General features: G+C 59.8%; 58 protein-coding genes (2 of these 58 only partly in view). 26 read left to right on the plus strand and 32 right to left on the minus strand.

Features of this window, described 5'->3' with window-relative positions; genetic code table 11:
* Positions 1-191, plus strand: the final stretch of a protein-coding gene (locus FBY01_RS08005; protein WP_145306949.1) for an FAD-binding oxidoreductase. It extends 1,093 nt beyond the left edge of the window; the window shows 191 of its 1,284 coding nt (coding positions 1,094-1,284); its start codon lies off the left edge, out of view; its stop codon occupies positions 189-191.
* A gap of 158 nt (positions 192-349) precedes the next feature.
* Here the strand turns inward: FBY01_RS08005 and trxB are convergent, their stop codons facing one another.
* The gene (gene trxB, locus FBY01_RS08010; RefSeq protein ID WP_010463259.1) at positions 350-1,312 is read right to left on the minus strand and encodes a thioredoxin-disulfide reductase; all 963 of its coding nucleotides are present in this window, start codon (positions 1,310-1,312) and stop codon (positions 350-352) included.
* A gap of 314 nt (positions 1,313-1,626) precedes the next feature.
* Between trxB and cysZ the strand changes: the two genes are divergently transcribed.
* On the plus strand, positions 1,627-2,379 hold the full coding sequence (cysZ, locus tag FBY01_RS08020) for a sulfate transporter CysZ (RefSeq protein WP_010463261.1): 753 nt from the start codon (positions 1,627-1,629) through the stop codon (positions 2,377-2,379).
* A gap of 40 nt (positions 2,380-2,419) precedes the next feature.
* Entirely contained in the window at positions 2,420-3,619 is a 1,200-nt protein-coding gene (locus tag FBY01_RS08025; RefSeq protein WP_042932370.1) for a glycosyltransferase family 1 protein, read from the plus strand.
* Positions 3,620-3,736: 117 nt separating this feature from the next.
* Here the strand turns inward: FBY01_RS08025 and FBY01_RS08030 are convergent, their stop codons facing one another.
* The 3 genes from FBY01_RS08030 to FBY01_RS08040 all read right to left on the minus strand — a co-directional run bounded on the left by FBY01_RS08030 (position 3,737) and on the right by FBY01_RS08040 (position 6,118).
* Entirely contained in the window at positions 3,737-4,840 is a 1,104-nt protein-coding gene (locus FBY01_RS08030) for an NADH:flavin oxidoreductase (protein ID WP_077747433.1), read from the minus strand.
* Positions 4,841-5,026: 186 nt separating this feature from the next.
* Positions 5,027-5,509 (minus strand): glutathione peroxidase, encoded by a 483-nt coding sequence (locus tag FBY01_RS08035; RefSeq protein ID WP_010463268.1) that lies wholly within the window; start codon positions 5,507-5,509, stop codon positions 5,027-5,029.
* A gap of 123 nt (positions 5,510-5,632) precedes the next feature.
* Positions 5,633-6,118, minus strand: a complete 486-nt coding sequence (locus FBY01_RS08040) for a peptidylprolyl isomerase (protein WP_010463269.1) — start codon at positions 6,116-6,118, stop codon at positions 5,633-5,635.
* On the opposite strand from FBY01_RS08040, the gene FBY01_RS08045 reads away from it, so the two are divergent.
* The 3 genes from FBY01_RS08045 to FBY01_RS08055 are packed head-to-tail and all read left to right on the plus strand — an operon-like array spanning position 6,087 to position 9,488.
* On the plus strand, positions 6,087-6,425 hold the full coding sequence (locus tag FBY01_RS08045; protein ID WP_042932938.1) for a DUF3565 domain-containing protein: 339 nt from the start codon (positions 6,087-6,089) through the stop codon (positions 6,423-6,425). The two genes, FBY01_RS08040 and FBY01_RS08045, sit on opposite strands and share 32 nt — an antisense overlap.
* A gap of 60 nt (positions 6,426-6,485) precedes the next feature.
* On the plus strand, positions 6,486-8,585 hold the full coding sequence (gene pta, locus FBY01_RS08050) for a phosphate acetyltransferase (RefSeq protein WP_010463273.1): 2,100 nt from the start codon (positions 6,486-6,488) through the stop codon (positions 8,583-8,585).
* On the plus strand, positions 8,586-9,488 hold the full coding sequence (locus tag FBY01_RS08055) for an acyltransferase (protein ID WP_077747431.1): 903 nt from the start codon (positions 8,586-8,588) through the stop codon (positions 9,486-9,488).
* A gap of 179 nt (positions 9,489-9,667) precedes the next feature.
* Here the strand turns inward: FBY01_RS08055 and cysN are convergent, their stop codons facing one another.
* From cysN to FBY01_RS08080, 4 genes are all read right to left on the minus strand, one after another.
* A complete protein-coding gene (cysN, locus tag FBY01_RS08060; protein ID WP_010463277.1) occupies positions 9,668-11,566 on the minus strand; it encodes a sulfate adenylyltransferase subunit CysN in 1,899 nt (632 codons plus the stop codon).
* Positions 11,567-11,619: 53 nt separating this feature from the next.
* Entirely contained in the window at positions 11,620-11,961 is a 342-nt protein-coding gene (locus FBY01_RS08065; RefSeq protein WP_145306951.1) for a four helix bundle protein, read from the minus strand.
* A gap of 104 nt (positions 11,962-12,065) precedes the next feature.
* The gene (gene cysD / locus FBY01_RS08070) at positions 12,066-12,983 is read right to left on the minus strand and encodes a sulfate adenylyltransferase subunit CysD (RefSeq protein ID WP_010463281.1); all 918 of its coding nucleotides are present in this window, start codon (positions 12,981-12,983) and stop codon (positions 12,066-12,068) included.
* 247 nt (positions 12,984-13,230) lie between these two features.
* A complete protein-coding gene (locus FBY01_RS08080; protein ID WP_145306953.1) occupies positions 13,231-13,989 on the minus strand; it encodes a Nif3-like dinuclear metal center hexameric protein in 759 nt (252 codons plus the stop codon).
* Between the two features lie 102 nt (positions 13,990-14,091).
* Between FBY01_RS08080 and algW the strand changes: the two genes are divergently transcribed.
* From algW to FBY01_RS08100, 4 genes are all read left to right on the plus strand, one after another.
* Entirely contained in the window at positions 14,092-15,252 is a 1,161-nt protein-coding gene (algW, locus tag FBY01_RS08085) for a Do family serine endopeptidase AlgW (protein ID WP_010463285.1), read from the plus strand.
* Positions 15,253-15,338: 86 nt separating this feature from the next.
* Entirely contained in the window at positions 15,339-17,444 is a 2,106-nt protein-coding gene (locus FBY01_RS08090; RefSeq protein WP_042932372.1) for a TonB-dependent siderophore receptor, read from the plus strand.
* A gap of 12 nt (positions 17,445-17,456) precedes the next feature.
* Positions 17,457-18,185 carry a DUF4198 domain-containing protein gene (locus FBY01_RS08095; RefSeq protein WP_145306956.1) on the plus strand — a complete coding sequence of 243 codons (729 nt, stop codon included), beginning with the start codon at positions 17,457-17,459 and terminating at the stop codon, positions 18,183-18,185.
* 279 nt (positions 18,186-18,464) lie between these two features.
* Complete coding sequence (locus tag FBY01_RS08100) at positions 18,465-18,863, plus strand: hypothetical protein (RefSeq protein WP_083375013.1); 399 nt, start codon at positions 18,465-18,467, stop codon at positions 18,861-18,863.
* Positions 18,864-18,936: 73 nt separating this feature from the next.
* Here FBY01_RS08100 and hisC read toward each other — a convergent pair whose 3' ends face one another.
* From hisC to FBY01_RS08150, 10 genes are all read right to left on the minus strand, one after another.
* Complete coding sequence (gene hisC, locus FBY01_RS08105) at positions 18,937-19,989, minus strand: histidinol-phosphate transaminase (RefSeq protein WP_145306958.1); 1,053 nt, start codon at positions 19,987-19,989, stop codon at positions 18,937-18,939.
* 2 nt (positions 19,990-19,991) lie between these two features.
* Positions 19,992-21,317: a histidinol dehydrogenase gene (gene hisD, locus FBY01_RS08110; RefSeq protein WP_077747426.1), complete on the minus strand. Its 1,326-nt coding sequence runs from the start codon at positions 21,315-21,317 to the stop codon at positions 19,992-19,994.
* Between the two features lie 126 nt (positions 21,318-21,443).
* The gene (gene hisG, locus FBY01_RS08115) at positions 21,444-22,079 is read right to left on the minus strand and encodes an ATP phosphoribosyltransferase (protein WP_007901570.1); all 636 of its coding nucleotides are present in this window, start codon (positions 22,077-22,079) and stop codon (positions 21,444-21,446) included.
* Between the two features lie 128 nt (positions 22,080-22,207).
* Positions 22,208-23,473: a UDP-N-acetylglucosamine 1-carboxyvinyltransferase gene (gene murA, locus FBY01_RS08120; RefSeq protein ID WP_010463300.1), complete on the minus strand. Its 1,266-nt coding sequence runs from the start codon at positions 23,471-23,473 to the stop codon at positions 22,208-22,210.
* 22 nt (positions 23,474-23,495) lie between these two features.
* On the minus strand, positions 23,496-23,735 hold the full coding sequence (locus tag FBY01_RS08125; RefSeq protein ID WP_007912386.1) for a BolA family protein: 240 nt from the start codon (positions 23,733-23,735) through the stop codon (positions 23,496-23,498).
* Between the two features lie 114 nt (positions 23,736-23,849).
* On the minus strand, positions 23,850-24,155 hold the full coding sequence (locus FBY01_RS08130; protein ID WP_010463303.1) for a lipid asymmetry maintenance protein MlaB: 306 nt from the start codon (positions 24,153-24,155) through the stop codon (positions 23,850-23,852).
* Positions 24,152-24,805 carry a phospholipid-binding protein MlaC gene (locus FBY01_RS08135; RefSeq protein ID WP_010463306.1) on the minus strand — a complete coding sequence of 218 codons (654 nt, stop codon included), beginning with the start codon at positions 24,803-24,805 and terminating at the stop codon, positions 24,152-24,154. The genes FBY01_RS08130 and FBY01_RS08135 overlap by 4 nt, the downstream gene beginning before the upstream one ends.
* An 11-nt stretch (positions 24,806-24,816) precedes the next feature.
* Positions 24,817-25,284 (minus strand): outer membrane lipid asymmetry maintenance protein MlaD, encoded by a 468-nt coding sequence (gene mlaD / locus FBY01_RS08140; protein ID WP_010463308.1) that lies wholly within the window; start codon positions 25,282-25,284, stop codon positions 24,817-24,819.
* The gene (gene mlaE / locus FBY01_RS08145) at positions 25,284-26,081 is read right to left on the minus strand and encodes a lipid asymmetry maintenance ABC transporter permease subunit MlaE (RefSeq protein WP_145306960.1); all 798 of its coding nucleotides are present in this window, start codon (positions 26,079-26,081) and stop codon (positions 25,284-25,286) included. Before mlaE ends, mlaD begins: the two co-directional genes overlap by 1 nt.
* Complete coding sequence (locus FBY01_RS08150) at positions 26,081-26,890, minus strand: ATP-binding cassette domain-containing protein (RefSeq protein ID WP_010463312.1); 810 nt, start codon at positions 26,888-26,890, stop codon at positions 26,081-26,083. The genes mlaE and FBY01_RS08150 overlap by 1 nt, the downstream gene beginning before the upstream one ends.
* A gap of 277 nt (positions 26,891-27,167) precedes the next feature.
* On the opposite strand from FBY01_RS08150, the gene FBY01_RS08155 reads away from it, so the two are divergent.
* From FBY01_RS08155 to FBY01_RS08200, 10 genes are all read left to right on the plus strand, one after another.
* Entirely contained in the window at positions 27,168-28,142 is a 975-nt protein-coding gene (locus FBY01_RS08155) for a KpsF/GutQ family sugar-phosphate isomerase (RefSeq protein WP_010463314.1), read from the plus strand.
* Positions 28,142-28,666 carry an HAD family hydrolase gene (locus FBY01_RS08160; protein ID WP_007941249.1) on the plus strand — a complete coding sequence of 175 codons (525 nt, stop codon included), beginning with the start codon at positions 28,142-28,144 and terminating at the stop codon, positions 28,664-28,666. Before FBY01_RS08155 ends, FBY01_RS08160 begins: the two co-directional genes overlap by 1 nt.
* Positions 28,667-28,673: 7 nt before the next feature.
* Positions 28,674-29,246: an LPS export ABC transporter periplasmic protein LptC gene (lptC, locus tag FBY01_RS08165; protein WP_010463318.1), complete on the plus strand. Its 573-nt coding sequence runs from the start codon at positions 28,674-28,676 to the stop codon at positions 29,244-29,246.
* On the plus strand, positions 29,233-29,781 hold the full coding sequence (gene lptA / locus FBY01_RS08170; protein ID WP_042932376.1) for a lipopolysaccharide transport periplasmic protein LptA: 549 nt from the start codon (positions 29,233-29,235) through the stop codon (positions 29,779-29,781). Before lptC ends, lptA begins: the two co-directional genes overlap by 14 nt.
* Positions 29,781-30,506 carry an LPS export ABC transporter ATP-binding protein gene (gene lptB, locus FBY01_RS08175; RefSeq protein ID WP_010463322.1) on the plus strand — a complete coding sequence of 242 codons (726 nt, stop codon included), beginning with the start codon at positions 29,781-29,783 and terminating at the stop codon, positions 30,504-30,506. The genes lptA and lptB overlap by 1 nt, the downstream gene beginning before the upstream one ends.
* Before the next feature lie 184 nt (positions 30,507-30,690).
* Positions 30,691-32,184 (plus strand): RNA polymerase factor sigma-54, encoded by a 1,494-nt coding sequence (locus FBY01_RS08180; protein ID WP_010463324.1) that lies wholly within the window; start codon positions 30,691-30,693, stop codon positions 32,182-32,184.
* Positions 32,185-32,258: 74 nt separating this feature from the next.
* Positions 32,259-32,567: a ribosome hibernation-promoting factor, HPF/YfiA family gene (gene hpf, locus FBY01_RS08185; protein WP_007941242.1), complete on the plus strand. Its 309-nt coding sequence runs from the start codon at positions 32,259-32,261 to the stop codon at positions 32,565-32,567.
* A 12-nt stretch (positions 32,568-32,579) separates the two neighbouring features.
* Positions 32,580-33,044, plus strand: a complete 465-nt coding sequence (gene ptsN, locus FBY01_RS08190; protein WP_010463330.1) for a PTS IIA-like nitrogen regulatory protein PtsN — start codon at positions 32,580-32,582, stop codon at positions 33,042-33,044.
* 2 nt (positions 33,045-33,046) lie between these two features.
* On the plus strand, positions 33,047-33,904 hold the full coding sequence (gene rapZ, locus FBY01_RS08195) for an RNase adapter RapZ (RefSeq protein WP_145306962.1): 858 nt from the start codon (positions 33,047-33,049) through the stop codon (positions 33,902-33,904).
* 15 nt (positions 33,905-33,919) lie between these two features.
* Entirely contained in the window at positions 33,920-34,195 is a 276-nt protein-coding gene (locus FBY01_RS08200) for an HPr family phosphocarrier protein (RefSeq protein ID WP_145306964.1), read from the plus strand.
* An 8-nt stretch (positions 34,196-34,203) separates the two neighbouring features.
* Here the strand turns inward: FBY01_RS08200 and FBY01_RS08205 are convergent, their stop codons facing one another.
* From FBY01_RS08205 to pmbA, 6 genes are all read right to left on the minus strand, one after another.
* Entirely contained in the window at positions 34,204-35,097 is an 894-nt protein-coding gene (locus FBY01_RS08205; protein WP_145306966.1) for a ZIP family metal transporter, read from the minus strand.
* Between the two features lie 30 nt (positions 35,098-35,127).
* A complete protein-coding gene (locus tag FBY01_RS08210; RefSeq protein WP_145306968.1) occupies positions 35,128-35,739 on the minus strand; it encodes a superoxide dismutase in 612 nt (203 codons plus the stop codon).
* 1 nt (position 35,740) lies between these two features.
* A complete protein-coding gene (locus FBY01_RS08215) occupies positions 35,741-36,169 on the minus strand; it encodes a hypothetical protein (RefSeq protein WP_145306970.1) in 429 nt (142 codons plus the stop codon).
* 27 nt (positions 36,170-36,196) lie between these two features.
* Positions 36,197-37,579, minus strand: coding sequence for an aspartate ammonia-lyase (locus FBY01_RS08220; RefSeq protein ID WP_077747420.1), 1,383 nt, complete (start codon positions 37,577-37,579; stop codon positions 36,197-36,199).
* Positions 37,554-37,967, minus strand: coding sequence for a FagA protein (locus FBY01_RS08225; RefSeq protein ID WP_145306972.1), 414 nt, complete (start codon positions 37,965-37,967; stop codon positions 37,554-37,556). Before FBY01_RS08225 ends, FBY01_RS08220 begins: the two co-directional genes overlap by 26 nt.
* A 248-nt stretch (positions 37,968-38,215) precedes the next feature.
* Positions 38,216-39,562: a metalloprotease PmbA gene (gene pmbA / locus FBY01_RS08230; RefSeq protein WP_010463346.1), complete on the minus strand. Its 1,347-nt coding sequence runs from the start codon at positions 39,560-39,562 to the stop codon at positions 38,216-38,218.
* Positions 39,563-39,670: 108 nt separating this feature from the next.
* On the opposite strand from pmbA, the gene yjgA reads away from it, so the two are divergent.
* Positions 39,671-40,195 carry a ribosome biogenesis factor YjgA gene (yjgA, locus tag FBY01_RS08235; RefSeq protein WP_010463348.1) on the plus strand — a complete coding sequence of 175 codons (525 nt, stop codon included), beginning with the start codon at positions 39,671-39,673 and terminating at the stop codon, positions 40,193-40,195.
* Positions 40,196-40,244: 49 nt separating this feature from the next.
* Here yjgA and tldD read toward each other — a convergent pair whose 3' ends face one another.
* From tldD to mreB, 8 genes are all read right to left on the minus strand, one after another.
* Positions 40,245-41,687, minus strand: a complete 1,443-nt coding sequence (gene tldD, locus FBY01_RS08240; RefSeq protein ID WP_145306974.1) for a metalloprotease TldD — start codon at positions 41,685-41,687, stop codon at positions 40,245-40,247.
* A 4-nt stretch (positions 41,688-41,691) separates the two neighbouring features.
* Positions 41,692-42,552 (minus strand): carbon-nitrogen hydrolase family protein, encoded by an 861-nt coding sequence (locus FBY01_RS08245; protein WP_145306976.1) that lies wholly within the window; start codon positions 42,550-42,552, stop codon positions 41,692-41,694.
* Between the two features lie 178 nt (positions 42,553-42,730).
* A complete protein-coding gene (locus FBY01_RS08250) occupies positions 42,731-46,534 on the minus strand; it encodes a YhdP family protein (RefSeq protein ID WP_145306978.1) in 3,804 nt (1,267 codons plus the stop codon).
* 75 nt (positions 46,535-46,609) lie between these two features.
* Positions 46,610-48,067, minus strand: coding sequence for a ribonuclease G (gene rng / locus FBY01_RS08255; protein ID WP_010463355.1), 1,458 nt, complete (start codon positions 48,065-48,067; stop codon positions 46,610-46,612).
* 57 nt (positions 48,068-48,124) lie between these two features.
* Entirely contained in the window at positions 48,125-48,721 is a 597-nt protein-coding gene (locus FBY01_RS08260; protein WP_145306980.1) for a nucleoside triphosphate pyrophosphatase, read from the minus strand.
* 43 nt (positions 48,722-48,764) lie between these two features.
* Positions 48,765-49,256, minus strand: a complete 492-nt coding sequence (gene mreD / locus FBY01_RS08265; RefSeq protein WP_010463359.1) for a rod shape-determining protein MreD — start codon at positions 49,254-49,256, stop codon at positions 48,765-48,767.
* Positions 49,256-50,389: a rod shape-determining protein MreC gene (gene mreC, locus FBY01_RS08270; RefSeq protein WP_145306982.1), complete on the minus strand. Its 1,134-nt coding sequence runs from the start codon at positions 50,387-50,389 to the stop codon at positions 49,256-49,258. The genes mreD and mreC overlap by 1 nt, the downstream gene beginning before the upstream one ends.
* A gap of 140 nt (positions 50,390-50,529) precedes the next feature.
* On the minus strand, positions 50,530-51,567 hold the full coding sequence (mreB, locus tag FBY01_RS08275; protein WP_002555108.1) for a rod shape-determining protein MreB: 1,038 nt from the start codon (positions 51,565-51,567) through the stop codon (positions 50,530-50,532).
* 210 nt (positions 51,568-51,777) lie between these two features.
* On the opposite strand from mreB, the gene gatC reads away from it, so the two are divergent.
* The 5 genes from gatC to FBY01_RS08300 form a co-directional block, all read left to right on the plus strand.
* On the plus strand, positions 51,778-52,065 hold the full coding sequence (gene gatC, locus FBY01_RS08280) for an Asp-tRNA(Asn)/Glu-tRNA(Gln) amidotransferase subunit GatC (protein WP_007901429.1): 288 nt from the start codon (positions 51,778-51,780) through the stop codon (positions 52,063-52,065).
* A 16-nt stretch (positions 52,066-52,081) separates the two neighbouring features.
* The gene (gene gatA, locus FBY01_RS08285; RefSeq protein WP_077747416.1) at positions 52,082-53,533 is read left to right on the plus strand and encodes an Asp-tRNA(Asn)/Glu-tRNA(Gln) amidotransferase subunit GatA; all 1,452 of its coding nucleotides are present in this window, start codon (positions 52,082-52,084) and stop codon (positions 53,531-53,533) included.
* A 10-nt stretch (positions 53,534-53,543) separates the two neighbouring features.
* On the plus strand, positions 53,544-54,989 hold the full coding sequence (gene gatB, locus FBY01_RS08290; protein ID WP_010463367.1) for an Asp-tRNA(Asn)/Glu-tRNA(Gln) amidotransferase subunit GatB: 1,446 nt from the start codon (positions 53,544-53,546) through the stop codon (positions 54,987-54,989).
* Positions 54,990-55,137: 148 nt separating this feature from the next.
* Entirely contained in the window at positions 55,138-55,512 is a 375-nt protein-coding gene (locus tag FBY01_RS08295) for a septal ring lytic transglycosylase RlpA family protein (protein WP_010463369.1), read from the plus strand.
* A 50-nt stretch (positions 55,513-55,562) separates the two neighbouring features.
* Positions 55,563-56,020, plus strand: the start of a protein-coding gene (locus tag FBY01_RS08300) for a calcium/sodium antiporter (RefSeq protein WP_077747414.1). 601 nt of this gene lie beyond the right edge of the window; only the first 458 of its 1,059 coding nucleotides appear in the window; its start codon is at positions 55,563-55,565; its stop codon lies beyond the right edge, outside the window.

Raw genomic sequence — 56,020 nt, forward strand, 5'->3', positions numbered from 1 at the left:
ATGGACTGAATACCGGTTCGATTGGCGGCAGGGTGATTGCTGAAGCGGTGTGCGGGGAAACTGCTCGGCATGAACTGTTCAAGCCGTACTTGCTGGACTGGAACGGTGGACCGTTCGGGCGCGTTGCCGCCAATGCGATCTATCAATCGCTGAAGGTCATGGACTTCGTCCAGGAACGGTTTCGCGGTTGACCAACACAATCCCTGCAGGAGCGAGGCTTGCCCGCGAAGGCGACTTCCACTGACACGACGCCTTCGCGGGCAAGCCTCGCTCCTACAGGGGTCTGGTGAACGCTTTTGCTGTGGGCACAAAAAAACCGGCCGAAGCCGGTTTTTTCATTTCAACGATTTCAGAACTTGGCGTTCTGCAGATCATCGAGGTAACGCTCGGCATCCAGTGCCGCCATGCAACCGGCGCCGGCCGAGGTGATGGCCTGACGGTAAACGTGGTCAGCCACGTCACCGGCAGCGAAGATGCCTTCGACGCTGGTGGCCGTTGCGTTGCCGTCGCGGCCGCCCTGCACAACCATGTAGCCGTCTTTCAACGTCAGCTGGCCTTCGAACAGCGAAGTGTTCGGGGTGTGGCCGATGGCGATGAACACGCCGTCGACTTTCAGCTCGTCGAAGCTGCCGTCGTTGTTCTTCAGGCGGGCACCGGTGACGCCCATGTTGTCGCCCAGGACTTCGTCCAGGTTCGCGTTCAGCTTCAGAATGATCTTGCCTTCGGCAACGCGGGCATTGAGCTTGTCGATCAGGATCTTCTCGGCGCGGAAAGTTTCGCGACGGTGGACCAGGGTCACGGTGCTGGCGATGTTGGCCAGGTACAGCGCTTCTTCAACAGCAGTGTTGCCGCCGCCGACCACAGCCACTGGCTTGTTGCGGTAGAAGAAACCGTCGCAAGTTGCGCAGGCCGATACGCCTTTGCCCATGAACGCTTCTTCCGAAGGCAGGCCGAGGTAACGGGCGCTGGCGCCGGTGGCGATGATCAGGGCGTCGCAGGTGTAAGTCGCGCTGTCGCCGATCAGGGTGTACGGCTTGGCAGCGAAGTCCACGGCATTGATGTGATCAAAAACGATCTCGGTTTCAAAACGCTCGGCGTGCTCTTTCATGCGGTCCATCAGCGCCGGACCGGTCAGGCCGTGGACGTCGCCCGGCCAGTTGTCGACTTCGGTGGTGGTGGTCAGTTGACCGCCGGCCTGCATGCCGGTGATCAGCAGTGGCTTGAGATTGGCACGGGCGGCATAGACCGCGGCACTGTAACCGGCAGGGCCGGAACCGAGAATAATCACTCGCGAATGACGGACTTCAGACATGACCTGCTCCTGTTGACCGGCCCGGAACACCTGGCGCGGAACGCCGGGTTGCCGGCGGGAATAAAAAAGGACCGTTGAAAGCCTTGGGGAAGGCTCGGGTTCGACAGTCCTGTAAAAAGAATGGGTGCAGCGTATCGAGGGGGCGAAGATTAAGGAAATACGGTTTAACAATCCAGCTCATAGGCGGTCTCTATCCGGTCACGATGGATTTATAGGCGCCTTTGTTACAGTTAATGTCGATGTCGCTGCCGCGCTTTCGCCTGTCAGGCAAAGCCGGTAAGGTCGGCGCGTTTACCCTTTGCTCGGAGCACGTTATGCCCGCCCCCGTTCTGTCCGGCCCGCAATACCTGCGCGAAGGTCTCAAATTGGTCTTGAGCCCCAGCCTGCGTTTGTTCGTATTGTTGCCCTTGGTGATCAACCTCGTGCTGTTCGTCGGATTGATCTACCTGGCCAGCCATCAATTCAGCCTGTGGGTCGATACGCTGATGCCGTCCCTGCCCGACTGGCTGAGTTTTCTCAGTTACGTCCTCTGGCCGATTTTTGTCGTGCTGGTGGTTCTGATGGTGTTTTTCACCTTCACCATGCTCGCCAACGTCATCGCCGCGCCGTTCAACGGCTTCCTGGCGGAGAAGGTCGAAGTGGTGGTGCGTGGCACCGATGACTTCCCGGCGTTCAGTTGGGGTGAACTGGTCGCCATGATCCCGCGCACTCTGTCCCGGGAAATGCGCAAACTCGGCTACTTCCTGCCGCGGGCAATCGGATTGTTCATTCTCTCGTTCATCCCCGTGGTCAACATCATCGCCGCGCCGCTGTGGCTGCTGTTCGGGGTGTGGATGATGGCGATCCAGTACATCGACTACCCGGCGGACAACCACAAACTGGGCTGGAACGAAATGCTCGCCTGGCTGCGCGAGAAGCGCTGGCAGAGCATGAGTTTTGGCGGGATCGTGTATCTGGTGTTGCTGATTCCGGTGGTCAACATCCTGATGATGCCGGCGGCCGTGGCCGGTGCGACGCTGTTCTGGGTGCGTGAGCGCGGCGCAGAGAATCTGGTGACCCAACGCTGACACCGTCACAAATCCATCATCGAAACGCCACAATGACGACATGCCCCCAGCCGACACTGGGGTCATGACGACAGCTCTGCATATCACCCTCATCACCGAAACCTTCCCACCGGAAATCAACGGCGTGGCCAATACCCTCGGCCGCTTGTGCGATGGCTTGCGCGCGCGCGGGCATCAGGTCGAACTGGTGCGGCCGCGTCAGGGCTGCGATCTTCTGGCGGCCAGCAGCGATGAGCTGTTGCTGTGTCGCGGCTGGCCATTGCCGGGCTATCCGGGTTTGCAATGGGGTCAGTCGTCGATGCACAAGCTGCTGCGGCGCTGGAAACGTCATCGTCCGGACGTGCTCTACATCGCCACGGAAGGGCCGCTGGGATTGTCGGCGTTGCGAGCGGCGCGGCGTTTGGGGATTTCAGTGGTCAGCGGCTTTCACACCAATTTCCAGCAGTACTCCAATCAATACGGGCTCGGCTTGCTGTCGCGCTTGCTGACTCATTACCTGCGCTGGTTTCACAACCGTTCGACGTTGACTCTGGTGCCCAGCATCAGCCAGCGACTGGAACTGGAACGGCGCCATTTCGAACGTCTGGCGTTGTTGTCCCGAGGGGTCGACAGCCAATTGTTTCATCCGGTCAAACGCCTGCAATCTTTACGCGAACAGTGGGGACTCGCCGAGAAAGACATCGCGGTCATCCACGTCGGACGCCTGGCGCAGGAGAAAAACCTCGGCTTGCTCAAGCGCTGTTTTGACGGCCTGAAGGCCACTTATCCACAGCGCAAACTGAAATTGATCGTGGTCGGCGACGGGCCGCAGCGAGGTTTTTTGGAGAAGGAGCTGCCTGACGCGATTTTCTGCGGCTCACAACGAGGCGAAGCGTTGGCCAGTCACTATGCGTCAGCGGACGTATTTCTGTTTCCGAGCCTGACCGAAACCTTCGGCAATGTGGTGCTTGAAGCGCTGGCCTCGGGATTGGGCGTGGTGGCCTACGATCAGGCGGCTGCGGCTCAACACATTCGTCATGGCTATAACGGCGTGTTGGCGATGCCGGGCGACGAAGAGGCGTTCTGCGATGCTGCGACGTGGTTGCTGGAGGAGCGCGAAACCTTGCGTTGCGTGCGGCTCAATGCGCGCCAGCATGCGAGTCGTCAGGGCTGGGCGGCGATTATCGAGCAGTTCGAGGGGCAGTTGCGAGGGGCTTGTGTGAGGGAGTTGGCGGTGCCTGAGGCACAGACCTTATCCTGACTGGTGGGTGACATTGAATCCGTCTTCGCGAGCAGGCTCGCTCCCACAAAGGTTCTGCGTCATGCACAAAACCTGTGGGAGCGAGCCTGCTCGCGAAGAGGCCCTTCCAGTCGCTGCTTAAACCAGGGTCATCAACGCCTCACGGCTGAACGGCAGGATGTCTTCCTCACGACCATCACGCACTTTCTGCGCCCAGTCCGGGTCGACCAGCAGCGCACGCCCTACCGCCACCAGATCGAACTCGTCGTTGTTCAAGCGCTCCAGCAGTTTTTCCAGGCTGGCCGGCTGCGCGATCTTGTCAGTGTTGACCATGAACTGCAGGAACTCGCCATCCAGGCCAACGCTGCCCACTGTGATGGTCGGCTTGCCTGTGAGCTTGCGGGTCCAGCCGGCCAGGTTCAGCTCGGAACCGTCGAACTCCGGCTCCCAGAACCGACGCGTCGAGCAGTGGAAAATGTCCACGCCGGCGTCGGACAGCGGCTTGAGGAATTCCCCCAGCGCCTCCGGTGTTTGCACCAGGCGCGCGGTGTAATCCTGCTGCTTCCACTGCGAGAAACGGAAGATGATCGGGAAGCCTTCGCCGACGGCTGCACGCACAGCCTGAATCAATTCGATGGCAAAACGCGAACGGTTGGCCAGGCTGCCGCCGTATTCGTCGGTGCGCTGGTTGCTGCCTTCCCAGAAAAACTGGTCCACGAGGTAACCGTGGGCGCCGTGGATTTCCACGCCGTCCATGCCAATGCTTTGGGCGTCTTTAGCGGCTTGGGCGAACGCGGCGATCACGTCCTGGATATCTTGTTTAGTCATGCCGTGAACCACGACCTGACCGTCCTTCAATTTCTCCGACGGACCGTAACCCGGCACGCTGGCATCCGGCTCGGTGCCGATGCGGCGCACGCTGCCCACATGCCATAACTGCGGAACGATCTTGCCGCCCTCGGCGTGGACTGCGTCGACCACTTTCTTCCAGCCGGCCAGCGCGGCCTCACCGTAGAAATGCGGCACGTTCGGGTAGCCGTTGGAGGCCTTGTGCCCGACGGTGGTGCCTTCGGTGACGATCAGGCCGACGCCGGCAGCGGCGCGACGACGGTAGTACTCGATCACTTTGGAATTGGGTACGCCGCCCGGGGAGAAGGAGCGGGTCATCGGTGCCATGACGACGCGGGTCGGCAGTTCGAGGCTGCCGAGGTGGAACGGTTTGAACAGGGCTTTGACGGGCATGGGACGCTCCACGGGGAAAATGACTTTATGACGGCGATAATATGGAGAGTCGCAAGCCTTGAACAGCACTATTGATTTGGGTGATTAAGATCCAAAAGCAAAAGATCGCAGCCTCCGGCAGCTCCTACGGGGAAGGTGAACACCCGTAAGGCTGCCGAAGACTGCGATCTTTTGATGTTTCTTTATTTAGCTCAGCGCTTTTTCAATAGCATGGATGACCGTCGGATCATCCGGCGCTGTGCGCGGCGAGAACCGCGCCAGCACTCGGCCGTCCTTGCCCAGCAGGAATTTTTCGAAGTTCCAGGTGATGTCCCCCGGAAACTCCGCACCCTCGCCCGCGAGCAAACGGTACAGCTGATGACGATCATGACCGTTGACTTCCAGCTTGCTGGACAAAGGAAAGGTCACGCCATAGTTGAGGCTGCAGAATTCCTGGATCTCTTGCTCGGTACCCGGTTCCTGCCCGGCAAACTGGTTGCACGGCAGGCCCAGCACGCTGAAGCCTTTGTCCTTGTATTGCTGGTAGAGGTTTTCCAGCGCCGCGTATTGTGGGGTCAAGCCACATTTGGAAGCGACGTTGACCACAAGCACGACGTGCCCCTTGAGGGGTGCCAGCGGTAGCTCCTGTCCATCCAGGGCTGTCAATTTAAGGTCGTGAAAAGCACTCATGACGAACTCCAGATTCCCGTGTTCTACTCGAAACAGCCACTTGGCGATGTCGCCAGGGACAGCCGCGGACTAAAAAGGCGCCCCTCGGGCGCCTCTCCAGTTCTCTGAGCTTAGCGCAGAAAATCAGTGGTGATGGCCACCTTCGCCATGGACGTGACCATGAGCGACTTCTTCCTGGCTGGCGTCACGGATGGCGATGATCTTGACCTGGAAATTCAGGCGCTGACCGGCCAACGGGTGGTTGCCGTCGACGGTGACATCGTCGCCGTCCAGATCGCGGATGGTAACGATCTGCATCTGGCCGTCCGGCGCGGAAGCGTGGAACTGCATGCCCACTTCCAGTTCGTCGACGCCTTCGAACATGCTGCGGCTCAGGGTGCTGACCAGTTCGGCAGCATATTCGCCGTAGGCATCTTCAGGTTCAACGGCTACGGTCAGCTCGTCGCCGACTGCTTTGCCTTCCAGTGCCTTTTCCAGGCCCGGGATGATGTTACCTGCGCCTTGCAGGTAGACCAGCGGCGCGCCGCCGGCGGAGCTGTCGATGACCTCACCAGCGTCGTTGGTCAGGGTATAGTCGATGGAGACAGCCTTATTGGCGGCGATCAGCATGGGGCGAGACCTTTTGCATAAGAATGAAGAATGGCCAAGTTTAGCGAAGCAATCGCCCGAAAGCGAACACAACCCGGACAGACGGATGACGGCGAAAGGCTCGACGGTCACAGGCTTCCATCAAGATGAGGACGGGCACTGGGTGGCCGAGCTTTCCTGCGGTCACACCCAGCACCTGCGCCACCAGCCGCCGTGGCAATCTCGCGCCTGGGTCCTGGACCCCGCGCAACGTATTGAAAAAATAGGCCAGCCCTTTGATTGCGGTTGGTGCGCACAGGCCTCGGTTAGCGATAACCTTGGCGACTGAATTTCGGTAGATCGTCAGCTATAGATGATCGCCATTGCCATGCACCCTTAGAGAATCCGCATGCAAACTTTTTTTATCGCACCCACCGATTTTGGTGTGGGACTGACCTCCATCAGCCTCGGGCTGGTGCGCACCCTTGAGCGCGCCGGCCTCAAAGTCGGCTTTTTCAAACCGATCGCCCAGCCGCATCCGGGTGACACCGGCCCGGAACGCTCCACCGAACTGGTGGCGCGCACCCACGGTTTGAAACCGCCGCAGCCACTCGGTCTGGCTCACGTCGAGCGCATGCTTGGCGACGGTCAGCTGGATGAGCTGCTCGAAGAAATCATCACCCTTTATCAGCAAGCGGCCGTCGGCAAGGACGTGCTGATCGTCGAAGGCATGGTCCCGACCCGCAGCGCCAGTTACGCCGCGCGGGTGAATCTGCACTTGGCAAAAAGCCTCGACGCCGAAGTGATCCTGGTCTCGGCACCGGAAAACGAAGTGCTGACCGAACTGTCTGGCCGAGTGGAATTGCAGGCGCAATTGTTCGGAGGCCCCAAAGATCCGAAAGTCCTCGGCGTGATCCTCAACAAGGTCAAGACCGACGAAAGCATGGAGGCGTTCGCTTCGCGCTTGAAGGAACATTCGCCGTTGCTGCGCAGCGGTGATTTTCGCCTGCTCGGCTGCATTCCTTTCCAGCCGGAATTGAACGCGCCGCGCACCCGCGACGTCGCCGACCTGATGGGCGCGCAGATTCTCAATGCCGGCGATTATGAAACCCGGCGCATGACCAAAATCATCATCTGCGCCCGCACCATGCGCAACACTGTGGAGCTGCTCAAGCCCGGCGTGCTGGTGGTGACCCCCGGCGATCGCGACGACATCATCCTCGCCGTCAGCCTCGCCGCCATGAATGGCGTGCCGCTGGCCGGCCTGTTGCTGACCAGCGACACCCTGCCCGATCCGCGCATCATGGACCTGTGCCGTGGCGCATTGCAGGCGGGCTTGCCGGTGTTGTCGGTGAGCACCGGCTCCTACGACACCGCCAACCAGTTGAACGGTCTGAACAAGGAAATCCCGATCGACGACCGCGAGCGTGCGGAGATCATCACCGACTTCGTTGCCAGTCATCTGGATGCCAACTGGCTGCACCAGCGTTGCGGCACTCCGCGTGAAATGCGCCTGTCGCCCGCGGTGTTCCGTTATCAACTGATCCAGCGTGCCCAGGCCGCCAACAAGCGCATCGTCCTGCCCGAAGGCAGCGAGCCGCTGACCGTGCAAGCGGCGGCGATCTGTCAGGCGCGCGGCATCGCCCGTTGCGTGCTGCTGGCGAAACCGGAAGACGTCGAAGCCGTGGCCCGCGCCCAGGGCATCGAGCTGCCGCCGGGTCTGGAGATTCTCGACCCGGACCTGATTCGCGAGCGCTACGTCGAACCGATGGTTGCGCTGCGCAAAAGCAAAAGCCTCAACGCACCGATGGCCGAGCAACAACTGGAAGACACCGTGGTGATCGGCACCATGATGCTGGCGCTGGATGAAGTCGACGGTCTTGTCTCCGGGGTCATCCACTCCACCGCCAACACCATCCGCCCGGCCCTGCAGCTGATCAAGACGGCGCCGGGCTGCACGCTGGTGTCGTCGGTGTTCTTCATGCTGTTTCCCGAAGAAGTGCTGGTCTACGGCGACTGCGTGATGAACCCGCACCCGAGCGCCAGCGAACTGGCCGAGATCGCTCTGCAAAGCGCCGACTCGGCAGCCGCATTCGGCATCACCCCGCGCGTGGCGATGATCAGCTACTCCAGCGGTGAATCGGCCAGCGGCGAAGAAGTCGAAAAGGTTCGCGAAGCGACGCTGCTCGCCCACGAACAACAGAATTCGCTGCTGATCGACGGCCCGTTGCAATACGACGCCGCCGCCAACGAAACCGTGGCCCGGCAACTGGCGCCGAACAGCCAGGTCGCCGGGCGCGCCACGGTGTTCGTGTTCCCCGACCTGAACACAGGCAACACCACGCACAAAGCTGTGCAGCGCAGTGCCGATTGCGTCAGCCTCGGGCCGATGCTGCAAGGCCTGCGCAAACCCGTGAACGACCTGCCGCGCGGCGCGCAAGTCGATGACATCGTGTACACCATCGCGCTGACCGCGATTCAAGCTGCCAACCGACCTTTGGATCTTTAAATGCTGGCTTTTCTACCTGCCGCCGTGCGCGGCGTGATTGCATCGTTGTTGCTGGCGTTAAATACCATTCTGCTGTGCTCGTTTCTGTTCTGCGTAGCGATCATCAAGGTGTTGCCCTTTGCCCTCACCCAGCGTTTCTCGCTCTGGTTGATGAGCCACACCCATGAAGCCTGGATCAGCAACAACAAGGCCTGGATGAACCTGGTCTGCCGCACCCGCTGGCACCTCAGTGGCCTGCAAGGGCTGGACTATAAGCACTCGTACCTGATCACCAGCAACCACCAGAGCTGGGTGGACATTATGGTGTTGCAGTACGTGCTCAACCGGCGCATCCAGCCGCTGAAATTCTTCCTCAAACAGGAACTGATCTGGGTGCCGGTGATTGGCCTGGCCTGGTGGGCGCTCGGTTTTCCGTTCATGAAGCGCTATTCCAAGGCCTACCTGGAAAAGCACCCGGAGAAGAAAGGCAAAGACCTGGAAACCACCCGCAAGACCTGCGACAAGTTCCGCCATAACCCGGTGGGGATTTTCAATTTCGTCGAAGGCACCCGGTTCACTGAAGGCAAGCATGCGCAGCAGAAATCACCGTTCAAGTACCTGCTCAAGCCCAAGGCTGGCGGCATTGCGTTTGTGCTGGATGCGATGGGTGAACAGCTTGAGTCGATCGTCAACGTGACCATTCACTACCCGGCCGGGCGTCCCGGTTACTGGGATCTGCTGTGCGGGAATGTGAAGGATGTGGTGGTGCACTTTCAGGAACTGAAGATTCCGCCGCAGTTCATTGGTAAGAACTACGACCAGGATGGGGAGTATCGGTTGCAGTTTCAGGGCTGGATCAATCAGTTGTGGGAAGACAAGGATGCGTTGCTTGGGCAGATGCATCGGGAGTATCCGGCGAAGTAATCAGGCGCCTGTGCCGGCCTCTTCGCGGGCAAGCCTCGCTCCTACGGATTTGGGGTGATCGCAACCTATGACGCGACACAAACCCGTAGGAGCGAGGCTTGCCGCGAAGGCGTCCGAACAGAAACAAAAAAACCCGCCGATGATCACTCATTGGCGGGTTTTTTATTAACGGCTAACGCTTAGATCGCGCCACGCTTACGCAACAGATCCAGCACTTGCTTGACGCTTTCTTCCAGCGACAGCGACTGGGTGTCGACGATGAGGTCGGCGTCCAGCGGCACGTCATACGGGAAGGAATCGCCCGGGATGTTATCCCCCGCCGCCGCGTACAAGCCTTGCGGATCACGCTCGGCGCAGACCGTCGGCGAGGCCTGGACGTAGACCGTCAGCAGACGCTCCTTGCCGATCAGTTCCCGAGCCTGCTCACGACCTTCAGCACTCGGCGCCACGAAGGCCGCCAGGGTCAACAGACCGGCTTCGTTGAACTGACGCGCAACGTGCGCGGCACGACGCCAGTTTTCGGTACGCCCGGCGCGATCCTGTGGCAGACCTTTGTTCAGGTCGTGACGCAGGTTCTGACCATCAAGGACAAACACCGCACGACCCAAGTCGAACAGTTTGCGTTCAACCGCGTAAGCCAAGGTGCTTTTGCCCGCGCCCGACAAGCCGCTGAACAACACGGTGGCCGGTTGCTGACCGAAACGCTGGGCGCGTTCTTCGGTGGCCACGTGCGCCAGTTTGCCGTGGTGCGTGCTGCTGCCATGCGCCAACGGCTGGGCGATGATCATGCCGGCGGCCACGGTGCCGTTGGTCAACCGATCGATGACGATGAACGAACCGGTGGTGCGGTTGCTGGCGTAACCGTCCAGTGCGATGGCTGCGTCGAGGCTGACCTTGACCCGACCGATCTCGTTCAGGTTCAACGAGCTGGCAGGACCTTCTTCCAGGGTGTTCACGTCAACACGATTGACGATGCTGGTGATCGAACCCGGCACGTAACTCGTGGCGCGCTTGATGTCGTATTTCTTGCCCGGCAGCATCGGTTCTTCGGCCATCCACACCAGCATGGCGTCGAAGGCGTCGGTCACTTGCGGCTGGTTGTCGGCGTGCACCAGCAAGTCGCCGCGAGAGATGTCGATCTCGTCTTCCATGGTCAGCGTCACCGCTTGACCAGGACCTGCGTGTTCCAGCTCACCTTCGAAAGTGACGATGGATTTCACGCGGCTGCTCTTACCCGACGGCAGCACAACGACTTCGTCGCCCTTGTGCACGACGCCGCTGGCCAGAGTGCCGGCGAAACCACGGAAGTTCAGGTTCGGACGGTTGACGTACTGCACCGGGAAACGCAGGTCGGTGTAGTTGCGGTCGTTGGCGATCTCGACGGTCTCGAGAATCTCCATCAGCGACTGGCCGGTGTACCACGGCGAGCGCTCGGACTTGTTCACCACGTTGTCGCCTTTCAATGCCGACATCGGCACGAAGGCCATGGTGGTCGGCTTGAACGCGATGCCTTCGGCGAACTTCAGGTAATCGGCCTTGATCGACTCGAACACGGTTTCGTCGAAGCCGTTGAGGTCCATCTTGTTGATGGCGACCACGATGTGCTTGATGCCGAGCAACGAGGCGATGAAGCTGTGGCGGCGGGTCTGGGTCTGCACGCCGTAGCGGGCGTCGACCAGGATGATCGCCAGGTCACAGGTGGACGCACCGGTGGCCATGTTGCGGGTGTACTGCTCATGGCCGGGGGTGTCGGCGATGATGAATTTACGCTTGGCGGTAGAGAAATAGCGGTAGGCGACATCGATGGTGATGCCCTGCTCACGCTCGGCCTGCAGGCCGTCGACCAGCAACGCCAAGTCGATGTCTTCGCCGGTGGTGCCGACTTTTTTCGAGTCGCGGGTGATGGCTTCCAGGTGATCTTCGTAGATCATCTTGGAGTCGTGCAGCAGGCGCCCGATCAGGGTGCTCTTGCCGTCGTCGACGTTGCCACAGGTCAGAAAGCGCAGCATTTCCTTGCGTTCGTGCTGGCCCAGGTAGGCGAGGATGTCCTCGCTGATCAAATCAGATGCGTGACTCATTGCATTCGAGCTCCAAGCTGTAAGCTTCAAGCGGCAAGCTTGTCGGCGTACAGCTACTCAGAAATTTTGTTGATCAAGCCGCATAGCATTCTTGAAAGCTCGCGGGTTTCTTTAATCCAATCGTCAGCCAGAGGATCAGTAATGCAGGCAATATCACGGCCGATGAGGATCTGAGTGCGCAACTCACCACACGAGGCTTTTGCCACCCAAAGAAAATGTACTTTTTCCTTGGCACCACAACGCTCCATCCCTTCAGCAATATTGGAAGGCACCGATAGTGCGGAGCGGGTAATTTGATCCTTGAAGCCAAAATCCCCACATCTCGCAAACTCCCTGTAGATCCTTACCGCCAAACACTTACTTCTCTGCCAGACAATCAGCTTCTCGAAATCCATTGCGAGTCATCCGATAACGGCTCGCAGCAACCGGCCACAAGCACCAAACTACGAAATTACGCATACCGCCCTTAACTTGCAGCTTGCCGCTTGTAACTCGAAGCTTAAAAGTACCCCTGACGTTTCTTTTCTTCCATCGAGCCTGCGCCATCGTGATCGATGACCCGGCCCTGGCGTTCGGAAGTTCGCGTCAGGAGCATTTCCTGAATGATGTCGGTCAGGCTGGTGGCCTCGGACTCGACCGCACCGGTCAGCGGGTAGTCACCCAGCGTGCGGAAACGGACTTTTTTCTTGACGATGCGCGCCTTGTCTTCGTCGCTCAGGTGATTGAGCAGGCGTTCGTCGTCGATCATGATCCAGGTGCCATTCATCTCGATGACGTCGCGTTCAGCGGCGAAATACAGCGGCACGATCGGGATGCCTTCGAGGTAGATGTACTGCCAGATGTCCAGTTCGGTCCAGTTCGACAACGGGAACACACGAATGGATTCGCCCTTGTTGACGTTGCCGTTGTAGACGTTCCACAGTTCCGGGCGCTGGTTTTTCGGGTCCCAGCGGTGCTTGGTGTCACGGAAGGAGTACACGCGCTCTTTGGCACGGGACTTCTCTTCGTCGCGGCGAGCGCCACCGAAAGCGGCGTCGAAGCCGTACTTGTCGAGAGCTTGTTTCAAGCCTTCGGTTTTCATGATGTCGGTGTGCTTGGCACTGCCGTGGGTCAGCGGGTTGATGCCCTGCGCGACGCCATCGGGATTCACGTGTACCAGCAGGTCAAGGCCGAGTTCTTCGACCATGCGGTCGCGGAACGCGTACATCTCCTTGAACTTCCACCGGGTGTCGACGTGCATCACCGGGAACGGCAGTTTGCCCGGGAAGAATGCCTTGCGCGCAAGGTGCAGCATCACGGCGGAGTCTTTACCGACGGAGTACAGCATCACCGGGTTATCGAACTCGGCGGCGACCTCGCGGATGATGTGGATGCTTTCGGCCTCCAGCTGTTTCAGATGCGTCAGTTTGTCGACCATGGCTACTCACGAAAACGATCTTATGGACGGCCAGCGGGCCGTGTTCGAGCGAGGAATCCTAGCACAGCGTCCTCTTCTAATCAGGACGCGAGCTAGATCGAAAGGGTATATGAATATACCCCCTCGTTTGGGCACCAAAGACCCAGTGGGAGCGAGCTTGCTCGCGATTGCGGTGTATCTGTCACATCAATGTCGCATGTGATGCAGCGATCGCCAGCAGACTGCCACATTTGATTTTTGGTGGTAATCAGATCGGATTCGGACAATCGATGAAGATGTGCTCAAGGGCAAACCGCCGGGCCAGGTAATCACCCAGCGCCTGCACGCCATAGCGCTCGGTGGCGTGATGGCCGGCGGCGATGAAGCTGATGTCGTTTTCCCGGGCGCTGTGGAAGGTCTGCTCGGACGCCTCACCGCTGATATACAAGTCGACGCCAGCCAGCACGGCCTGATCGATGTAACCCTGGCCGCCACCGGTGCACCAGCCGACCCGGCGGATCATATCGCTGCCTTCGACCAGCAACGGCTCGCGGCCCATGACTTCCTGCACTCGGCGAGCGAAATCACGGGGCGTCATCGGTTCACTCAACGAGCCAACGAGGCCGACAACCTTGAGATTGTCCGGATCCAGCGGGCCTTCGACCGTGATGTCGAGCTGCCGCGCCAGCTGCACGTTGTTACCGACGTCCGGGTGCAGGTCCAGCGGCAAGTGATAGGACAGCAGGCTGATGTCGTGCTTGAGCAGGGTTTTCAACCTACGCTGCTTCATACCGGTGATGCACGGATTCTCGCCTTTCCAGAAATAGCCGTGATGCACCAGCACCAGATCGGCCTGAGCTTCGACTGCGGCGTCGAGCAACGCCTGGCTTGCCGTGACGCCGCTTACGATGCGCATCACCTGCGGCCGACCTTCGACCTGCAAGCCGTTGGGGCAGTAATCGGCAATCCTGGCACTGTTTAGGTAACGATCGGCTTCTTCGACCAGGGTGCTCAAGGCGACGGCCATAAAAGACTCCTAAATATCCCGTTCAGAGGCGAGCTGCGCCTCGTATAATGCGCGACATTATGGGCGGTCTCATGCCGCCTGCAACCTCTCAGGACGTGCTTAATGCTCAAGGCGCTGCGTTTTTCCGGCTGGCCGCTGTTGGCCGGCGTGCTTATCGCTCTGTTGATCATCCAGCGTTACCCGCAGTGGGTCGGGCTTCCGAGCCTCGACGTCAACCTGCAGCAAGCCCCGCAAACCACCACGACGCAGCAAGGTCCGGTGTCCTATGCCGACGCGGTCACCATCGCCGCGCCGTCGGTGGTGAACCTGTACACCACCAAAGTCATCAACAAACCGAACCATCCCTTGTTTGAAGACCCGCAGTTCCGGCGCTTCTTCGGCGACAACTCGCCCAAACAGAAGCGCATGGAGTCGAGCCTGGGTTCCGGGGTGATCATGAGTCCGGAAGGTTATTTGCTGACCAATAACCATGTCACCAGCGGCGCCGACCAGATCGTGGTCGCGCTCAAGGATGGTCGCGAAACCCTGGCCCGCGTCATCGGCAGCGACCCGGAAACCGACCTCGCGGTGCTGAAGATTGACCTGAAAAACCTGCCGTCGATCACCGTCGGTCGCTCCGACAACATCCGCATCGGTGACGTCGCCCTGGCCATCGGCAACCCGTTCGGCGTCGGTCAGACCGTGACCATGGGCATCATCAGCGCCACTGGCCGTAACCAGTTGGGCCTGAACAACTACGAAGATTTCATCCAGACCGACGCTGCGATCAACCCCGGTAACTCCGGCGGTGCGCTGGTGGATGCCAACGGCAACCTGACCGGCATCAACACGGCGATCTTCTCCAAGTCCGGCGGCTCGCAAGGCATCGGTTTTGCGATCCCGGTCAAACTGGCCATGGAAGTGATGAAGTCGATCATCGAACACGGGCAGGTGATTCGCGGCTGGCTCGGCATCGAAGTGCAACCGTTGAGTCAGGAACTGGCGGAGTCGTTTGGTCTGTCGGGGCGCCCGGGCATTGTGGTCGCAGGGATTTTCCGTGACGGTCCGGCGCAGAAGGCTGGCCTGCAATTGGGTGACGTGATCCTCAGCATCGACGGCGAACCGGCCGGTGATGGTCGGCGCTCGATGAACCAGGTTGCGCGGATCAAACCGACCGACAAGGTCACCATTCAGGTGATGCGCAACGGCAAAGAGCTCAAGCTCACGGCTGAGATCGGCCTGCGTCCGCCGCCGGCGCCGGTTAAAGAGAAAGAAGAAAACTGACCCTGTCCCGAGGATCGCTGGCTAACAGCAGACATTCTCATTAGGCATGTTATATTGTTTCAATATCACTATTGGAACAACATAACATGTCGTCTCGTACAATGGCTTCCGTGGCAGGTCTTGCCCTCGGCCTGCTGGTGGATCCGGTCTTCGCCGAAGAGCCCGGCACCCTCGAACTGGACGCCATCAGCGTCACCTCCGACTACGAATCGCCCACCGGCCCGGTCCAGGGCTACCGTGCCACGCGGTCTGCCAGCGCGACCAAAACCGATACCGCGATCCGCGACATCCCGCAATCCATCAGCGTGATTCCCGTCAGTGTGCTCAATGACCTGGGCAGCACCAGTGTCGAGCGCGCCCTGGATTTTGCTGGCGGTGTGTCGAAGCAGAACAACTTCGGAGGCCTGACGCTTTACGAATACAGCGTGCGCGGCTTTACCACCTCGGAATTCTACAAGGACGGCTTCAGCGCCAACCGGGGTTATCCGAGCACCCCGGACGTCGCTAACATCGAGCGCATCGAAGTGCTCAAAGGACCCGCCGCCAGTCTCTACGGGCGCGGCGATCCGGGCGGCACGGTGAACATCGTCACCAAGAAACCCCAGCCCGAAGCATTCACCACCCTGCAAACCAGCGCCGGCAGTTGGGACCGCTATCGCACCGCCCTCGACGTCAACACGCCGCTGGATGACGAAGCCAACGTGCTGTCGCGAATCAACCTGGCCGTCGAGGACAACCACAGCTTCCGCGATCACGTCGACAGCCAGCGAGTGTTTGTCGCGCCCTCCTTCAGTTGGCAACTGAACCCGGACACCAGCCTCTTGGTGGAGAGCGAATTCGTCCGTCACAGCTCCACGTTCGATCGCGGCATCGTCGCGCCGAACAACAAATGGAGTGGCGTGTCCCGTTCGACGTTCCTTGGCGAACCCAATGACGGCAACATCGACAACCACAACAACCTGCTGCAAGCAGCCCTCGAACACCATCTTAATGACAACTGGAAGCTGCGCCTGGCCAGCCATTACAAGGAAGGCAAACTCTGGGGCTACGCTTCCGAAAGTCGCCCGCTGAATGCCGACGGCCACACTGTGAATCGGCGCTATCGCGAGCGCGACACAAACTGGCACGACAGCATCACCCAACTCGAATTGCGCGGTCTGTTCGACCTCGGCAGTTGGCAGCACGAACTGCTGATTGGCAGCGAGTATGAAAACTTCCGCAAGAACGAACGGGTCACGACCATTGCCGGCGGCCCCTACGCTATCGACATTTATCAACCCGTCTACGGTCAGCCGAAACCCAACGGTAAGCGCTCCGGCACCGACCTTTTTGAACACGTCGAAAGCCGGGCGCTGAACCTCCAGGACCAGATTGTCTTCACCGACAAACTGCGCGGCATGCTCGGTGCACGCTTCGAACATTTCGAGCAAAGCATCGACGATCACAGCCGCGGTGCCACCAGCCGCCAGAGCCACGACGCACTGACCCAACGGGCCGGCCTGCTTTATCAGCTGACACCCGAAGTCGGGCTGTTCGCCAACGCCTCCACCTCGTTCAAGCCGAACAACGGCCTGGACGCTGGCGGCCAATCCTTCGACCCGGAAGAAGGCGTCGGTTACGAAGTCGGGATCAAGAGCGAGCTGTTCGACGACCGCTTGAGCACCACCCTCGCCGCCTTCCATATTGAAAAGGAAAACGTCCTTGCACTAGACCCGGGCACGGACACCAGCCGCGCCATGGGCAAGGCCCGCAGCCAGGGATTCGACCTGCAAGTCACCGGGCAAGTGACCGACGCCGTGCGGGTGATCGGTGCCTTCGCCTACATCGACGCCGAGGTCACCGAGGGCGACAAGGTAATTCCCACCGGCAGCCGAATCCTCGGCGTCGCCAAGCGCAGCGGCAGCCTGCTGGGCGTTTATGAATTTCAGGATGGCCATTTACGAGGCTCCGACGTCGGCGCGGCGTTCACTTACGTCGGCGATCGTTCAGGCGAATCCGGCAGCGATTTCGAGCTGCCGTCCTACCACACCGTCGACCTTCTGGCCCATTACAAGGCCAGCAAAAACGTCACTGTCGGCCTGAACCTGAACAACCTTTTCGACGAGAAATACTACGAGCGCTCCTACAGCAATTACTGGGTCAACCCCGGTGAGCCGCGCAATTTCACCGTCAGCCTCACACTCAATCTGTAAAAGGAAGTTCCCATGCAAAACCTCAAACCCGCACTGCTCAGCCTGCTGCTCGGCCTGTTGTTTACCGGCCAGGTCTCGGCCCATGGTCTCTGGACCGAACAGCGTCGCGGCAACATCGAAGTGATTTACGGCCACGGCGCCGAAGACAACGCCTTCAAGGCACAAAAAATCAGCGGCGCCTGGGCTTATGACGTCAACGACAAAATGATCCCGGTGACCGTCCAGCGCCTGGCCGATCACGCACGTCTGCAACCGCTGAAGCCGCCTGCCGTGATGGCGGTGGCGCTGGACAACGGCATGTGGTCGCAAACGGCGGATAAAAAATGGATCAACGAAGGACGCAGCAAAGTGCCGGGGGCCATCGAGTCGACACAGACGTTCAAATACAGCCTGGCGATTTATCAGCCTGGGGCGAAGTTACCCAAGCTTGATCAGATGAAACTGCTGATTCTGCCGGAGGTTGATCCTCTGACGGTTGGACCGGGCAAGTTGCTGCCCGTGCAGGTGTTATTGGATGGGAAGCCGGCGGCGGGGGTGAAGTTGATTGGCGACTATCGAAGTGCGCCGAATACGTTGAGTACCGAGACAGATAAGGACGGGCGTGCGCAGGTGGTGGTGCGTAATGAAGGGTTGAACGTGATTTCGGCGCAGATGGAGATCGTGCTGAAGGACAATCCGGATGTGGCGACGCGGGGGGTGTTCAGTTCGCTGACGTTTCTGGGCGAACCGCATCACGAGTAACCCTCTGTAGGCGCGCACGGTGCGGCGGTCCGACTTGCCCGTGGAGAACGATGGCGTGGCGTAACAGCTGCATCGCGTCAGGGTTCTTCGCGGCCAGAACTATCTTCCTGCCACACCTGAAGTATTTGATATTCAAGAACAGAAACTTATTCCAAATAAAGCTAATGAACTGTCATTTATGACAGTACCTTTCGAAAGCTCCCGTCGTTAACGTTAATACCGCAGAAGGAATGACACTTTTGTCTTCCACTCTTAATTTGACCGAAGGGAGCTTTATTCATGGCCACACAAAAATCTCAAAAGGACTCAGGTACTTTTAATGCAACAATCAGTGTTGACCCTCACTTTAGTGCGGCCGAAGTTAAACTTCACAAGTTTGCGGGGGAAAAACCTGCTGGATATATCCGCGGGACAAAAAACACGCTTTCAATTTTTATCGGATTTCCGACTGGAATCGTCGACAATCAAAAAGTAACAAAAAAATACCCAGATGATTTCAACGAGAACGATCCTAAGTGGGTTCTCTTTGACGGTACGAACAGCCACCATGTTAAAACCGGTTCGATAACAGTGACGTTCACTGAAGGCATGACAAAGGCCAAAGGTGAATTTGAGTTCATCACAGATGATTCATCGCCGCGGACAGTTACCGGCGAGTTTGACGTACAACAAAGCTGATCCGTTACAGCGACGGCACTGATCAGGCTCCTACTTCCAAGCCCGATCAGTGCCCCCATTACCGACCGACGTCTTACAAATTCCCCAAACCATCAATCAGTGCCTGGTTCTGTTCCGGCGTGCCGATGGAAATCCGCAGGAACTGGGCAATCCTCTCTTGCTTGAAGTGCCGGACGATCACGCCTTGCTCGCGCAATTTCGCCGCCAGCCCGGCCGCGTCGTGCTTTGGATGACGGGCAAAAATGAAGTTCGCCGCCGACGGCAGCACTTCAAAGCCCTTCGCTTCAAGTTGCGCAACCACCCACTCACGATGCTCGATGACCAACCGGCACGTCTTGTCGAAGTACTCGCGATCCTCGAACGCCGCCGCCGCCCCGACATTTGCCAGGCGATCCAGCGGATAGGAGTTGAAGCTGTTCTTGATCCGCTCCAGCGCCTCGATCAAATCCGGATGCCCCACCGCCAGGCCCACCCGCAGGCCGGCCAGCGAGCGGGATTTGGACAAGGTCTGAGTCACCAGCAGGTTCGGATAACGGTCCACCAGGCTGATCGCCGTCTCGCCACCGAAGTCGATGTAGGCCTCATCCACCACAACCACCGAATCCGGGCTGGCCTTGAGGATTTGCTCAACCGCGTCCAGTGCCAGCAGGCAACCGGTCGGTGCGTTCGGGTTCGGGAAGATGATCCCGCCGTTTGGCCGGGCGTAGTCCGCCGGGTTGATCTGGAACTGCTCGTCCAGCGGCACCGCGTCGAACTGGATGCCATACAACCCGCAGTAGACCGGATAGAAGCTGTAGCTGATGTCCGGGAACAGCACTGCTTTGTCGTGTTGCAGCAAGCCGTGGAAGATGTGCGCCAGGACTTCATCGGAACCGTTGCCGAGGAACACCTGGTTGGTCTGCACGCCGTAATACGTAGCCACGGCGCTTTTCAGCAGATCGCTGTTCGGGTCCGGGTACAGACGCAGGTTGTCGTTGAGTTCGGTCTGCATCGCCGCCAGCGCTTTTGGCGATGGGCCGTAAGGATTTTCGTTGGTGTTGAGCTTCACCAGTTTCGCCAGTTTCGGCTGCTCGCCCGGCACGTAAGGCACCAGATCCTTGACGAACGGGCTCCAGAATTTACTCATGTTCAGTTCCCCTTTTGCTCATCAACGATGCGGTATTCGGCGCTGCGGGCGTGGGCAGTCAGCGACTCGCCACGGGCCAGCACGGAAGCGGTCTTGCCCAGTTCGGACGCACCCTGCTCGGAGCAGAAGATGATCGACGAGCGTTTCTGGAAGTCGTACACACCCAGCGGCGAAGAGAACCGCGCGGTGCCGGACGTCGGCAACACGTGGTTCGGGCCTGCGCAGTAATCGCCCAGGGCTTCGGAGGTGTGACGGCCCATGAAGATCGCGCCGGCGTGACGGATCAGCGGCAGCCAGGCTTGCGGATCGGCGACCGACAACTCCAGGTGTTCCGGCGCAATGCGGTTGGCCACTTCGATGGCCTGCTCCATGTCGCGAACCTTGATCAACGCACCACGGCCATTGATCGAGGTTTCGATGATCTGGGCGCGCTCCATGGTCGGCAGCAGTTTGGCGATGCTGGCCGCGACCTTGTCGAGGAACTCTGCGTCCGGGCTGACCAGAATCGCCTGGGCGTCTTCGTCGTGCTCGGCCTGGGAGAACAGGTCCATGGCGATCCAGTCCGGATCGGTATGGCCATCGCACACCACGAGGATTTCCGACGGACCGGCGATCATGTCGATGCCGACCTGGCCGAACACATGGCGCTTGGCGGTGGCGACATAGATATTGCCCGGGCCAACCACCTTGTCGACCTTCGGCACGCTTTCGGTACCGTAAGCCAATGCGGCAACCGCTTGCGCACCGCCGATAGTGAAAACGCGGTCAACACCGGCGATGCACGCCGCCGCCAGCACCAGTTCGTTGATTTCACCGCGCGGCGTCGGCACCACCATGACCACTTCGGTCACGCCGGCGACCTTGGCCGGAATTGCATTCATCAACACGGAGGATGGGTACGACGCCTTGCCGCCCGGGACGTACAGACCGGCGCGATCCAGTGGCGTGACCTTCTGGCCCAGCACCGTGCCATCAGCTTCGGTGTAGGTCCAGGAATCCTGTTTCTGTTTTTCGTGGTAGCTGCGCACGCGGGCCGCGGCTTTTTCCAGCGCTTCACGCTGAGGCACGGTGATGCGGGTCAGGGCCAGTTCCAGGCGTTCGCGCGGCAGGATCAGATCCGCCATGGACGCAACGTCCAGGCCGTCGAACTGCCGGGTGAAGTCCACCAGCGCTGCGTCGCCACGCTCGCGCACGGCTTTGATGATGTCCAGCACTCGCTGATTGACCGAGTCGTCAGACACACTTTCCCAGCTCAGCAGATGATCCAGATGATGCGCGAAATCCGGGTCAGCAGCATTGAGTCGGCGAATTGCAGTCGGTGCGGTCATAGCGAGAGCCTCATAGGAATGGCAAAAACTCAGGCGCCCTAACTTAGCAGTCGTTTCCGCTTGGGCACCTGAGAATTCTGGCTATGAGGCGGATAGACGGGCGCGACTTAACGTCGCGCAGGTGAATCAGCCGCGGTGTCGAGACTCCACTGCCTTGCGCAGGGTGTCGATCAACGCCTGGATACGGGCGTGCTGCATTTTCATCGACGCTTTGTTGACGATCAGCCGGGAGCTGATGTCAGCGATGAAATCCTGGGGTTCCAGGCCATTGGCACGCAAGGTGTTACCGGTGTCGACCACGTCGATAATCTTGTCCGCCAGACCGATCAGCGGCGCCAGCTCCATCGAGCCGTAGAGCTTGATGATGTCGACCTGACGGCCCTGCTCGGCGTAGTAACGCTTGGCAACGTTGACGAACTTGGTCGCCACCCGCAGGCGGCCCTTGGGTTCGACATCACCGACACGGCCGGCGGTCATCAGCTTGCAGAGGGCAATTCGCAAGTCCAGCGGTTCGTACAGACCCTGGCCACCATATTCCATCAGCACATCTTTACCGGCGACGCCCAGGTCCGCGGCACCATGCTCGACGTAGGTCGGCACATCGGTGGCGCGCACGATCAGCAGGCGCACGTCGGCCTGGGTCGTGGGGATAATCAACTTGCGGCTCTTGTCCGGATTCTCGGTCGGCACGATGCCCGCTTCAGCCAGAAGCGGCAGGGTGTCGTCAAGGATGCGGCCCTTGGACAGTGCGATGGTCAACATGGGAAACGTCAGTCCTTATCAGGCTACTGATGCCCGGTCGCAAACGGCGCCGGACACACATCGAGCCAGAAACTGGCTCGACTTGAAACAAATTCAACGGGCGCGTCCCTGCGCCCATGCAGCAGAAACTAGCCTGGTACGCGGCGAATCTTGGCGCCGAGCATCTGCAGTTTCTCTTCGATGCACTCGTAACCACGGTCGATGTGGTAGATGCGGTCGATCAGGGTGTCGCCTTCGGCGATCAGTGCCGAGATTACCAGGCTGGCCGAAGCACGCAGGTCGGTGGCCATCACTGGCGCGCCTTTCAGCTTTTCGGTACCGGTGACGATGGCCGTGTTGCCTTCGACCTGGATCTTGGCGCCCATGCGGTGCAGCTCGTAAACGTGCATGAAGCGGTTTTCGAAGATCGTCTCGATCACGGCGCCCGTGCCTTCGGCAATGGCGTTGAGGGAGATGAACTGCGCCTGCATGTCGGTCGGGAACGCCGGGTACGGAGCGGTCCGCACGTTGACGGCTTTTGGCCGCTTGCCGTGCATGTTCAGCTCGATCCAGTCTTCGCCGCAGGTGATTTCCGCGCCCGATTCCTTGAGTTTCTCAAGAACCGCTTCGAGGATGGTCGGATCAGTGTCCTTGACCTTCACGCGACCGCCGGTGACGGCTGCCGCCACCAGGTAGGTGCCGGTTTCAATACGGTCAGGCATCACTTTGTAGGTGGTCGGGTGCAGACGCTCAACGCCATCGATGGTGATGGTGTCGGTGCCGGCGCCAGTGATCTTGGCACCCATGGCAATCAGGAAGTTCGCCAGGTCGATGACTTCAGGTTCGCGAGCGGCGTTCTGCAACACGCTGCGGCCCTTGGCCAGGGCGGCGGCCATCATGATGTTTTCGGTACCGGTCACGCTGACGGTGTCGAAGAAGAAGTGCGCACCGCGCAAGCCGCCTTCTGGCGCCTTGGCCTTGATGTAGCCGCCTTCGACGTCGATGACCGCGCCCATGGCTTCGAGACCACGGATGTGCAGGTCAACCGGACGCGAACCAATGGCGCAACCGCCAGGCAGGGCGACTTCGGCTTCACCGAAACGGGCAACCATCGGGCCCAGCACCAGGATCGATGCGCGCATGGTTTTCACCAGCTCATACGGTGCGATCAGGGTCTTGATGGTGCGCGGGTCGATTTCGACGCTGAGCTTCTCGTCGATCACCGGCTCAATGCCCATGCGGCCGAACAGCTCGATCATGGTGGTGATGTCGTGCAGGTGCGGCAGGTTGGCAACCGTTACCGGGCCATCGCACAGCAGGGTTGCAGCCAGGATCGGCAGGGCAGAGTTCTTCGCCCCGGAGATGCGGATTTCGCCATCAAGACGAACGCCGCCAGTAATAATCAATTTATCCATAAGAATCTCGACGCCCTTGGGCTCAGGTGCGCTCGGCCCAGGCCGCGCTGCTGAAAAATTTCATAGTGACCGCATGGATGCTGCCATCGGTGATCCATGGGTTCAAATGGGCATAGATCTGCTGCTGACGCTTCACCGGGCTTAACGCCGCCAGTTCATCGCTAATCACGTTCAGCTGGAAATTGCAGCCTTCGCCCTCAACTTCTACCAACGTTCCGGGCAGCTTTCCTTCAAGGAAGCTCTTCACTTCTACGGCCTGCATGCTCAACCTCAATCGGCGCCCTGTGCGCGCGGGTCGGACATCATACAAAAAAGCCCCTCGCCTGCGAACCCCGCGAAGCAGGACTCTGACGGGGGGCTTCTTTATAGATGCTGGTTAGGGATGCGCCAACAGCTCGGTCAATTCGCTGACCTGAGCGATTTCACGCATGTCTTCTGGCATTCCGCGGATGCTCAGCGCCTTGCCGGCCGCCTCTGCATCGCGCATGAAGCACAGCAGCAGGGACAAGCCTACGCTGCTGGACTTCAACACTGCCGAACAATCAACCACCAGTTCGGCGGCCTTGCTGGACTTGATCAACGCCTGCCCCTGCTTGCGCAGACCAGGGCCGGTGCGGTAATCCAGCATGCCGCTCAGTCGCAGCTCGCCGGTTTCGCTCATGCGAATGGCCGACACACTCATTGGGCAGACTTCTCGGAGGCGTCTGCGGTTTTATCCTTGGCCTTGGCGACTTCCCCGGCCCAACCGTTGATGGTCTTGTCCAGGTCATTGCCATTGCGCTGCATCGCATCGGCGAACTGATCGCGGAACAGCTTGCCGATATTGATGCCGTTGATGATCACGTTGCGCAGTTTCCACTCGCCGTTGATCTTCTCGAGTGTGTAAGACACAGGATAGATCGAGCCGTTGGAACCTTTGACCGTCATGGCAACGCTGGTACGGTCTCCGGACTCATCCTTGGCAGGGTCGACGGTGATGCCCTGATTGTTGTACTCGAGCAAGGCGTTGCCATAGAACTGGAACAGACCTCTCTTGAAGTTTTCTTCAAAGGTCTTCATCTGCGCCGGCGTTGCTTTGCGCGAGTATTTGACCGTCATGATGCTTTTGGAAATGCCCTCGGCATCCACGACCGGCCCGACGATGGTGTTCAGCGCCGTGTAAAAGTCTTGTGGGTCCTGCTTGTACTTCTCTTTGTTGGCCGACAGGTCTGCAAGCAACCGAGTCGTGGTGTCCTGCACGATTTCGTGCGCTGAGGGCGCTGCCACGGCGTTAGCCATCAACGGCAGGGCCGCGAGTAATACCAACAGGCCACGTCGCAAGGTAGAGATCATTCAAAAGCTCCTCATTTGGCGTCTTTGCTAACGGTATTGAGCAGGAATTTACCGATCAGGTCCTCGAGCACCAGCGATGACTGGGTGTCGTGGATGGTTCCACCATCCTTGAGCAAGCCTTCTTCGCCGCCCACGCTGATGCCGATGTACTTCTCGCCCAACAGGCCAGCGGTCAGGATAGATGCAGTGGAGTCGGTCGGCAGGTTATCTACGCGCTTTTCCAGCTGCATCGTCACTCGACCGGTGAAACTGTCGCGGTCCAGATCGATCGCCGTGACCTTGCCGATGGTCACACCGGCCATGGTCACTTTAGCTCTGACCGTCAAACCGGCGATATTGTCGAAATATGCATAAAGTTTATAAGTATCGGTGGTGGCACTTGGGGACAGGCCACTGACCCGCAACGCTAGCAACAGCAAAGCCAGGATGCCAGCCAGCAAGAAAAGGCCGACACCGATTTCCAGGGTGCGGTTTTGCATCAGAAATCTCCAAACATCAAGGCGGTCAAAATAAAGTCCAGGCCGAGCACAGCCAAAGAGGCGTACACCACGGTCTTGGTAGTGGCACGACTGATCCCCTCGGAAGTGGGCTCGCAGTCATAGCCTTGGAATACGGCGATCCAGGTCACGACGAAGGCAAAGACGATGCTCTTGATGATGCCGTTGAGCACATCATCGGTGAACGTCACGCTGTTCTGCATGTTGGACCAGTAGGAACCTTCATAGACACCCAGCCAGTCGACAGCCACCCACGAACCGCCCCAGATACCCACCACGCTGAAAATCATCGCCAGCACTGGCAGGGAAATGAAGCCGGCCCACAGACGCGGGGCAATGATGTATTTGAGCGGGTCGACGCCAATCATTTCCAGACTGGACAACTGTTCGGTGGACTTCATGTTGCCGATTTCGGCGGTCAGCGCCGAACCTGCACGCCCGGCGAACAGCAGTGCCGTGACCACGGGGCCGAGTTCGCGCAACAGCGTCAGCGCAACCATCTGCCCCACCGCCTGCTCCGAACCGTAGCTGGACAGGATGTTGAAGCCTTGCAGCGCCAGCACCATGCCGATGAACACCCCGGAGACCACAATGATCACCAGGGACATCACGCCCACCGAATGCAGTTGCTTGATCAGCAGGCCAAAGCCGCCGCCGATACCACCGCGACCGAGCAAGGCATGAAACAGGAAAATCGCCGAACGGCCGAACACCGCCAGCACATCGATGCCGGAATGGCCGAACCGACGCACGCGTTCCAATAGTGAAATCTTGCGCATCAACGCTTCCCCAGAAGATCTGCGCGGTAATCCGTCGCTGGAAAGTGGTATGCGACCGGACCGTCGGGATCGCCGGTCATGAATTGACGAATCCGCGGTTCCTGCGAGTTCATCAGCTCCTCGGGAGTGCCCTGCCCCAACACCTGGCCGTCGCCCACCACATAGATGTAGTCGGCGATGCTGGCGGTCTCGGCCAGATCATGGGAGACCACGATACTGGTGATGCCCAACGCATCGTTGAGCAAGCGGATCAGGCGCACCAACACGCCCATGGCGATAGGGTCCTGGCCGACAAAGGGTTCGTCATACATGAGGATCTGCGGATCGAGGGCAATCGCCCGCGCCAGCGCGACACGGCGCTTCATGCCACCGGACAGTTCGTCGGGCATCAGCTCGATGGCACCACGCAACCCCACGGCCTGCAATTTGAGCAGGACGATGTCACGGATCATTTCTTCCGGCAGCTCGGTATGAACGCGCAGCGGAAAGGCGACGTTCTCGAACACGTCGAGGTCGGTAAACAGCGCGCCGCTCTGGAACAGCACACCCATATGCTTGCGCGCATCGAACAGATCGCTGCGCGACAGCTTTGGCAGGTTCTGGCCATTGACCCAGACTTCGCCCTTGGTGGGCCGCAACTGTGCACCCATCAACCGCAACAGCGTGGTCTTGCCACACCCGGAAGGCCCCATGATGCCGGTGACCTTGCCGCGCGGGATACGGATATCGACGTTATTGAAAATGCTGCGCGCACCGCGCTTGAAGGACAGTCCCTTCAGCTCGACCGCGTAGGCGTTATCGGCACTCATCTAAACTCCTTGCGATGCAGCCTCACACTCGGACGCCTGTCTTTCTGACGAAAGCACATACCTCCGCGGGCAGGCCGAACTGGCGGCGAACTATATCACTGCAAAGGCCAAGCGCCCAAGGCCCACGCCGGCCCATGTTCAGCAACTTGACAGGCAAATAGCCTTGTTCAGAAGGGATTCAGTAACAGGGAATGACAAAGCGTGACGAACTTGCGTGAGGGTTTTGATCATTACCGCTATAATCGCCGCCTTTTCATCAGGCTATACGATTTCTGACATGAGCCAATCCAGCGACCTGATTCAATCTGCACAACGCACCATCCGCCTCGAACTGGAAGCCGTACAAGGCTTGCTGCCCCATATCGACGCAGATTTTGTACGCGCTTGCGAGATGATTCTGGACAGCAAAGGCCGCGTGGTCGTGGTCGGCATGGGCAAATCGGGGCACATCGGCAACAAGATCGCCGCCACCCTGGCCAGCACCGGCACCACGGCCTTTTTCGTGCACCCGGCCGAAGCCAGCCACGGCGACATGGGCATGATCACCCGCGACGACATCATCCTCGCGCTGTCGAACTCCGGTTCCACCAATGAAATCGTCACCCTGCTGCCCCTGATCAAGCGTCTGGGCATCAAATTGATCAGCGTGACCGGCAACCCTGACTCGCCGCTGGCCAAGGCCGCCGAGGTCAACCTCAACGTTCACGTAGAGCACGAAGCCTGCCCGCTGAACCTGGCACCGACCTCGTCGACCACCGCCGCGCTGGTCATGGGCGATGCCCTGGCCGTTGCGCTGCTGGAAGCCCGGGGCTTTACCGCTGAAGACTTCGCCTTTTCCCATCCAGGCGGCGCGCTGGGTCGACGCCTGCTGCTGAAAGTCGAAAACGTCATGCACGCCGGCCAGGAGTTGCCGCAGGTTCAGCGCGGTACGCTGCTCAAGGATGCGCTGATGGAAATGACCCGCAAGGGCCTGGGCATGACCGTGATCCTGGAAGCCGATGGCAAACTGGCCGGGATCTTCACCGACGGTGACTTGCGCCGCACACTGGACCGCAGCATCGACATCCACAGCGCCACCATCGATCAGGTCATGACCGCGCACGGCAAGACTGCTCGCGCCGAGATGCTCGCCGCCGAAGCCCTGAAAATCATGGAAGACCACAAGATCAACGCACTGGTCGTGGTCGACAGCGAAGACCGCCCGGTCGGCGCCTTGAACATGCACGACTTGCTGCGTGCGGGAGTAATGTAATGAGCACGGACCTGCTGCAACGCGGCAAACAGATCAAACTCGCGGTATTCGACGTCGACGGCGTGCTGACCGACGGGCGCCTGTACTTTCTCGAAGACGGCAGCGAATTCAAGACGTTCAACACCCTCGACGGTCAAGGCATCAAGATGTTGATGGCAGCCGGCGTGCAGACCGCTATCATCAGCGGCCGCAAGACCCCGGTGGTCGAACGGCGGGCGAAGAACCTGGGCATTCCACACCTTTACCAGGGTCGTGAAGACAAACTGGTGGTGCTCGACGAACTTCTTGCCCAACTCAACCTAAGCTATGAACAGGTCGCCTACCTGGGCGACGACTTGCCGGACCTGCCGGTGATTCGCCGCGTGGGTCTGGGCATGGCCGTAGCAAACGCTGCCAGCTTCGTGCGTGAACACGCCCATGGCATCACCCTGGCCCGTGGTGGCGAGGGTGCCGCTCGCGAATTCTGTGAATTGATCCTGCGCGCCCAGGGCCGCCTCGATGCGGCCAACGCCGCGTACCTGTGAGCCCATTATGCTGAGCAAAAAGATTCGTAACATCCTGGTATTCGGCTGCATCGCGGCGCTGTTCGCCGCGGTCGGCTACTGGAACATCAGCCCGGAACGCTTCCTCGACAAGCCGGTGGTCACGGTCGATGAAAGCGCAATCGACTATTACGCCCTCAACGCCCACAGCGTTCAGTACCTGCCGGACGGCAAACTGCAATACGAAATGACGTCCGACAAGGTCGAACACCTGAAAGCGAGCGAGGTGACGTTGCTGACCAACCCTGACCTGAACATGTTTCGCGGTACGCAGTTTCCGTGGCACGTCCAGAGTGAGCGCGGCGAAGTCAACCCGGACGGCACTCAGGTCGAGCTGATCGACTCGGTGCGCATCACCCGTTTCGACGAGAAAAACCGCCGAACCCTGATTACCACCACCCGAATGACGGTGTTCCCGCAGCAGCAATATGCGCAGACCGATCAACCCGTTAGAATCGACGGCGCTGGCGGTGTATCGACAGGCAACGGAATGAAAGCGTATTTGAAAGAAAGCAGGATACACCTGCTATCGAACGTAAGAGGACAGTATGAGGCTCGTTAAAACTCTCCCTATTTTGCTCAGTCTGGGCGCAGCACTGGGAAGCGTGAGCGCCTGGGCTCTGCCGAACGATCAAGAGCAGCCTATCCGCATTCAGGCCGACGACGCCCAACTGGACGACAAGAATGGCGTTGCCACCTATAAAGGTGACGTGATCATCACTCAGGGCTCGATGAAGGTCACCGGTAATACCGTGACCATCACCCGTACCCCGGCTGGCGACATCGACGTGGTGACCTCGGTGGGCAACCTCGCCTACTTCGAGCAGATGCAGACGGCCGGCGACACCAAGCCTGTTCAGGGCTGGGGCGTGACCATCCAGTACCACGCCTCGCAAAACCGCGTCGTGCTGATCGACAAGGCAAAAGTCGTCGACAAGGACAACAACGTCACCCAGGGCGAGAAAATCGTCTACGACACCCAGAAAAAGCTTGCGAGCGCCGGGCGTGCTACGGGTAGCAAGGTTACCGAGTCGCGTCCGCGCATCGACATGGTGATCCAGCCCAAGCCGAAAAACGACGCGAAAAAGGCTCCTTAATGGCAACTCTGAAAGCTCAGCATCTGGCCAAGAGCTACAAGAGCCGCCAGGTCGTGCGTGACGTCAGCCTGTCCATCGACAGCGGTCAAATCGTCGGCCTGCTAGGCCCTAACGGCGCCGGCAAGACCACCTGTTTCTACATGATCGTCGGCCTGGTGCAGGCCGATCAGGGTCGCGTGCTGATCGACGACCTGGACGTCAGCCACCAGCCAATGCACGGTCGTGCGAAGGCCGGTATCGGCTATCTTCCGCAAGAAGCGTCGATCTTCCGCAAACTCTCGGTCGCCGATAACATCATGGCCATCCTCGAGACCCGCAAGGAACTCGACAAGGCCGAGCGTCGCAAGGAACTGGAAAGCCTGCTGCAGGAATTCCACATCAGCCACATCCGCGACAACCTAGGCATGAGCCTGTCCGGTGGTGAACGTCGTCGGGTGGAAATCGCCCGGGCACTGGCCACCAACCCGAAATTCATCCTCCTCGACGAACCATTCGCCGGCGTGGACCCGATTTCGGTGGGCGACATCAAGCAGATCATCTACCACCTCAAGGCCAAAGGCATTGGCGTGCTGATCACTGACCACAACGTCCGTGAAACCCTGGATATCTGCGAAACCGCCTACATCGTCAACGATGGTCAACTGATCGCTGAAGGTGACTCCGCCACCATCCTGGCCAACGAACTGGTCAAGGAAGTGTATCTGGGCCATGAATTCCGCCTTTAAGCAGTAAGGTGTCTGGCTGATTGTCCGAGCGCTCGTCTCGATAAAAAATCAATACTTTTTTATTGTTACAGCGCTCTAGGCAAACGCTGCAGTTTCGGGCATATAATTTGCTTATGTTTGGCGCTCCGGCGCCCTGTAGTGGATGGCGCATGTGCGCCGGCGAATAAGGTGTTAAGCCCCTGCCATGAAACCATCGCTAGTCTTGAGAATGGGCCAGCAGCTGACGATGACACCGCAGCTGCAACAGGCCATCCGCCTGCTCCAATTGTCGACCCTGGACCTGCAACAGGAAATCCAGGAGGCCCTGGAGTCCAATCCGATGCTCGAACGCCAGGAAGAAGGCGACGACTTCGATAACGCCGACCCCTTGGCCGACAAAGCCGAACAGCTCCCCAACGCCGACATTTCGGAACCCTCCTACCAGGAAACCGCCCCGACGGTGGATAACCTCGAGGAAGGCGACTGGAACGAGCGCATTCCCAACGAGCTTCCCGTTGATACCGCGTGGGAAGACGTCTACCAGACCAGTGCCAGCAGCTTGCCGAGCAACGATGACGACGAGTGGGATTTCACCACCCGCACATCGGCCGGTGAAAGCCTGCAAAGCCATTTGTTGTGGCAACTGAACCTGGCACCGATGTCCGACACCGATCGTCTGATCGCCGTGACCCTGATCGACTGCATCAACAATCAGGGCTACCTGGACGAAACCCTCGAGGAAATTCTCGAGGCCTTCGATCCGGAACTGGACATCGAACTGGACGAAATCGAAGCCGTCCTGCACCGCATCCAGCAATTCGAACCGGCCGGCATTGGCGCCCGCAACCTGGGCGAATGCCTGCTGCTGCAATTGCGCCAACTGCCAGCCAAGACGCCTTGGCTGGCCGAAGCGAAACGCCTGGTCACCGACTACATCGACCTGCTCGGCAGCCGCGATTACAGCCAGCTCATGCGTCGCATGAAGCTCAAGGAAGATGAACTGCGCCAGGTCATCGAGCTGGTGCAGAGCCTCAACCCGCGACCGGGCTCGCAGATCGAGTCCAGTGAAGCCGAATATGTTGTCCCTGACGTGATCGTGCGCAAGGACAATGAGCGCTGGCTGGTCGAGCTGAACCAGGAATCGGTGCCACGGCTGCGGGTCAACGCCCAATACGCCGGTTTTGTGCGCCGCGCCGACACCAGCGCCGACAACACCTTCATGCGCAATCAGTTGCAAGAGGCCCGCTGGTTCATCAAGAGCCTGCAAAGCCGCAACGAAACCCTGATGAAAGTAGCCACTCAGATCGTCGAGCATCAGCGCGGCTTTCTTGAATACGGCGACGAAGCGATGAAGCCGCTGGTCCTGCATGACATCGCCGAAGCGGTGGGGATGCACGAGTCGACGATTTCACGGGTCACCACGCAAAAATTCATGCATACCCCTCGGGGCATATATGAACTGAAATACTTTTTCTCCAGCCACGTCAGCACCTCCGAAGGCGGTGAATGCTCGTCCACAGCGATCCGCGCGATCATCAAAAAACTGGTTGCCGCGGAAAATCAGAAAAAGCCGTTGAGTGACAGCAAGATCGCTGGTTTACTGGAGGCACAAGGCATTCAGGTGGCTCGCCGCACCGTCGCCAAGTACCGCGAGTCCCTCGGGATCGCGCCTTCGAGCGAACGCAAGCGGTTGATGTAGAGCCACGCCACAGCGTTCCAGTGGCAGGCATTTCTGCCTGCCGCTTTATGCACTGGCAACGAAGGAGAAGCTGTATGCAAGTCAACATCAGTGGACACCAACTGGAAGTGACCGAACCTCTTCGCACCTACATCGGCGAAAAACTCGAACGATTAGAGAGGCATTTCGACAAGATCACCAACGTGCAGGTCACGATGACGGTCGAAAAGCTCAAGCAGAAAATCGAAGCCACGCTGCATATTCCCGGCAATGAAGTGGTCGCAAACGCGGAGCATACCGATATGTACGCGGCGATCGACGCACTGACCGACAAGCTGGATAAACAACTCAAAAAGCATAAGGAAAAGACCCAAAGCCTCCTTCAGGGCGCGACCGGTCGTTAACACTCCCAACCCATGATCCGACTTGAAAGCATCCTGACCCCCGGCCGTTCCCTCGTGAATGTGCCGGGCGGCAGTAAAAAGAAAGCCCTCGAGCAAATTGCCAACCTTATCCACAAAGAAGTGCCGGATCTGGAGATGCAAGATGTCTTCGAGGCTCTGATTGCCCGTGAAAAACTCGGCTCAACCGGTTTTGGCAACGGCATCGCCATTCCCCACTGCCGCCTGAAGGGCTGCACCTTGCCCATCAGCGCCCTGATGCACCTTGATGCACCCATTGATTTCGACGCCATCGACGGCGCCCCGGTCGACCTGCTGTTCGTTCTGCTGGTCCCGGAAGCCGCTACCGATGCGCACCTGGAGTTACTGCGCCAGATCGCCAGCATGCTCGACCGCAAGGAAGTGCGCGAAAAACTGCGCAGCGCCCCGAGCAATGAAGCCTTGTATCAGGTTGTCCTGGACGAGCAAAACGGTCATTAACCATGCGCTTGATCATCGTCAGTGGCCGATCCGGCTCAGGTAAAAGTACCGCACTCGATGTTCTCGAGGACAACGGCTACTACTGCATCGACAACCTGCCCGCCGGATTGCTGCCGGAACTGGCCGAGCGCGCGCTGATTCATACCGAGCTGGCACAACCGCTGGTCGCGGTATCCATCGATGCTCGCAACCTGCCGAGTCACCTGTCGCGGTTTCCGGAATTGCTTGAAGAAGTCCGCAGCCGGCATATCAAGTGTGATGTGCTATACCTGGACGCCGACGAAGAAACGTTGCTCAAACGCTTCTCGGAAACCCGCCGCCGCCACCCACTGAGTACTGCCCACCGTTCGTTGGCGGAGGCGATTCAGGACGAAACCAGTTTGCTGGGGCCGATCGCCGATCTGGCGGACCTCAAGGTGAACACCACCAACCTGAACCTGTATCAGCTGCGCGATACCATCAAGCTGCGTCTGCTGAACCAGCCAGATAGCGGCACTGCGTTCCTGGTGGAATCTTTCGGGTTCAAGCGGGGCATGCCGGTTGATGCAGACCTGGTGTTCGACGTGCGCTGCCTGCCCAACCCTTACTGGAAGCCGGAATTGCGCGACCAATCCGGGCTTGATCAACCGGTGGCCGAATACCTGGCGGCACAACCGGACGTCGAAGAGATGTTCCAGGACATCTCCACCTACCTGCTCAAGTGGTTGCCTCGCTTTGCCGCCAGCAACCGCGCTTATGTCACCATTGCCATTGGCTGCACCGGCGGGCATCACCGCTCCGTCTACCTGACCGAACGTCTGGGCCAGGTCCTGCAACAATCCCTGAAGAACGTCCAGGTTCGCCACCGCGACCTCAGCTAAAGGATTCACATCGCGATGCCTGCTCGGGAAATTGAAATCATCAACAAGCTGGGCCTTCATGCCCGCGCTTCGGCAAAATTCGTTGGCGTTGCGGGTCGGTTCCCGGGTTGCACCATCAGAGTAGGTCGTACGCCAGAATCCGCGGTCGATGGCAAAAGCATCATGGCCATGATGATGCTCGCCGCCGGCAAGGGCACCAAAATCCATCTGAGCACTGAAGGCGAGCAGGAACAGGAAGCGATGGATGCGCTGGTCGAACTGATCAATAACTACTTCGACGAAGGCGGTTGAACATTCGCCTAAGCGAGCGCCGTATCCATCACCATCATCAAACAAAACCCGATCAACAACCCAAGACTCGCCAGCTTGTCGTGACCATTGCGCCGCGACTCGGGAATCACTTCATGGGTGACCACCAGCAACATCGCCCCCGCCGCCAACGCCAACCCTAACGGCAACAGCAATTCGGCCAGGCTCACCAGCCAGGCGCACAACAGTGCAAAGACCGGCTCCACCAGACCTGATGCCGCACCGATCAGGAAAGCTTTGACCCGCGACATCCCCGCCCCTGCCAGTACCAGCGCAATCACCAACCCTTCCGGCACATCCTGCAACGCAATGCCCATGGCCAGGCTGTCAGCATCCGGCATCCCACCACCGGCCGAAACCCCGACTGCCATGCCTTCGGGGATGTTATGGGCAATGATGGCAAATACAAACAACCAGATCCGTGGCGGGATGACCGGGCGCTCCAGGGCTCCAACGAGCATTTCCGGCGAGGCGCCCGACACTTTACGGTCCACCAGAAACAGCCCGAACGCGCCAAGCATGATGCCGAAGCTGATAAGGCCACTGGCCGCCCAGGGTGTCAGCCCCTGGCTTTCAGCAGCCGAGATCCCCGGAACGATCAGCGAAAACGCCGTCGCCGCGAGCATCACTCCGGCACCAAAACCGAGCAACGTATCGCTGACCGCCTGCGGCATGCGGCGAATCACCAGCACCGGAACCGCGCCCAACGCAGTGCCCAGGGCACAAATCGCCCCGCCCTGCAGTGCACGCAGCAGCTTGGGTTCGAGATCGAGCCACGCCAGCCCGTGCGCGACCAACAACGACATGCCCGCCAGCAGCAACAGCGATCCCAACGCGTAACGAAACATTCGTCCGCTGCCAAACGCCAGTGTTTCAGTGCCCATAGTCAGCCTTGGATTGTTTTTATAGAGGACTTAAACCAGCGCAGCCTGATAACGCGTAGCGACTTCAGGCCAATTGATCACGTTGTAGAACGCATTGATGTATTCCGGACGACGGTTCTGATATTGCAGGTAGTAAGCGTGCTCCCACACATCCAGGCCAAGGATCGGCGTATTGCCATTCATCAACGGGCTGTCCTGGTTGCCGCTACTTTCCACTATCAGGGTCTTTTGCGGCGTGACGCTGAGCCAGGCCCAGCCACTGCCAAAGCGGGTCAGCGCAGCTTTGGTGAAGGCATCCTTGAAACTGTCCAGGCCACCCAGTTGCTCATCAATCGCCTTGGCCAACGCACCTTCGGGTTTGCCGCCACCGTGAGGCGCCATCACTTCCCAGAACAGCGAATGGTTGGCGTGGCCGCCGCCCTGATTGATCACCGCCGCGCGGAGCTTTTCCGGCAGCTGCCGGACGCTGGCGACCAGTTTTTCCACCGACCACTCGGCAAATTCGGTGCCTTCGACCGCGGCGTTGAGATTATTGATGTAGGTCTGGTGGTGCTTGGTGTAATGGATCTCCATGGTCTTCGCATCGATATGCGGTTCCAGGGCATCGTAAGCGTAAGGCAGGGCAGGCAAGGTAAAAGCCATTTCAATGGACTCCATGGTGTAGAGGCGCAGGCGATGCGGTATCGGTGTGCAGCAAACGGTGGGTGCGCGGATATTCGCCGTGGTCGCTGATGAAATTCAGCAGCTCGACATAGGTTTTGCTGCTTTGGTGCTTTGCGGCTTCACGCAGTGCCGGGGGCAGGCGCGGGTCCTGCAGGGTTTGCAACAACCGCTGATGGATCGCGCACAAATATTCGGCGCTCTCCTCCGGCTGGTTCAGACGCAAATGCAGATCCGCCAGGTTGTGATGGGAAATCACGCAGGCCGCCACCGCTTCGTCGGCATCCGCCCAGCGCTCGAACAACACCTGGGCCAAGGCAAGTGCCTGCAAGTAAGCCTCGCGGGCATCGACCAATTCGCCCAGCATGAAATGGCGATTGGCCCTTTCGATCGTGCGTTTCCAGTGCTCCATGGTGAGCCTCCAAAGCGGTAGCGGTGATTACACGCCGCCTGCGGTGAGCTTCTCTGGGTTGAGTAATTCTTCCAGTTGGCTGCGCGTCAGGTCGGTGTGCTCCAGGGCGACATCGATCACCGGACGCCCCTGTTGATAGGCCTTCTTGGCGATTTCAGCGGCTTTTTGGTAACCAATGATCGGGTTGAGCGCGGTCACCAGAATCGGGTTGCGCGACAGCGCCTCTTTGATTCGAGATTCGTTGACCTTGAAGCTGGCGATGGCCTTCTCACCCAGCAGATGACTGGAGTTGGCCAGCAATTCGATGCTGCTCAGCAGGTTCTGGGCGATGATCGGCAGCATCACGTTCAGCTCGAAATTGCCCGACTGACCGGCGATGGTGATGACTGTGTCATTGCCGATCACCTGGGCGGCGACCATGGCAGTGGCTTCCGGGATCACCGGGTTGACCTTGCCGGGCATGATCGAAGAGCCCGGCTGCAAGGCTTCAAGTTCGATTTCGCCGAGGCCGGCCAGCGGGCCGGAGTTCATCCAGCGCAGGTCGTTGGCGATTTTCATCAACGAAACCGCTGTCGCTTTAAGCTGGCCGGAGACTGCCACCGCGGTGTCCTGGGAGCCGATCAGCGCAAACAGATCCTTGCCTGGCGTGAACTGAACGTGGGTCAGCTCGCTCAGCTGTTGGCTGAAACGCGCTGCGAATTGCGGATGTGCATTGATCCCGGTGCCGACCGCCGTACCGCCCTGAGCCAGGGATTGCAGGCTCGGCAGCAAGTCCTGCAAGTGACCGATGTTGGCCTTGAGCTGCTGCGCCCAGCCATTCAAGACCTGACTCATGCGCACCGGCATGGCGTCCATCAAGTGCGTGCGACCGGTTTTGACGTGGTGATGAACCTCTTCAGCCTTTCGCTCGATGACCTGCACCAGACCCACCAGCGCCGGCAGCAGCTGCTCATGCAAGGCAAGTGCAGCGCTGACATGGATGGTGGTCGGGATAATGTCGTTGCTGCTTTGACCGCAGTTCACATGATCATTAGGGTTCACCGGCTCGCCGAGCAGGCGGCTGGCCAGGGTGGCAATCACTTCGTTGGCGTTCATGTTGGAACTGGTGCCGGAACCGGTCTGGAAGATGTCCACCGGGAAGTGCTGCATGAAGTCGCCCTGAAGCAGCCCCAGCGACGCATCGACGATGGCTTTGCCCTGGGATTCGCTGATTTGCTTGAGCTCGACATTGGCACGGGCAGCGGCGGCTTTGGCCAGAATCAGCGACCGGATGAACTGCACCGGCATCGGCTTGCCGCTGATCGGGAAGTTATCCACCGCACGTTGGGTCTGTGCGCCATAGAGGGCGTCCACCGGGACTTGAAGCTCGCCCATGCTGTCACGCTCAATACGAGTCTGAGGGTCTGTCATCAGAAAATCCTTGCACCAGTTCGTTTAGGGAAATCGAGGGCTGTAACTCGCAGATCGCCAATTGCCAGGTGTAGCTTTGCCAGCGCTTGAGGCGGCATTTGCACAGAGAGAGGCGTTCGAGTTCGCGCAGCGGGCGCCAGGCTTGGTCGAGGCAGTAAGTCCGCCAGTGCCACGGCAGCGCGACATCGGCGGCGGTGTCGAGCAACAAACGGAAGGACGTCTCGGCGATGGTCCAGGGAGAAGTGGCCGTGCAACACGCCAGATACCGGCCTTCAGCCAGGTAATGTTCGATCAGGCGCGGCTCGTCGGGGTCCATCGCGCAACGGATCTGGCGACTCATCCAGCGCCAGCTTTCGAGGTAAGGCTGCTCGTGCAAGGCAGAACTCATGATCCGGGCTCATTCGGTAATGAGATTTATTATTATTTGATAATGAGAACCAAAACAACCCCGAGAGCACACACCGAAATCCATTGTGGGAGCGAGCCTGCTCGCGAAGGCGACCGAATATTCAATATCTGTGTCGTCTGACACTCCGCTATCGCGAGCAGGCTCGCTCCCACAGGGAACGGTGCATGGCACATAAAAAAAGCGCGCCACCTGATGGGTGGCGCGCTTTTTTGCTTAGCGGTAAGGGTTTAGCTGCCCGCGACGGTCATCCGCTCGATCAACACCGAACCGGTGCGAATATTACTGCGCAATTCCAGGTCATTACCGACGGCAACGATCTGCTTGAACATGTCGCGCATGTTGCCGGCGATGGTCACTTCCTGGACCGCGAACTGGATTTCGCCGTTCTCGACCCAGTAACCCGCCGCGCCCCGGGAGTAATCGCCGGTGACCATGTTCAGGCCCTGGCCCATCAGCTCGGTGACCAGCAAGCCACGCCCCATGCGGCGCAGCAAGGCGGCTTGGTCTTCATCACCATGGGTGACGAACAGGTTGTGCACGCCACCCGCGTTGGCGGTGCTCGGCATGCCCAACTTGCGCCCGGAGTAAGTGCCGAGGATGTAGGACACCAACTCGCCTTTCTCGACGAACGGTTTGGCGTAAGTCGCCAGACCATCACCGTCGAACGCCGAACTGCCCATGGCGCGCATCAAGTGTGGACGCTCATCGATGGTCAGCCATTCCGGGAACAGTTTCTGACCCAGCGTGCCTTCAAGGAACGACGATTTGCGATACAGGCTGCCGCCGGAAATCGCCGAGAGGAAGCTGCCGAACAAGCCACCGGCCAGTTCCGCGGAAAACAGCACCGGCACTTCACAGGTCGGCACCGGACGCGCGCCCAATCGGCTCGCGGCCCGTTGCGCGGCACGCTGGCCGATGCTCACCGGGTCGGCCAACAAGTTACCCTGACGGTTCACGTCGTACCAGTAATCGCGCTGCATCTGGCCGTCAGCCTCGGCGATCATCACGCAGCTCAGGCTGTGCCGGGTCGACGCATAACCGCCAATAAAACCGTGGCTGTTGCCGTAAACGCGACAGCCTTGATGGGTGCTGAGAGTCGTACCGTCGGCGTTCTTGATCCGACTGTCGGCGGCAAATGCCGCGGCTTCGCAGGTCAGCGCCTGCTCGATGGCCTGCTCCGGGGTGATGTCCCATTCATGGAACAGGTCGAAATCCTGCAGATCCCTGGCCATCAGCGCGGCATCTGCCAGGCCGGAAGCTTCGTCTTCGGAGGTGTGCTTGGCGATGGCCAACGCCGCCGCGACGGTTTCACGAATCGCCTCAGGACCACTGGCCGAGGTGCTGGCCGAGCCTTTGCGCTGACCGACGTACAAGGTGATGCCAAAGCCCTGGTCGCGGTTGAATTCGACGGTTTCGACTTCACGCTGGCGCACCGAGGTGGACAGGCCCTGCTCCAGGGACACGGCCACTTCACAGGCACTGGCCCCCTGACGCTTGGCTTCAGCGATGATCTGCTCGACTTGTTCTTGCAGTGCCGGCAACGCTTGTGGGCCGACGCTTTCAACTGCACTCATGCTGTTCTCCACTCAAATTCTGCTTTCGGCTGGGGCCTTCGAGCGACCGGGCCGGACAAGCGGCCCCCGACTGGTTATCATGGCGGCGTTTCTTTGCGGACGGCCACCATGGTTGATTCTTACGACGACTCCCTCGATACGGGAGAAAAAAGCAAATCCCAGGTTAAACGCGAGCTTCATGCTCTGGTTGACCTCGGCGAGCGCCTTACAACGCTCAAGCCTGACTTGCTGGCAAAACTGCCGTTGACCGACGCTATGCGCCGGGCACTGGCTGATGCGCCCAAGCACACCGCGAATATCGCGCGTAAACGGCACCTTATGTTCATCGGCAAACTGATGCGCGATCAGGACACTGACGCCATTCTGGCGCTGCTCGATCAACTCGATGCCTCCACCCGGCAGTACAACGAACGTTTCCATGGCCTGGAACGCTGGCGCGATCGCTTGATCGCGGGCGACGATGCGGTCCTGGAGAAGTTCGTGCTCGACTACCCGGAGGCTGATCGTCAGCAGTTGCGCTCCCTGATCCGTCAGGCCCAGCACGAACTGGCGACCAACAAGCCACCGGCATCGAGCCGTAAAATCTTCAAGTACATCCGTGAGCTGGACGAGACTCAACGCGGCCTGCGTTAAATCTCGAATCGGGTGAGTCGCCAAGCGGCTCACCCGAAGCTCCATCCTTTTACGATCCTGTGCCACCCACAGTGATCGCATCGATTTTCAGCGTTGGCTGGCCGACACCCACCGGCACCGACTGCCCATCCTTGCCACACGTCCCCACACCACTGTCCAGCGCCAGATCGTTACCGACCATCGACACCTTGCTCATGGCTTCCGGGCCGTTGCCGATCAACGTCGCGCCTTTGACCGGGGCAGTGATTTTGCCGTCTTCGATCAGGTACGCCTCGCTGGTGGAGAACACGAACTTGCCGCTGGTGATATCCACCTGCCCGCCGCCGAGGTTGGCGCAATAGATGCCGCGCTTGACCGACTTGATGATTTCTTCCGGGTCGCTTTCGCCGGCCAGCATGTAGGTGTTGGTCATCCGCGGCATCGGCAGATGCGCATAGGACTCACGACGACCGTTGCCGGTGCGGGCCACGCCCATCAGGCGTGCGTTGAGCTTGTCTTGCATGTAACCCTTGAGCACGCCGTTTTCGATCAATGTGGTGCACTCGGTCGGGGTGCCTTCGTCGTCGACGCTCAGGGAGCCACGACGACCGGCCAGCGTGCCGTCATCGACGATGGTGCACAACTTGGACGCAACCATCTCGCCCATGCGCCCGCTGTAGGCCGAACTGCCCTTGCGGTTGAAATCACCTTCCAGACCGTGGCCGACCGCTTCGTGCAGCAGCACGCCGGACCAGCCCGAACCCAACACCACCGGCAACGTACCGGCCGGCGCAGGAATGGCTTCAAGGTTGACCAGCGCCTGACGCAGCGCTTCACGGGCGTAGCCCATGGCACGGTCATCGCTAAGGAAATAGCGGTAATCGGTACGACCGCCACCGCCATGACCACCGCGCTCGCGGCGACCGTTTTGCTCGACGATCACGCTGACGTTGAAGCGCACCAGCGGCCGCACATCGGCCGCCAGGCTACCGTCGGTCGAAGCGACAAGAATGCGCTCCCAGACGCCGGCCATGCTTACGGTGACTTGCTGGATACGCGGGTCGAGGGCGCGAGTCGCGACGTCGATGCGCTTGAGCAGTTCGACTTTTTCCGCGCGGCTCATCACTTCCAGCGGGTTGTCCGGCCCGTACAACTGTGTGACGTCCGCCGAGGTGAACGCCTGCACCGTGCCATTCTGCCCGGCGCGGGAGATCGAACGTGCCGCCCGGGCCGCAGCGCCGAGGGCTTCCAGGGTGATGGCATTGCTGTAGGCGAAACCGGTTTTTTCATTCGATTGCGCACGCACGCCCACGCCTTGGTCGAGGTTGAAGCTGCCCTCCTTGACGATCCCGTCTTCCAGCGCCCAGGACTCGGAAATCTGCCCCTGGAAATACAGATCCGCCGCATCGATGCCCGGACCGGCCAGATCGCCGAGCACACCTTGCAGGCTCTCGATCGTTACGCCACCGGGCGCCAGGAGGTGTTCACTGACGGAGGACAACAACTCGCTCATATGTTTACGCCTTAAATTCGTCGTTCCGGGCAGGTCGCTGTGCGCCCTGCGAGAAAAAGCGCCGGTGACTGGACACCGGCATCCGCGTCCTGATGGACGCCTGTTCGCTGCTATCGCGTTCGGCCAGCAGCACGGCCTCGCCTTGATCCTGTTGTGCCAGCACGCGTCCCCAAGGATCGACGATTGCAGCGTGCCCCCAGGTTTCTCGCGGTCCCGGATGCGTCCCACCCTGGGCGGCCGCGAGCACATAACATTGAGTCTCGATGGCCCGCGCGCGAATCAGCACCTCCCAATGTGCTGCGCCGGTCACCGCGGTAAATGCCGACGGTGCGGTAATCAATTGCGCGCCCGCAGCCCGCAATTCACTGTACAACTCCGGGAAACGCAGGTCGTAACACACTGTCAGGCCGACCCGGCCGACGGGCGTGTCCGCCACCACAACCCCACTGCCATAAGCATAGTCATCGGATTCGCGATAACGCCCGCGATTGTCTGCCACATCCACGTCGAACAGGTGCAGCTTGTCGTAGCGCGCCACCGTTTCGCCCTGCTCATTGACCAGCAACGAACAGGCATGCGCCTTGGACGTCGGATGGCCCAACGGCGGCAACGGCAACGTGCCGGCCACTATCCATAACTTGAGGTCACGGGCGGTCTGTTTCAACCACGGCAGGATCGGACCTTCACCCAACGCCTCGGCGCGGCCGATGTCAGCAATGTCGCGACGGCCCATGGCGGCGAAGTTTTCCGGCAGCACCGCCAGCTGCGCGCCACCCGCCGCAGCCTCTTCGAGCAGATGCCGGGCTCGGGCCAGGTTGGCCAGCACGTCGCTCTGGCTGACCATTTGAATCACCGCAAAAGACATGGCCTTTTCCTTATCGGGAATCAACACAACCCTGTAAGAGCGAGGCTTGCCCGCGAAGGCATCTTGCCTGACACACCGCGGTGCGTCGATTCGCGGGCAAGCCTCGCGCCTACAAAGATCAGGGGCGTGGCATCAGAACCGAGGACCATGCTACTCCATAGATCTGGAGAGTGGCTTTTCAAAAAGGCTTGTCGAAGGTGATTTTCGGCTCTTTCCATGGGCCTTTGACGGTGTATTTGACGCTGGCGAAACGTGCCACGCGGTCACCGATCAGCTTGTCGATCAGGAACAGCGCACCGCCGATGGCCGGTGCGCCGACAATCAACGCGGCAATCGGCAGGTTGTTGGTCACCGGCAAAGTCACCAGCAGTTTTGCGTCAACCTGGTCGGCCACCAGGTTCAGGGTACCGTTCAGTTCAATGTTGCTCGACGGACCAGTCAGCAGGATCGGTTCCTGCGTCACATAAACCCCGTTGGTCGCGGCCAGCAGACCTTTGACCCGGTCATAACTCAAGCCTTTGCCGAACAGGTCGGAGAAGTCCAGGCGCAGACGACGACCGATCGAGTTGAAGTTGAGCAGGCCAAACACCCGCAGGGCCTGGGCGCTGCCTTCGACCTCAACGAACTGGCCTTTATTCAACGAAGCATCGAGGGTGCCGGAGAAACGTTTGGTGGCCAGCCACGCCGGTGAACCCGGCCAGCGACCGTCGACATCCATGTGAAACTCTTCACTGGTGACGCTCGGCGCGAAACCCCAGCCTTTGAGCACGTCAGCGAGATTCTTGCCGCTGATCCGTCCTTTGTACCAACTGCTGGAGCTGCCAGGTATGCCCTCCCAGCCGCCACTGCCCTGCAACAAAATACCTTTGAGGCCCAGGTCCAGAGTATTGAGCGCAATACCTTTGGCAGTCGGGCGGACTTTCAGATACCAGGCGCCGACGAGGTCCTGCCCCTGGAACAGCTGATTGATGGTGATGTCCAGCGCCGGGATCTTGGTCGGGTCCACCGAGGCCAGTGGATCCGGTGAGTTTTCGTCGGCGAGGACCGTCGGGTCGGGTGCCGGCAACCGCACGGTTTGCAGATTGATCGCAATCGGCGCGCCTTTCGCATCAGGGATGCTCGCGCTGCCCTTGACCTGCTGACTGTCGAGTTGCAAGGCCCACGCAGCCGGTTTGCGGTTCAACTGCACCGAGGCCTGATCGAGCGTTGTGCCGACACCGCTGAGCTTGCCAACCTTGAAGTCTGCACTGCTGAGCAACTGCTTGGCACTGCCGCCCGGATCCTGGCCAGCGTACTTGTCCGCCAGATCCTTCCATGGCCCGACATCCAGCTCCGACAGCACGCCGCGCACTCGCAGCCCTTTGGCGCCGGGCAGCACGGCACTGCCGCCGCCCAGGAACAACTCGCCACGACCGTCGGCAAAATTGCCGGGCGGTGCCGCAAACGTGAAGTCTGCCAGCGCACCATAATTGACCCAGTAGCGGCGTTCCGGCCCTTGCAGGGTCATGCGGAACGTGGTGTCGCGACCAGCATCGGCAGTCATGCCAAACGGCGCCGGCAAGTCGATCGCCACGCCTTTGAGGCTGGAATTGACCGAGAGCTGGCTGTCAGGGCCATCCAGGCTCAGTTGCAGTTGATACGGGATCAGGCCGGACACCGGCAATGGCTGGGTGACGCTCAACCAGTCAGTGAGCTTCTTGACCTCGACCTGACCGGAGGCCGTCACACGAGTCTTGAGATTGCCCGCGCTGCCATCGGCAAAAATCTGCGCGGTGACCGGTTTATCGAAGGCACGCGCAGTGATGTTCTGCCCGCTCAAGCCCTTGGCGCTGTCGAAGCGGAAATCACCTTTGAGCTGCGTCAGCTCCAGGGAAGGCTCGGCCAGCTTCAACCGCGCCTTGGCGGTCTTGAAGTCGACAAGAATCTTCGGCTGCTCGCCTTTGACCAGTGGAATATCCAGCTTCAGCTTGCCTTGCAGATCGCCCTCGCCTTCCCATCCGGCAAAGGTTTCAGCCGTGCCGATTGGCGCTTCCTGGAGAATCTTCAGGCCATCACCCAACCCGCCGGAAAACCCGCCGTCGAGGAACAGGTGAACGCTTTGCCCTTCCGGCGCATGGGGAATATTGACGTAAATGTCGCGAACCTGCGTGTCGAGCAATTGGCCCTTACTGGCCAGAACTCGCACGCCACTGTCTTCCACGAACACATCACCGGTGACCTTGCTGACATGCGGCCAACCCGGCTGAAAGGCCAGTTCGGCATCGTGCACCTTGAAGAACAGGCTGATGCTGCGCGCGGTGTCGGCGGCGCCTTGGTTCAGCGAGCCCTGATACTGGAAGAAGCCCTGGTCCACCGCGCCTTTGAGAATCGCCGTGCGCAACCATTCGTCCAGCGCCGGGCTGAGCATGGTCGGCAGGTACTTGGCGGTGTAGCGACCGTCGCCGTCCACCAGGCCGACCCGCAGGTCCATGTAGTCTTCCTGGGTGTGGTCGAAATGCAGGCGGATCAGGAAGTCACCGGCAATCTTGCCCTCCTCCCCCAGTACCTTCAGGTACGGCGCGATCAGGGTGAAGCTTTCCTTGTCGAGCTTCCAGGTCAGCCGGGCGTTGGCCTGAATGTATTGCCACGGCTTGGCGAAAATCGGATCCAGGTGCAGGACAAAATCCTTGCTGTCCATCCGCAGTTCGCCCTGACCGAGGTCACCGCTGATGCTGCCGCTGACATTTCGTGCTGCCGGAGCGCCGTGATACGCGTCGAAGCCGACCTGATCGAGGTTGGCAGCAAAGCTGAACTTGCTGTCATCGGTGGCATTGGGACGCAGATCGATCAGCACGTTGCGCAGCCCACCGGTCACCTTGAGTCGCTCGACCGCGGTGGCAACGCCTTCGGGCAGCGGCCCCAAGGCGTTAATCAGCGGCGTGAGCGGAGTGAGGTCGAGGCGGTCGGCCTGCAAGTGCCAAAGTTCTTCAGCCTTGTCGGTGGCGACGGTTTGTCGAAGTTGCAAGCGCGACTCCCAGCGGGTCTCGCCGAAGTTCATGGCCAGAGAATCAAGGGTCACCAGCATGCCTTCGGTGCTGCGCTGAAAATAACCGTTGAGCGCCAGATTGTTGATCTGGATCGGCTTGCGTTCGCCGAAGGCGCCCTTGAGTTGCGGCGCGTTCAAACGAATGGCACCGCTTTGCAGCGCGCCTTTGCCCCAGTTCACCCAAAGCTCGCCGCCGGCCTTGAGCTCGGAGAAGTTCCATTGCCGGGTCAGACGTTCGGGCAGCCATTTCGACCAATCGCTTTGCGGCAGGCTCAGGTAGGCCTCGGCCTCGCCGTCCTTCCACTGGCTGGCGCGAATCCGCGTGTGCACACTCATGGCCACCGGTTGACCATCTGGCAGATTAAGACGGACATCAAGGCGCTGGCGGGAGACGCCGGTTTTCAGATTCAGGCCAACGTAAGTCAGGGTCAGCGGCGAGTGGTCCACAGGTTGCAACGTCACCTGACTGTCGATTACCGATAGCTGCTGGACCATTTGCAGGCGGTTGAGCAGTTGCTCCGGATCAAGCGGCTGGTCCTGTTGCACGGGCAACCCTTCCAGCGCCCACTGACCGTCCGCGCCTTCCTTGAGGCTGATCTTCAGGCCGTTGAGTTCCAGGTGGGCAATGCGCACTTCGCGAGCCAACAGGCTTTCCCAAAGGTCTGGCACCGCTCGCACCTGATCCAGGTGCAGGGCGTTGGCGCCCTCGCCGACCGTCACATCGTGCGCCAGCAAAATCGGCGCGAAGCCGCTCCAGTTACCTTCCAGCTTGCCGATCTGAAGCGGCATGCCCAAGGCGGCGCTGGCTTTGGTTTCGACGTCGGCGCGGTATTCGGCCACCAGAGGCGTCAGCTCCCGGCCGAGGCTGACGAACAACGCCATCAACACCAGGACCAACGCGCACAGGCCAAGACCCCAGCGGGTCAGTGCGGCCAAAATGCGTGTCAGACGTTCCATGTCAGTTGGCTCCCATGGCAAAAATACTGCAAAAAGCTGAGGCCAGCCGTTCTAGTAAGGGTGAAACACAGCGATTCAGAGCAGCACCACGTCGTATTGTTCCTGGGAATACATGGTTTCCACCTGGAAACGAATGGTGCGTCCGATAAATCCTTCAAGCTCAGCGACATTACCCGACTCTTCATCAAGCAAACGGTCGACGACTTTCTGGTTCGCCAATACACGATAGCCTTCCGCTTGATAGGCACGCGCCTCGCGGAGGATTTCGCGGAAAATTTCATAGCAGACCGTTTCCGGCGTCTTGAGCTTGCCGCGGCCCTGACAGCTGCTGCACGGTTCGCACAACACTTGTTCGAGGCTTTCACGGGTGCGCTTGCGCGTCATCTGCACCAGCCCCAACTCGGTAATGCCGATGATGTTGGTCTTGGCGTGATCGCGTTCCAGCTGCTTCTCGAGGGTCCGTAGCACCTGGCGCTGGTGCTCTTCGTCTTCCATGTCGATGAAGTCGATGATGATGATCCCGCCCAGATTGCGCAGGCGCAGCTGGCGGGCAATGGCGGTCGCGGCTTCGAGGTTGGTCTTGAAGATGGTTTCTTCGAGGTTGCGATGGCCGACGAACGCCCCGGTGTTGACGTCGATGGTGCTCATGGCTTCGGCCGGGTCGACCACCAGATAACCGCCAGACTTGAGCGGCACTTTGCGCTCGAGGGCTTTCTGGATTTCGTCTTCGACGCCGTACAGGTCGAAAATCGGCCGTTCGCCCGGATAATGTTCAAGACGATCGGCGATTTCCGGCATCAGTTCGGCGACGAACTGCGTGGTTTTCTGAAAGGTTTCCCGAGAGTCGATGCGGATCTTCTCGATCTTCGGGCTGACCAGGTCTCGCAGCGTACGCAACGCCAGGCCGAGGTCCTCGTAGATCACACTCGGCGCACCGATGGTTTTGATCTGCTCGTTAATCTGATCCCAGAGACGGCGCAGGTAGCGGATGTCCATGAGGATTTCATCGGCACCGGCCCCTTCGGCGGCGGTACGCAGGATAAAACCGCCCGCCTCCTTGATGCCTTCTTTGGCCACGCAATCGGTGACGACTTGCTTGAGGCGTTCGCGCTCGGCTTCGTCTTCGATCTTCAGCGAAATGCCGACGTGGGCCGTGCGCGGCATGTACACCAGATAACGCGACGGAATCGACAGCTGAGTGGTCAGGCGTGCGCCTTTGGAGCCGATCGGGTCCTTGGTGACCTGGACAACCAGACTCTGGCCTTCGTGAACCAGCGCGCTGATGCTCTCCACCGCCGGGCCTTCGCGCAGGGATATTTCCGAGGCGTGAATGAACGCGGCGCGGTCCAGGCCGATATCGACGAAGGCGGCTTGCATGCCCGGCAATACCCGCACGACCTTGCCTTTATAGATGTTGCCGACGATCCCGCGCTTTTGCGTGCGCTCGACATGGACCTCTTGCAGGACACCGTTTTCGACCACTGCCACGCGCGATTCCATCGGCGTGATGTTGATCAGAATCTCTTCACTCATGGCAGGGTCTCGTCCAGGCATGTTCACGATAATGGCCGCATCTTGTCAGTACGACGCTCAGCGCGCGTTAAGGGTTTGCCAACAGGGTATGCCGAAATGGCCGAGCAGCTCAGCGGTTTCGCACAGCGGCAGTCCAACCACTGCCGAGTAACTGCCATTGAGCCCGGCGACAAACACCGCGCCCAGTCCTTGAATGCCATAGCCACCGGCCTTGTCCCGGGGTTCGCCACTGGCCCAGTAGGCCGCCGCTTCATCGTGAGCGATGTTGCGAAAGCGCACCAGACTGCGTACTACCCGGGACTCACAACGCTCACCGTCGAGCACCGCAATGGCGGTCAACACTTCGTGTTCCTGACCGGCCAACATCATAAGCATGGCGCACGCATCGGCTTCGTCCACCGGTTTGCCGAGAATTTTCCCGTTGAGTACCACGGCGGTGTCGGCGCCCAGCACGCAAAAATCGGCGTCGGACACGACCGCGCCGCGCCCGGCCTCGGCTTTGCCGCGCGCCAGGCGCTCGACATAGGCCGACGGGGATTCTTGAGTTAAAGGGGTTTCATCGATGTCCGCGCTGATGGCGGAGAACGGCACGCCGATCTGCGTGAGCAGTTCACGCCGACGCGGCGAGCCTGAGGCGAGGTAAAGCACTTTCATCTAGACATCTCCCTGTCGAGGTACTGGCAGATGCCTGACCGAATTAATTGATCTTGTAGCGCCGACGCAAACCGCGCAAACCGTAGCTGATCCACGGCCAGAGTAATGCACTGACCAGTGCTGGCAAGACCAGCGCCAGTGTGGGCTGTCGATTGCCGGTCAAAGCGCTGAGCCATAGTTGAACAAGCTGCGCGAGGCCGAAGATGACCAGGATCACCAGGCTCTGTTGCCACATCGGGAACATGCGCAGGCGCTGTTGCAGCGACAGCACCAGGAAGGTGATCAGGGTCAGGATCAACGCGTTCTGGCCCAGCAACGTGCCGTACAGCACGTCTTCGGCCAGGCCCAGGCACCAGGCGGTGACCATGCCGACCTTCTGCGGCAAGTACAACGCCCAGAAAGCCAGCAGCAAGGCCAGCCACAGCGGACGGAGGATTTCCATGAATTGCGGCAGCGGTGAAACGCTGAGCAGCATGCCAATGGCAAACGTCAGCCAGATCATCCAGTCATTTCGGGATGCGGTTGCACCGACCATTATTCTCGTCCCCCTGTGGAAGCCGGCGCGGAGACAGGCGGTTTAGCGGCAGGCTTCACCGCCGCTGGTTGAGTGGCTGGCGGTTTGGTTGCGGCAGGTTGCGATGCGGGGGGCTTGGCGGCCGCAGGTTTTGCCGGGGGTGCCGCCGGTGCTGGTGCTGCCGGTGTTGCGGCGGGCGTAGCAGCAGGCGCGGGCACCACCACGGTCGCCGGCACAGGTTTAGGCACGGTCGCCGGAATGATCGGCCCGCCGCCGTGCTGGTCCAGCGCTTCTTGCGCCTGGGCCGCATCGTTGGCGCGCTCTTCGGCTGTGCGACCGTCGGTGAACACCAGCAGCAGGTAACGGCTGCGGTTCAACGCCGCGGTCGGCACGGCACGCACGATGGCAAACGGCTGGCCGGAATCGTGGATCACTTCCTTGACGGTCGCAACCGGGTAACCCGCAGGGAATCGCTGACCGAGACCGGAACTGACCAGCAGATCGCCTTCCTTGATATCAGCCGTGTCCGCGACGTGACGCAGTTCCAGACGCTCCGGGTTGCCGGTGCCGCTGGCAATCGCCCGCAGACCGTTGCGGTTCACCTGCACCGGAATGCTGTGGGTAGTGTCGGTCAGCAACAGCACACGGGAGGTGTAAGGCATCAATTCGACCACCTGGCCCATCAGGCCGCGGGCATCGAGCACCGGCTGACCGAGGACCACACCGTCACGCTCACCTTTATTGATGATGATGCGATGGGTGAAGGGGTTAGGGTCCATGCCGATCAACTCGGCCACTTCGACCTTCTCGTTGACCAGCGCAGAGGAATTGAGCAACTCGCGCAGCCGAACGTTCTGCTCGGTGAGGGCGGCAAGCTTTTGCATGCGACCCTGCAACAGCAGGTTTTCGGTCTTGAGTTTTTCGTTTTCGGCGACGAGCTCGGTACGGCTGCCGAACTGGCTGGCCACCCCCTGCCATAGCCGCTGCGGCAGGTCCGTGATCCAGTAAGACTGCATCAGTACCAGCGACATTTGGCTACGCACTGGCTTGAGCAGTGTGAAGCGGGCATCGACCACCATCAGCGCGACCGATAGCACGACCAGCACCAACAAGCGCACGCCCAGTGAAGGCCCTTTGGTGAAAAGCGGTTTAATAAGCCGCTCCTCCCAGGCAAATGTTTTGTTTATTCATACGGCAGACCGGCCTGGATACAGACTGACAGAAGGTAAACGCAAACAGGCAGCACTGCAAAGTGCCGCCTGCGCGCTCAACAGCATAGATGCATCGGGCGAGATCACTCGCTCGACAGCAGGTCCATGGTGTGTTTATCCATCATTTCCAATGCACGGCCACCGCCGCGAGCAACGCAGGTCAGCGGGTCTTCGGCAACGATCACCGGCAGACCTGTTTCCTGGGCCAGCAACTTGTCGAGGTCACGCAACAAGGCGCCACCACCGGTCAGTACCAGACCACGCTCGGCGATGTCGGAAGCCAGTTCCGGAGGCGATTGCTCCAGCGCACTTTTCACAGCCTGAACGATGGTGGCCAGGGACTCTTGCAGAGCTTCCAGCACTTCGTTGGAGTTCAGGGTGAAGGCACGTGGAACGCCTTCGGCCAGGTTACGGCCACGAACGTCGACTTCACGCACTTCGCCGCCCGGGTAGGCCGTACCGATTTCCTGCTTGATGCGCTCGGCGGTGGATTCGCCGATCAGGCTGCCGTAGTTGCGACGTACGTAGGTGATAATCGCTTCGTCGAAGCGGTCGCCGCCAACACGAACGGATTCAGCGTACACCACACCGTTCAGGGAGATCAGCGCGATTTCAGTGGTACCGCCACCGATATCGACGACCATCGAACCGCGTGCTTCTTCAACCGGCAGGCCGGCACCGATCGCGGCAGCCATCGGCTCTTCGATCAGGAATACTTCACGTGCACCGGCACCAAGGGCCGATTCACGGATGGCACGACGCTCAACCTGGGTGGATTTGCACGGAACGCAGATCAGCACACGCGGGCTTGGCTGCAGGAAGCTGTTTTCGTGAACCTTGTTGATAAAGTATTGCAGCATCTTTTCGCAGACGCTGAAGTCGGCAATCACGCCGTCCTTCATCGGACGAATGGCAGCAATGTTGCCCGGCGTACGGCCGAGCATACGCTTCGCCTCGGTGCCGACAGCAACGACACTTTTCTGGTTACCGTGTGTCCGAATAGCCACAACCGATGGCTCATTCAGGACGATACCGCGCTCGCGCACGTAAATAAGGGTGTTGGCAGTGCCCAGGTCAATGGAAAGATCGCTGGAAAACATGCCACGCAGTTTCTTGAACATGGGAAAGGGACCCTAGGCAACGCGTGGGTAAAAAAGTGCGGCAAACTCTAACAACGACAGGGATTTTGGGCAAGGCGCCAATATGTTAAATTGGCCGCTTTTCTGTGCACCAACCCCCACAATCGCGGCCTTATGACCGTAGAAATGCGGTAGTGTTCCGACAATCTAACACACGGACGCCGTCCGTTCTGTTTTCCACTGGAGATTCCCATGGCGCTTGAACGCTCCGACGTGGAAAAAATCGCTCATCTGGCCTGCCTTGGCCTCAATGATGCCGATCTTCCACACATTACTTCAGCCCTGAACAGCATTCTCGGGCTGGTCGACGAAATGCAGGCGGTCAATACCGACGGTATCGAGCCGCTCGCCCACCCACTGGAAGCCAGCCAGCGCCTGCGTGCAGACGTCGTGACCGAGACCAATCATCGCGAGGCCTACCAGTCCATCGCACCAGCGGTCGAAAACGGCCTGTACCTGGTTCCGAAAGTCATCGACTAAAGGGAAAGAGCCTGCAATGCATCAATTGACTCTGGCCGAGATCGCCCGCGGACTCGCCGATAAAAAGTTTTCTTCCGAAGAGCTGACCAAAACCCTGCTGGCGCGTATCGCCCAGCTCGATCCGCAGCTCAACAGCTTCATCAGCCTCACCGAAGACCTGGCGCTCCAGCAGGCGAAAGCCGCTGACGCACGCCGCGCCAAAGGTGAGAGCGGCGCCCTGCTCGGCGCGCCGATCGCCCACAAAGACCTGTTCTGCACCCTGGGCATCCGCACCAGCTGTGGCTCCAAGATGCTCGACAACTTCAAAGCCCCGTACGACGCCACGGTCGTTGCCAAACTGGCGGCTGCCGGCGCAGTGACCCTGGGCAAGACCAACATGGACGAATTCGCCATGGGGTCGGCCAACGAGTCGAGCTACTACGGCCCGGTGAAAAACCCGTGGAACCTGGAATACGTTCCGGGCGGTTCGTCCGGTGGTTCGGCTGCAGCGGTTGCCGCGCGCCTGTTGCCGGCGGCCACTGGCACTGACACAGGCGGTTCGATCCGCCAACCCGCCGCACTGACCAACCTCACCGGCCTGAAACCGACGTACGGTCGTGTTTCGCGCTGGGGCATGATTGCCTATGCGTCCAGCCTCGATCAGGGCGGCCCTCTGGCTCGCACCGCCGAAGACTGCGCGATCCTGCTGCAAGGCATGGCCGGTTTCGACCCGCAAGATTCCACCAGCATCGACGAGCCCGTGCCTGATTACAGCGCCAGCCTCAACGGCTCGCTGCAAGGCCTGCGCATCGGCGTGCCTAAGGAATACTTTGGCGCCGGCCTCGACCCGCGCATTGCCGATCTGATCCACAACAGCATCAAGGAGCTGGAAAAGCTCGGTGCCGTGATCAAGGAAATCAGCCTGCCGAACATGCAGCACGCGATTCCTGCGTACTACGTGATCGCCCCGGCGGAAGCGTCTTCCAACCTGTCGCGTTTCGACGGCGTGCGCTTTGGCCATCGCTGCGAGAACCCGAAAGACCTGATCGATCTGTACAAGCGTTCCCGTGGCGAAGGTTTCGGCCCGGAAGTGCAGCGCCGGATCATGGTCGGTGCCTACGCGCTGTCGGCCGGTTACTACGACGCCTACTACTTGAAGGCGCAGAAGATCCGTCGCTTGATCAAGAACGACTTCATGGCAGCCTTTAATGAGGTCGACATCATCCTCGGCCCAACCACGCCGAACCCGGCCTGGAAGCTCGGCGCCAAAAACAGCGACCCGGTGGCTGCGTACCTGGAAGACGTCTACACCATCACCGCCAACCTCGCGGGTCTGCCGGGCTTGTCCATGCCTGCAGGTTTTGTCGATGGCCTGCCGGTCGGCGTGCAATTGCTCGCCCCGTATTTCCAGGAAGGTCGCCTGTTGAACGTTGCCCATCAGTATCAATTGAACACTGACTGGCACACCCGCACCCCAACCGGCTTCTGAGGAGAAACACATGCAATGGGAAGTCGTGATCGGGCTGGAGATTCACACCCAGCTCACCACCCGGTCGAAAATCTTTTCCGGTAGCTCCACCACGTTCGGTTCCGAGCCGAACACCCAGGCCAGCCTCGTTGACCTCGGCATGCCTGGCGTACTGCCGGTGCTGAACCAGGAAGCCGTGCGCATGGCCGTGATGTTCGGCCTGGCGATCGATGCCGAGATCGGCCAGCACAACGTGTTCGCCCGTAAAAACTATTTCTACCCGGATCTGCCGAAGGGCTACCAGATCAGCCAGATGGAATTGCCGATCGTCGGCAAGGGCCACCTGGACATCGCCATGGAAGACGGCACGATCAAACGTGTCGGCGTCACCCGTGCGCACCTGGAAGAAGACGCCGGTAAAAGCCTGCACGAAGAGTTCAACGGCGCCACCGGCATCGACCTGAACCGTGCCGGCACGCCGCTGCTGGAAATCGTCTCCGAGCCGGACATGCGCAGCGCCAAGGAAGCCGTGGCCTACGTCAAGACCATCCACGCGCTGGTGCGTTACCTGGGCATCTGCGACGGAAACATGGCCGAAGGCTCGCTGCGTTGTGACTGCAACGTGTCGATCCGCCCGAAAGGCCAGGTTGAATTCGGCACGCGCTGCGAGATCAAGAACGTCAACTCGTTCCGCTTCATCGAGAAGGCGATCAACAGCGAAGTGCGTCGTCAGATCGAGCTGATCGAAGACGGCGGCAAAGTGATCCAGCAGACCCGCCTGTACGATCCGAACAAGGACGAAACCCGTCCGATGCGCAGCAAAGAGGAAGCCAACGACTACCGTTACTTCCCCGACCCGGACCTGCTGCCAGTGGTCATCGAAGACTCGTTCCTCGACGAAGTACGCGCCACGCTGCCGGAATTGCCACCACAGAAACGCGAGCGCTTCCAGGCGCAGTTCGGCCTGTCGGTGTATGACGCCAGCGTCCTGGCCACCAGCCGCGAGCAAGCCGATTACTTCGAGAAAGTCGTGAGCATCAGCGGCGACGCCAAGCTGGCGGCCAACTGGGTGATGGTTGAACTGGGCAGCCTGCTGAACAAGCAAGGCGTTGAAATCGACCAGTCGCCGGTCTCGGCCGAGCAACTGGGCGGCATGCTGCTGCGCATCAAGGACAACACCATCTCCGGCAAGATCGCCAAGGTGGTGTTTGAAGCGATGGCCAACGGCGAAGGCAGCGCGGACGAGATCATCGACAAGCGCGGCCTCAAGCAAGTGACCGACAGCGGCGCGATCTCGGCGGTGCTGGACGAAATGCTCGCGGCCAACGCCGAGCAGGTCGAGCAATACCGCGCGGCAGACGAAGCCAAACGCGGCAAGATGTTCGGCTTCTTCGTCGGCCAGGCCATGAAAGCCTCCAAAGGCAAGGCCAACCCGCAACAGGTCAACGAACTGCTGAAAAGCAAGCTCGAAGGCTGATGAGCATGGAGCCAGATTTAAAGCCTGGCTCCGATCCCTGTGGGAGCGAGCCTGCTCGCGATGACGGCAGCACATCCAACATTGATGTGTCAGACAGCCCGCCATCGCGAGCTGGCTCGCTCCCACATTTGTATGTGGATACCTTTAAATGAAGCGTCTACTGGGTGCCTGCGCCCTGCTCGCTCTGCTGGCCGGTTGCGCCAGTAACGACATCATCGACCCACACGGCTACGACAAGACCGGTACGGCGTCCTATTACGGTGCCAAACACCAAGGCAAACGCACCGCCAGCGGCGAGCGTTTCAACAAGAATTCCCTGACTGCCGCCCATCGCCAATTGCCGTTCGGCACGCGGGTGAAGGTCACCAATCTGAATAACGACAAGTCCTGCGTGGTCCGAATCAACGACCGCGGGCCGCACACCCGCGGGCGCCTGATTGATCTTTCACACGAGGCCGCCGAACAACTGGGTATGCTCCGTAGCGGCACCGCACGGGTTCGCGTGCAAGCCCTCGACGATTAACAGACGGAGCCCCGACCATTTTCGGACTTGCCGATTTACCCCTGATCAGCCTGATTGAGTTGCTCGGCGGCCTGCTGTTGCTGATCGCCGGTGCCGAACTGATGGTCCGTGGCGCCGTGCGCCTGGCGGCGCGCTTGCAGGTGCGGCCGCTGATCATCGGGCTGACCATCGTCGCCTTGGGCAGCAGCGCACCGCAGATGGCGGTCAGCCTGCAAGCCACCCTGGCGCAAAACGCCGACATCGCCGTCGGCAGTGTGATCGGCAGCAGCATCTTCAACATCCTCGTCACCTTGGGGCTTTCGGCGCTGATCATTCCGCTGCGGGTTTCACGGCAACTGGTGCGCCTGGATATTCCACTGATGATCGGCGCCAGCCTGCTGGTGTTTGTATTGGCGTGGAATGAAGAGCTGACCCGCATGGACGGCATCGTTCTGCTGGCGGCCCTGGCGCTGTATCTGGGCTTGTTGCTGCGCCAGTCGCGGCACTCGACCCGTCCGCCCTCCCACGA

Source organism: Pseudomonas sp. SJZ077, assembly GCF_007993905.1.
Lineage (GTDB): Bacteria > Pseudomonadota > Gammaproteobacteria > Pseudomonadales > Pseudomonadaceae > Aquipseudomonas > Aquipseudomonas mandelii.

Bases quoted from the DNA above. Each gene is read 5' to 3' on its own strand.
- FBY01_RS08025 (WP_042932370.1), top strand. From the start codon at position 2,420: ATGCCCCCAGCCGACACTGGGGTCATGACGACAGCTCTGCATATCACC.
- FBY01_RS08220 (WP_077747420.1), bottom strand. From the start codon at position 37,579: ATGACAGACCCTCAGACTCGTATTGAGCGTGACAGCATGGGCGAGCTT.
- FBY01_RS08245 (WP_145306976.1), bottom strand. From the start codon at position 42,552: ATGTCTTTTGCGGTGATTCAAATGGTCAGCCAGAGCGACGTGCTGGCC.
- FBY01_RS08095 (WP_145306956.1), top strand. From the start codon at position 17,457: ATGCAAAACCTCAAACCCGCACTGCTCAGCCTGCTGCTCGGCCTGTTG.
- FBY01_RS08200 (WP_145306964.1), top strand. From the start codon at position 33,920: ATGCCTGCTCGGGAAATTGAAATCATCAACAAGCTGGGCCTTCATGCC.
- gatB (WP_010463367.1), top strand. From the start codon at position 53,544: ATGCAATGGGAAGTCGTGATCGGGCTGGAGATTCACACCCAGCTCACC.
- mlaE (WP_145306960.1), bottom strand. From the start codon at position 26,081: ATGCGCAAGATTTCACTATTGGAACGCGTGCGTCGGTTCGGCCATTCC.
- mlaD (WP_010463308.1), bottom strand. From the start codon at position 25,284: ATGCAAAACCGCACCCTGGAAATCGGTGTCGGCCTTTTCTTGCTGGCT.
- FBY01_RS08260 (WP_145306980.1), bottom strand. From the start codon at position 48,721: ATGAAAGTGCTTTACCTCGCCTCAGGCTCGCCGCGTCGGCGTGAACTG.
- FBY01_RS08065 (WP_145306951.1), bottom strand. From the start codon at position 11,961: ATGGATTTCGAGAAGCTGATTGTCTGGCAGAGAAGTAAGTGTTTGGCG.
- FBY01_RS08090 (WP_042932372.1), top strand. From the start codon at position 15,339: ATGTCGTCTCGTACAATGGCTTCCGTGGCAGGTCTTGCCCTCGGCCTG.
- FBY01_RS08135 (WP_010463306.1), bottom strand. From the start codon at position 24,805: ATGATCTCTACCTTGCGACGTGGCCTGTTGGTATTACTCGCGGCCCTG.
- lptC (WP_010463318.1), top strand. From the start codon at position 28,674: ATGCTGAGCAAAAAGATTCGTAACATCCTGGTATTCGGCTGCATCGCG.
- FBY01_RS08150 (WP_010463312.1), bottom strand. From the start codon at position 26,890: ATGAGTGCCGATAACGCCTACGCGGTCGAGCTGAAGGGACTGTCCTTC.
- gatC (WP_007901429.1), top strand. From the start codon at position 51,778: ATGGCGCTTGAACGCTCCGACGTGGAAAAAATCGCTCATCTGGCCTGC.
- FBY01_RS08040 (WP_010463269.1), bottom strand. From the start codon at position 6,118: ATGCTGATCGCCGCCAATAAGGCTGTCTCCATCGACTATACCCTGACC.
- tldD (WP_145306974.1), bottom strand. From the start codon at position 41,687: ATGAGCGAGTTGTTGTCCTCCGTCAGTGAACACCTCCTGGCGCCCGGT.
- hisG (WP_007901570.1), bottom strand. From the start codon at position 22,079: ATGTTGACCATCGCACTGTCCAAGGGCCGCATCCTTGACGACACCCTG.
- cysD (WP_010463281.1), bottom strand. From the start codon at position 12,983: ATGGTCGACAAACTGACGCATCTGAAACAGCTGGAGGCCGAAAGCATC.
- FBY01_RS08160 (WP_007941249.1), top strand. From the start codon at position 28,142: ATGAGCACGGACCTGCTGCAACGCGGCAAACAGATCAAACTCGCGGTA.
- cysN (WP_010463277.1), bottom strand. From the start codon at position 11,566: ATGAGTCACGCATCTGATTTGATCAGCGAGGACATCCTCGCCTACCTG.
- FBY01_RS08045 (WP_042932938.1), top strand. From the start codon at position 6,087: ATGGAGACAGCCTTATTGGCGGCGATCAGCATGGGGCGAGACCTTTTG.
- gatA (WP_077747416.1), top strand. From the start codon at position 52,082: ATGCATCAATTGACTCTGGCCGAGATCGCCCGCGGACTCGCCGATAAA.
- FBY01_RS08215 (WP_145306970.1), bottom strand. From the start codon at position 36,169: ATGGAGCACTGGAAACGCACGATCGAAAGGGCCAATCGCCATTTCATG.
- cysZ (WP_010463261.1), top strand. From the start codon at position 1,627: ATGCCCGCCCCCGTTCTGTCCGGCCCGCAATACCTGCGCGAAGGTCTC.
- FBY01_RS08055 (WP_077747431.1), top strand. From the start codon at position 8,586: ATGCTGGCTTTTCTACCTGCCGCCGTGCGCGGCGTGATTGCATCGTTG.
- murA (WP_010463300.1), bottom strand. From the start codon at position 23,473: ATGGATAAATTGATTATTACTGGCGGCGTTCGTCTTGATGGCGAAATC.
- FBY01_RS08225 (WP_145306972.1), bottom strand. From the start codon at position 37,967: ATGAGTTCTGCCTTGCACGAGCAGCCTTACCTCGAAAGCTGGCGCTGG.
- yjgA (WP_010463348.1), top strand. From the start codon at position 39,671: ATGGTTGATTCTTACGACGACTCCCTCGATACGGGAGAAAAAAGCAAA.
- FBY01_RS08205 (WP_145306966.1), bottom strand. From the start codon at position 35,097: ATGGGCACTGAAACACTGGCGTTTGGCAGCGGACGAATGTTTCGTTAC.
- FBY01_RS08155 (WP_010463314.1), top strand. From the start codon at position 27,168: ATGAGCCAATCCAGCGACCTGATTCAATCTGCACAACGCACCATCCGC.
- hisD (WP_077747426.1), bottom strand. From the start codon at position 21,317: ATGACCGCACCGACTGCAATTCGCCGACTCAATGCTGCTGACCCGGAT.
- FBY01_RS08100 (WP_083375013.1), top strand. From the start codon at position 18,465: ATGGCCACACAAAAATCTCAAAAGGACTCAGGTACTTTTAATGCAACA.
- lptB (WP_010463322.1), top strand. From the start codon at position 29,781: ATGGCAACTCTGAAAGCTCAGCATCTGGCCAAGAGCTACAAGAGCCGC.
- hisC (WP_145306958.1), bottom strand. From the start codon at position 19,989: ATGAGTAAATTCTGGAGCCCGTTCGTCAAGGATCTGGTGCCTTACGTG.
- FBY01_RS08035 (WP_010463268.1), bottom strand. From the start codon at position 5,509: ATGAGTGCTTTTCACGACCTTAAATTGACAGCCCTGGATGGACAGGAG.
- mreD (WP_010463359.1), bottom strand. From the start codon at position 49,256: ATGGTCGGTGCAACCGCATCCCGAAATGACTGGATGATCTGGCTGACG.
- FBY01_RS08030 (WP_077747433.1), bottom strand. From the start codon at position 4,840: ATGCCCGTCAAAGCCCTGTTCAAACCGTTCCACCTCGGCAGCCTCGAA.
- FBY01_RS08125 (WP_007912386.1), bottom strand. From the start codon at position 23,735: ATGCAGGCCGTAGAAGTGAAGAGCTTCCTTGAAGGAAAGCTGCCCGGA.
- rapZ (WP_145306962.1), top strand. From the start codon at position 33,047: ATGCGCTTGATCATCGTCAGTGGCCGATCCGGCTCAGGTAAAAGTACC.
- FBY01_RS08080 (WP_145306953.1), bottom strand. From the start codon at position 13,989: ATGGCCGTCGCCTTGAGCACCCTGGTCGAAGAAGCCGATCGTTACCTA.
- mreB (WP_002555108.1), bottom strand. From the start codon at position 51,567: ATGTTCAAGAAACTGCGTGGCATGTTTTCCAGCGATCTTTCCATTGAC.
- FBY01_RS08295 (WP_010463369.1), top strand. From the start codon at position 55,138: ATGAAGCGTCTACTGGGTGCCTGCGCCCTGCTCGCTCTGCTGGCCGGT.
- FBY01_RS08130 (WP_010463303.1), bottom strand. From the start codon at position 24,155: ATGAGTGTGTCGGCCATTCGCATGAGCGAAACCGGCGAGCTGCGACTG.
- FBY01_RS08180 (WP_010463324.1), top strand. From the start codon at position 30,691: ATGAAACCATCGCTAGTCTTGAGAATGGGCCAGCAGCTGACGATGACA.
- FBY01_RS08210 (WP_145306968.1), bottom strand. From the start codon at position 35,739: ATGGCTTTTACCTTGCCTGCCCTGCCTTACGCTTACGATGCCCTGGAA.
- trxB (WP_010463259.1), bottom strand. From the start codon at position 1,312: ATGTCTGAAGTCCGTCATTCGCGAGTGATTATTCTCGGTTCCGGCCCT.
- pta (WP_010463273.1), top strand. From the start codon at position 6,486: ATGCAAACTTTTTTTATCGCACCCACCGATTTTGGTGTGGGACTGACC.
- lptA (WP_042932376.1), top strand. From the start codon at position 29,233: ATGAGGCTCGTTAAAACTCTCCCTATTTTGCTCAGTCTGGGCGCAGCA.
- rng (WP_010463355.1), bottom strand. From the start codon at position 48,067: ATGAGTGAAGAGATTCTGATCAACATCACGCCGATGGAATCGCGCGTG.
- algW (WP_010463285.1), top strand. From the start codon at position 14,092: ATGCTCAAGGCGCTGCGTTTTTCCGGCTGGCCGCTGTTGGCCGGCGTG.
- hpf (WP_007941242.1), top strand. From the start codon at position 32,259: ATGCAAGTCAACATCAGTGGACACCAACTGGAAGTGACCGAACCTCTT.
- pmbA (WP_010463346.1), bottom strand. From the start codon at position 39,562: ATGAGTGCAGTTGAAAGCGTCGGCCCACAAGCGTTGCCGGCACTGCAA.
- ptsN (WP_010463330.1), top strand. From the start codon at position 32,580: ATGATCCGACTTGAAAGCATCCTGACCCCCGGCCGTTCCCTCGTGAAT.
- FBY01_RS08250 (WP_145306978.1), bottom strand. From the start codon at position 46,534: ATGGAACGTCTGACACGCATTTTGGCCGCACTGACCCGCTGGGGTCTT.